We start from the raw sequence: 54,763 nt of genomic DNA, 5'->3' as shown, positions 1-54,763 counted from the left end.
CTCGGCGGCGGCCTGGCCACGGGCTCGGTTAGCCTGTTGATCGGGCCTTCGGGTATTGGCAAGACGTCATTGGGCCTGGCCTTTCTAGGGGCCAGCACCCCGCAGGCGCCAGGGTTGCATTTTGGTTTCTACGAAACGCCTGAACGCCTGCGTAGCAAGGCAGCGTCGCTGGGTTACGATTTTGCCGCGATGGAGCAGGGCGGTAGCTTGCAGCTGTGCTGGCAGCCAACCACCGAGGGCTTGCTGGACCAGGTCGGCGCGCGGCTGCTCGAGCGTGTTGCAGCGCAGGGCAGCAAGAGGGTGCTGATCGACAGCCTTGGCGCATTCAGCCGCCTGGCCATCGACCCGACGCGGCTCAATGCGTTTTTCCGCGCGCTGGCCGGTGAGCTGCGCGCGCGCGATGTCAGCGTGATGCTCACCTGGGAAATGCGCGACATCTTCGGCTCGGAAATCAGCGCCCCCGCGCCGGATCTGTCGAGCATCGTCGACAACCTGATGCTGTTGCGCTTTGTCGAGCTGGACTCGCAACTGCGGCGCATGCTGTCGATCCTCAAGGTGCGTGACAGCCACCATGACCCTGCCTTGCACGAACTGCTGATCGGGCCGCAGGGCATTACCTTGCGCAAGGCGTTCGAAGGCGCCTGTGGTGTGCTCTCGGGAACGCCGACGCCGCAGGGGAGTGGGTGACGGACGGGCCGATGAACACGATCCTGATCGTCGATGACGAGTACCTGATCGCCGATATCCTCGGCTTTGCCCTGGAGGACGAAGGTTACCTGGTGGAAAAGGCCAGTAATGGCTGCAAGGCGCTGGAGGCGCTGAAGGAAAAGCGCGTGCAACTGGTCATCACCGATTACATGATGCCGCTGCTCAATGGTGAGGAGCTGGTGCGTGCGATGCGCGAGGACCCGGCGTTAAGCGAGTTGCCGGTCATTCTCATGAGCGGCGCGCAGGCCAGCCAAGGATGCCCGGCCCTGTTCGCCGCCATATTCGACAAACCATTCGACATGGATGAGATGATCGCCAAAGTGCGTCAGTTGCTGGGCACCTGAGGCTGGCGGTCGAGCGCTTCCATGCACCCCTCGAGGAGTTTGGGCTCAGTGCGAGTCGTCGTGCTTCTCCGGGGCTGGGCTGCCGGCCTGGATGCGCTTGAAGATTTCTTCGCGATGGACCTGGACATCTTTAGGTGCATCGATACCGATCCTCACCTGCATCCCTTTGACGCCCAGAATGGTGACTTTGATGTCATCGTTGATGACGATGCTTTCGCCAACCTTACGGGTGAGTATCAGCATGTAGTTCTCCTTGGTGATGTAAAAGTCCGCAGGGCTAGTTGCCGCAACGGCGGGAGCTTGTCCCTCTTCCTTCTCATTAAAGACGCTTTCGGCGGATAGTAATTCCCCGACAGACAAATTCTGTTGCGTGTCTTCAGTTGCAGGTGCCGATGCAAACCGTCAACGGTTTGTCGGCCAAGGTGCTCGATGGCAAGAATAGGGGGCTTGGCGGCTAATGGGAAATTTCTTCGCATCATGGGCTGAATAGACACTCTTAATCGCCGTCCTGTTCCTCGAGTACCTGAAGAAACAGCAGCAAGGCCACTTCCTCGGGGTCCAGGCCTTTGCGCACGCGGCTCTTGGGCAATTGGGCCAGACGTCCCTGGGCATAGTGCTCCAGCACTGCCGGATGGATGTAGCAGCGTCTGCACACTGCCGGCGTATTGCCCAGGCGCGTGGCGACCTGGCGGACTATCGCGGCGACCTGGCGTTTGGCTTCACTCTCCGGTTCCCAGGCCAGGGGTTTGAGCAGGTCCAACGCCAGGCTGCTGCCGGCCCAGGTGCGGTAGTCCTTGGCGGTGAAGTCTGCGCCGGTCAACTGCTGCAGGAATTGGTTGACCTCGCTGGAGCCTACGCTGTGGCGCTGGCCGTCTTGGTCCAGGTATTGAAACAGTGTCTGGCCAGGCAGCTCCATGCAGCGTTTGAGCAGGCTGGCCAGGCGTCGGTCGTTGAGGGTGACGTTGTGTTCGACGCCACGCTTGCCGCGAAATTGAAAGCGAATGGTGCTGCCTTTGACCTGCACATGGCGGTTACGCAGGGTCGTCAGGCCATAAGACTGGTTGTCGCGCAGGTAACGCTGGTTACCAATGCGGATCAGGGTGTGGTCCAGCAGGCTCACCACCAATGCCATGACCTTTTCCCGGTCCAGCCCTGGCCGCGCCAGGTGGGCTTCCAGTTGCGCGCGCAGCTTTGGTAGTGCCTGGGCAAAGGCCAGCATGCGCCCATACTTGTGTTGGTCACGCAGTTCGCGCCACTGCGCGTGATAGCGGTACTGCTTGCGGCCACGGGCATCGCGACCGGTGGCCTGCAGGTGGCCCTGCGGGTCGGCGCAGATCCATACATCGGTGTAGGCCGGGGGAATCACCAGCGCGGCGATGCGCGCCAAGGTGTCGCTGTCGCGCACCCGCTGGCCGTCGGCATCCAGGTAGATGAAATGGTCGCGCCAGCGTCGCCGGGTCATGCCTGGCTGGCTGTCGTCAACGTAGTGCAGGGTGCGTGGCAGGGGGCAGTCGAGCATCAGGGGCTGGCCTCGATCAAGTCACTGATCAGTGGACAACAGCGGTGCGAAGGATGCTCAGCCCAAAAGGGCCACCGACTTGATCTGGGCGAACAGTACCTGGCCCGTGTGCAAGCCGAGCTGGTCTGCCGAGAAGCGGGTGATACGTGCAAGCAAGGCATTGCCACTGGCATCCAGGCTGACCAGTACATGCGCCGGGTTGGCCGCCGGGCGGCTCTCGCGCACACATACTGGCAGGCGGTTGAGGATGCTCGATGTGCTGTCGGCCGTCAGCGCCAGGCTGACGTCCCGGGCCTGTACCTTGACCCGCAGCGTGCTGCCCATCACATGCGCCGGGTGAGCAATGCGCAGCAGCGGCCCGCTGTTGCCGGGCAGGCGCAAGTCGAGCAGGTCGTAGTGCGGGTCATGCCCCACGACCATGCCTTCGAACACCACGCCGGCATCCTCGCCCTGGGCCAGCGACAGGTCGAGGCGCGCCAGGGTTTGGTCAATCGGGCCGCTGGCGACTGCCTGGCCTTGCTCCAGCAACACCAGGTGGTCGGCCAGTCGCGCTACTTCATCCTGGGCATGGCTGACATACACCAGGGGGATGTCCAGTTCGTCGTGCAGGCGCTCCAGGTACGGCAGGATCTCGCGCTTGCGCGGCCCGTCGAGGGCCGCCAGCGGCTCGTCCATCAACAGCAGCCTTGGGCTGCTGAGCAGGGCGCGAGCAATACCCACGCGCTGCGCCTCGCCGCCCGACAGGGTTGCCGGGCGGCGTTCCAGCAAGTGCCCGATACCTAGCAGCTGGCACGCCTGGTCGAGGCTGACCTTGCGCTCAGCGGCGGCTACCCGGCGCCAGCCGAACTCCAGGTTGCCGCGCACCGACAGGTGCGCAAACAGGCTGGCCTCCTGGAACACATAGCCCACTGGGCGCAAGTGGGGGGGCTGGAAGTAGCCATGGGTGCTGTCTTCCCAGACTTCGCCGTTGACTTCGATGTACGCGCTAGCAGCGCGTTCCAACCCCGCCAGACAGCGCAGGCAGCTGGTCTTGCCAGAGCCGGAGTGGCCAAACAGCGCGCTGATACCGCGCCCAGGCAGGTGCAGGTCGACGTCCAGGGTAAAGTCGTCGCGCGCCAGTTTCAGGCGCGCCACAATCGATGCGGTCATTTCAGCTCCAGCCAGCTTTGCCGCGGCGTCCGGCGTACAGCAGGAGCAGCACCAGGAAAGAGAACACCAGCATGGCACCGGCCAGCCAGTGGGCTTGCGAATACTCCATGGCTTCGACGTGATCGAAGATTTGCACCGAGACCACGCGGGTCTTGTCGGGGATGTTGCCACCGATCATCAGCACCACGCCAAACTCGCCCACGGTATGGGCGAAGCCGAGGATGCTGGCAGTGACGAAGCCGGGGCGGGCCAGCGGCAGTACCACATGAACGAAGGTGTCCCATGGGCTGGCGCGCAGTGTGGCGGCGACTTCCAGCGGCCGCTGGCCGATCGCGCCAAAGGCATTTTGCAGCGGCTGCACCACGAACGGCATGGAATACACCGTCGAGCCGATCACCAGGCCCGTGAAGCTGAACACCACGCTACCCAGGCCCAGCGCCTGGGTAGCCTGGCCGAGCCAGCCGTGTGGGCCGAGGGCGATCAGCAGGTAGAAACCGATCACCGTTGGTGGCAGCACCAGGGGCAATGCCACCACCGCCCCCACCGGCCCGCGCAGCCATGAGCGCGTGCGCGCCAGCCACCAGGCGATGGGTGTGCCGATAACCAGCAGGATCAGGGTGGTCAGGCTGGCCAGTTTCACGGTCAGCCAGATGGCACCTAGGTCACTGGCATCCAGTGGCATCAGAGTTCATAACCGTAGGACTTGATCACCGCTGCGGCTTTCGGGCCTTTGAGATATTCGACCAGTGCTTTGGCGGCCGCATTGTCCTTGCCTTTGTTGAGGATGACGGCGTCCTGGCGGATCGGGTCGTGCAGGTTGGACGGCACGATCCAGGCCGAGCCATTGGTCACCTTGCCGTCCTTGTAGATCTGCGACAGGGCGACGAAGCCCAGCTCGGCGTTGCCGGTGGAAACAAACTGGAAGGCCTGGGTGATGTTCTGGCCTTCGACAATCTTGCCTTTGGTGGCTTCGGTGAGCTTCAGCTTGTCCAGTACCTGAGTGGCGGCCAGGCCGTAAGGTGCCGCTTTCGGGTTGGCGATGGACAGGTGTTTGTATGCGTTCTTTTTCAACACTTCACCCTTGGCATCCACGTAGCCTTCCTTCGCAGACCACAGGGCCAAGGTGCCGATGGCGTAGGTAAAGCGCGAGCCGGGGACGATTTCCTTCTCTTCTTCAAGCTTCTTCGGGGTGCTGTCGTCGGCGGCGAGGAACACTTCGAAGGGTGCGCCGTTCTTGATCTGGGCGTAGAACTGCCCGGTGGCACCGTAGGCAGCGACCAGTTTGTGTCCGGTGTCTTTCTCGAAGTCTTTGGCGATGGCCTGGATGGGGGCTGTGAAGTTGGCTGCGACCGCGACCTGGACTTCGTCGGCCCAGGCAGTGTTGAAGGCGAACAGGCTGGCCAGGGCAGTGAAGGCCAGGTGGGACGGGCGGATACGCATGAAGACAGCTCCTTGGGGTTATCGTTATGTCCTGAACTATATAGCGATAAGCCATTTGCCGGGAAGAGGCCAGACCTGCCTTTCAAAAAGCCTGGTGCCCAACCACGGCCAGTGCCTTTTCGGCAATTTCCTGGGTCAGCTCACCTGCCGGCATGTGCCGTCCCAGCCGCAACGCCTGCCCCGACCACAGATTGCTGAAGTCACTATTGCCCAGCGGATCGGTGATCGCCCGCAAAGGCATCAATGCCCCACCCGCCAGCGGGAAGCGTGGCGCCAGCGCGCTCATCGGCCCCAGCTCGCGCATGATGCGGTTGTTGATACCCCGCGCGGGGCGGCCGGTGAACAGGTTGGTCAGCGCCGTGTCGCTGGCAGACGCGCTGTCCAGCGCCCGGCGATGCGCTGGCGAAACCTTGGCCTCGGGGCAAAACAGGTAAGCCGTGCCGATCTGCACTGCCGAGGCACCCAGGGCCAGCGCCGCCACCAGCCCACGGTGGTCGCCGATGCCACCCGCGGCAATCACCGGGACGCCGACCGCATCGGCAATCTGGGGTACCAGGGCGAACGTACCGATCTGGCTGGTGATGTCGTCACTCAGGAACATGCCGCGATGGCCACCGGCTTCATACCCCATGGCGATGATCGCGTCGCAACCGTTGTGTTCCAGCCAGATGGCCTCTTCCACCGTAGTGGCACTGGAGAGCACCTTGGCACCGCTGGCTTTTACCCGCTGCAGCAGTTCGGCCTGGGGTAGGCCGAAGTGGAAGCTCACCACCTCCGGGCGCAAGGCTTCGACCAGCTGGCAGCTTTGCTCGTCGAAAGGCGCACGGTTGGACACCGGCGTGGGCGCCGCGAAATCGGCACCCACTTCGTTGTAATAAGGTTCAAGGGCCTGCTTCCAGCGCGCATCGTGCTCGGCATCGGGCGCTGGCGGCTGGTGGCAAAAGAAGTTCAGGTTAAGCGGGCGCCCCGGGCAGCCAGCGCGGAACGCGGCGATTTCGGCACGCACTTGCTCGCCGCTGAGCATGGCGCAGGGCAGGGCGCCCAGCCCACCTGCCAGGCCCACGGCAATGGCCATGGGTGAGCCGGTCGCCCCCGCCATGGGCGCCTGCAGAATGGGCAACTCGATGCCCAGCAGGTCGAGGATACGGCGGTCGGGCCAGTGGCTCATGCGATTCTCCTTGCGTGGGGCGAGCGGCGCGGCGGGGGCTTGTGGCGGTTTTTACAGGGCTTTGCTGACCTGGATGTCGCTGATTTTCTCGGCGTCTTCACCGTGGATCTTGCGCAGGGCCTCAAGGGCTTGTTCCTGCGAGGCATCGGGCATCAGCGCGAAGTCCCAACGACGCTGGCCGTCGAGCTTGTATTTGATGACGTACTTGATGGTCTGGGTCATGGTGGCCTTATCTGAGTTTCGACGACGAACGACGGATGATCTTGATCTTGTGGGTCAGGGTTGGCTTGCGAGTGACCGAGATCGGGCGTGTGGTCACGGTATCGATGGTGATGTTCCAGAAGCCGGTGCTGGGCACGGTGATCTTCGCCGGGAACTTCTCGAAATGGCCGCCGTGGTAAGTATGACGGCCGCCGTTCTTGAAGCTGCGGAAGTTGGCGTCGTTCATCAGGCGGATATTGCAGCGCTGAGAGCACTCGATGACGACGATGTCGTCCTCGTTGAGGTGCTCGCGCTGGTGTACGAATTTCATGTGATGCTCCGCAAGGTTTGGATCTGCAAAGGCAAAAGATACCACGATGTACCGTTACACTGCCGCGCTGTTCGCCAGGCGCAGATAATTCTGCCAAAGCAGGGAGCAAAACCGCCTGGCAGTGGTCGAAGCGAATTCTTGATGGCAGAGGTGCTGCAAATGAAGTGGATGGTGGCGGCGTTGACGGTGACGCTCGGTGGCTGCGTGAGCGTTACCGAGCTGGAGCAATCGCGTGAAACGCTGGATGTGATCTCTGGCAAGAGCCCGCGCGCCTATGCCGATTGCGTCAAGCAGAAGCTGGCCGATACGCGTGGCCCGCTGACTGAAGAGCAGCGTGGTGACGGCCTGCGGCTGATCGTGCCGCAGAAGCTCACCTCGGGGGCAGGCCCGGCGGCGCTGGTGGATATCGACAAGCGCGGCAGCGGTAGCAGCATCAAACTGCATGAGCGGCTGAACAATTTCCCGCTGCGCCTGGGTGATGTGCGCACTGCTGCAACCCAATGCATCTCCGGAAGTTGATCTGAGGCAACGGCTGTTCCTTGCTTTACTTATATGTTTTGAGCCTAAACATATAACAAAAGAAAAGGAGCTTCGTGATGACACCGTTGAGACGCGTCGTGATCGGCAGCCTGCTGATCCTGGCCTTGCCCAAGGCGCATGCCGTCGATGGCCAGAAGGTCTTCTCCCAGGGCGGGGCCAACCCCGCCGCCATGGCCTGCCTCGGTTGCCATGGCCCGGACGGCAAGGGCATTGCCGCTGCCGGCTTCCCACGCTTGGCTGGGCTTCCAGCCGGTTACCTCAGCAAACAGTTGCATGACTGGCGCAACGGCAGCCGCAAGCAGCCGGTGATGGAGCCGCTGGCCAAAGCCCTGAGCGAAGATGAAATCGAGGCAGTCAGCAGCTACCTGGCCGGCCTGCCGGCAGCCCCCACTGGCGACCTGCGCCGCCAGCAAATTGCCAATGACCCTACCACCCGCGTGGCCCTGTACGGCGACTGGAGCCGGCAGATTCCCGGCTGCGTGCAATGCCATGGGCCGGGTGGCGGCGGGGTCGGTGAACACTTCCCGCCCTTGGCCGGCCAGCCCGCCAGTTACCTGATAGCGCAGCTCAATGCCTGGCGTGACGGCAGCCGCAGCAATGACCCCAACCAACTGATGGTCGGTGTGGCCAAGGCCATGACCGATGACGAGATCAAGGCTGTTGCCGAGTTCTTCGCCCACCCCGCCAGCCAGGAGGTCACGCCATGAAGCCGTTGATTCCAGCCATGTTGCTGCTGGCCGTGGGCAGTGCCCAGGCCGCGCCGATTGCCATGGAAGACCAGTCGCAGTTGAAAGTGCCCGGCGTGCAGGCTGCGCCGCAGTTCGTACCCCCCGATGAAAGCGATTTGCCCGACAATGCCTTTGGCAAGATGGTGCGCGAAGGCCATGCCTTGTTCGTCGACACCCGCCGGCTGATGCCCGAGGCCGTGGGCAATGGCATGAACTGCAGCAACTGCCACCTCGACCAAGGGCGGCTGGCGCATTCAGCACCGATGTGGGGCGCGTACCCGATGTACCCGGCTTACCGCAAGAAGAACGACAAGGTGAATACCTACGCCGAGCGTATCCAGGGCTGCTTCCAGTTCAGCATGAACGGCAAGCCGCCGGCCGCCGACAGCCCGCAAATGACGGCGCTGGCGGTGTACGCCTACTGGCTGTCGACCAAGGCGCCGACCGGCGTGGAACTCGCCGGGCGCGGATACCCCGAGGTGGCGCAGCCACAGGGTGGTTATGACTTCAAGCGTGGCCAGCAGGTTTACCGTGAGCAGTGCGCCATTTGCCATGGTGACAACGGTGAAGGGCAGCAGGTTGCGGGCGAGTATGTGATGCCGCCGCTGTGGGGCAAGGACTCCTACAACTGGGGCGCCGGCATGCACCGCATCAACACGGCGGCGTCGTTCATCAAGTACAACATGCCGCTGGGCAAGCCCGGCAGCCTCAGCGACCAGCAAGCCTGGGACGTGGCGGCGTGGATCAACCGCCATGAACGGCCACAGGACCCTCGCCTGGTAGAGGGTTCCATCGAGAAAACGCGGGTGAAGTTTCATGCCAATGATGGCGTGAACCTGTATGGGCAGAAGGTTGATGGGGTGCTGGTGGGGCAGGGCACTGGAAGTTGATGGGGCACTGCCTCTTCGCGGGTGAACCCGTGAAGAGGCGGTATAGGCACCATTATTTTGCTGTCATCCGCCTGTCATGAATGACCGTAATATTCACGATCCCCCGGAACTATCTACACTGGGATATCTCTATGATGGCATCGGTCGCTATCGGGGGGCATTGTAAGGTGACTGCCGCCTGATTAGACTGCGCCGAATTCCACAGGCCTAGCCTTTTGTAAGGACGTTTATGATCAAGAAATGCTTGTTCCCGGCAGCCGGCTACGGCACTCGCTTCCTGCCTGCTACCAAAGCCATGCCCAAGGAAATGCTGCCGGTGGTCAACAAGCCACTGATCCAGTATGGCGTTGAAGAAGCATTGGATGCTGGTCTGAACGAGATCTCCATCGTGACCGGTCGCGGCAAGCGCGCCCTGGAAGACCACTTCGACATCAGCTACGAGCTGGAAAACCAGATCAAGGGCACCGACAAGGAAAAATACCTGGTTGGCATCCGTCGTCTGCTCGATGAGTGCTCGTTCTCCTACACCCGCCAGACCGAAATGAAAGGCCTGGGCCACGCTATCCTCACCGGCCGCCCGTTGATCGGTGACGAGCCTTTCGCCGTGGTGCTGGCGGATGACCTGTGCGTCAACCTTGAAGGTGACGGCGTGCTGGCGCAGATGGTTGCGCTTTACAAGAAGTACCGTTGCTCGATCGTTGCCATCCAGGAAGTCGATCCGCAGGAAACCAACAAGTACGGCGTCATCGCCGGTGAAGAGATCAAGGACGGCATCTTCCGTGTCGACTCCATGGTCGAGAAACCGAAGCCTGAAGATGCCCCTTCGAACCTGGCCATCATCGGCCGTTACATCCTGACCCCGGACATTTTCGAGAAGATTGAGCAGACCGAACCGGGCAAGGGTGGCGAGATCCAGATCACCGACGCGCTGATGAAGCAAGCGGCCGAAGGTAACGTGATCGCCTACAAGTTCAAGGGCAAGCGTTTCGACTGCGGTGGTGCCGAAGGCTACATCGAGGCGACCAACTTCTGCTTCGAGAACTTCTACAAGGCTGGCAAGGCTTACTGATAAGCCCTGTTGGTATTGGAAAGCCACCCTTCGGGGTGGCTTTTTTGTTTGTGGCGGCCAACGGCGTTATGCTGGGCGCCTGCCTAGGAGACTGAATACATGGCCTACGATTTTGATCTGTTCGTGATTGGCGCCGGGTCCGGCGGCGTGCGCGCGGCGCGCTTTGCCGCGGGCTTCGGTGCAAAAGTGGCAGTGGCTGAAAGCCGCTACCTGGGCGGTACCTGTGTCAATGTCGGCTGTGTTCCGAAAAAGCTGCTGGTGTATGGCGCGCACGTTGCCGACGAACTGGAGCAGGCCGCAGGTTTCGGCTGGACCTTGGAAGAAGGGCATTTCGACTGGGGCACCCTGATTGCCAACAAGAACCGGGAAATCGAACGCCTCAATGGCATCTACCGCAACCTGCTGGTCAACAGCGGGGTGACCCTGCTGCAGGGCCACGCACGCCTGACCGGTGCCAATGAAGTGGAAGTGGACGGTCAGCGCTACAGCGCCGAACACATCCTCATCGCTACCGGTGGCTGGCCACAGGTGCCGGATATCCCCGGCAAGGAACTGGCCATCACCTCCAATGAAGCCTTCTACCTCAAAGACCTGCCTCGCCGGGTGCTGGTGGTGGGCGGTGGCTACATCGCCGTCGAGTTCGCTGGCATCTTCCAGGGCCTGGGGGCTAACACCACGCTGCTGTACCGTGGTGACTTGTTCCTGCGCGGCTTCGATGGCTCGGTGCGCACCCACTTGAAGGAAGAGTTGGAAAAGCGCGGCCTCGACCTGCAGTTCAATGCCGACATTCAGCGTATCGACAAACTTGAAGATGGCAGCCTCAAGGCCACCCTCAAGGATGGCCGAGAGCTGGTTGCCGATTGCGTATTCTATGCCACTGGCCGGCGCCCGATGCTGGACAACCTGGGCCTGGAAAACACCGGCGTCGAACTGGATGCGCGCGGCTACATTCGGGTTGATGAGCAGTTCCAGACCACCGCGCCGTCAATCCTTGCCATTGGCGACGTCATCGGGCGTGTGCAGTTGACGCCAGTGGCCCTGGCCGAAGGCATGGCCGTGGCGCGGCGCCTGTTCAAACCAGAGCAATACCGCCCGGTGGACTACCAGAACATCCCTACTGCGGTGTTCAGCCAGCCGCCGATCGGCACCGTAGGCTTGACCGAGGAGCAGGCGCTGGCGGCCGGGCACAAGGTGCAGGTGTTCGAAAGCCGCTTCCGCGCCATGAAGCTGACCCTGACCGACATTCAGGAAAAGACCCTGATGAAGCTGGTGGTCGATGCCGAGACCGACAAGGTGCTGGGGTGTCACATGGTTGGCCCTGATGCCGGTGAAATCATCCAGGGCCTGGGTATTGCGCTGAAAGCCGGTGCGACCAAGCAGCAGTTCGACGAAACCATCGGCGTGCACCCGACGGCGGCCGAAGAGTTCGTGACCATGCGTACGGTCACCCGCTGATAACGCGTAGCCTGCAGGAGCAGCACAAGGCTGCTCCTGCAGGGGTGTGCCGATCCGTGTCACGGCGCGCCGGTCCGCAATCCTTTGCTCAGCCCATTCCCTTCTATTAATTAACCCCGGTTATAGCCAAAACCAATCGCAAGCATGAGCTTTGCCAATGAGCCTTCAGCGGGATGATTAGTTAGGATTCTATCCATCAACTGATTCCAACCCCATGAAGGAGCGTCTCTCATGCCAATCATCAACAGCCAGGTCAAACCGTTCAACGCCACCGCCTACCACAAAGGCGAGTTCGTTCAGGTCAGCGAAGCCGACCTGAAAGGCAAGTGGTCTGTCGTGTTCTTCTACCCGGCCGACTTCACCTTCGTTTGCCCGACCGAGCTGGGTGACCTTGCCGACAACTACGCAGAGTTCCAGAAGCTGGGCGTGGAAATCTACGGCGTGTCCACCGACACCCACTTCACCCACAAAGCCTGGCACGACACTTCGGACACCATCGGCAAGATCGAGTACCCGCTGATCGGTGACCCGACTCACGTCATCTCGCGCAACTTCGACGTGCTGATCGAAGAAGCCGGCCTGGCCGATCGCGGTACCTTCGTGATCAACCCGGAAGGCCAGATCAAAATCGTCGAACTGAACGACGGTGGTGTAGGCCGCGATGCTGCCGAACTGCTGCGTAAAGTGAAGGCTGCCCAGTACGTTGCCGCTCACCCAGGCGAAGTGTGCCCGGCCAAGTGGAAAGAAGGCGAAGCCACCCTGGCGCCGTCCCTGGACCTGGTCGGCAAGATCTAAGACTGTGAGCCAGTCGCGGGCGGTAGTCAGCCGCCAAAGCTGAAGTTGTTACCGCCCCGTCAAACGCCCGGGCGACCTCGCCTGGGCGTTTTTGTATCCGAGTTTTGAAAAAGGAATCGCCCGTATGTTGGACGCCACGCTTAAATCGCAACTGAAAACCTACCTGGAGCGGGTCACCCAGCCGATCGAGATCGTTGCCTCCCTCGACGACGGCGCGAAGTCCCGCGAATTGCATGACTTGCTGGTGGAAATTGCCGGCCTGTCGAACCTCATTACATTCAGCGCGGACGGTACCGATGCCCGTCGCCCGTCGTTCTCGCTGAACCGCCCGGGTGACAGCATCAGCCTGCGCTTCGCCGGCATCCCCATGGGCCACGAGTTCACCTCGCTGGTGCTGGCGCTGCTGCAAGTCGGCGGCCACCCATCCAAGGCCAGTGCTGAAGTGATCGAGCAGATCCAGGCCCTGGAAGGCGAATTCACCTTCGAAACCTACTTCTCGCTGTCGTGCCAGAACTGCCCGGACGTGGTCCAGGCGTTGAACCTGATGGCGGTGCTCAACCCCAACGTGCGCCATGTGGCCATCGACGGTGCGCTGTTCCAGGAAGAAGTGGAAGCGCGCAAGATCATGGCGGTGCCGAGCATCTACCTGAACGGTGAAGTGTTTGGCCAGGGCCGCATGGGCCTGGAAGAAATCCTTGGCAAGATCGACACCAGCGCCGGCGCCCGCCAGGCCGAGAAGATCAACGCCAAGGACGCCTTCGACGTGCTGGTGGTCGGCGGTGGCCCCGCTGGCGCCGCTGCTGCCATCTATGCTGCGCGTAAAGGCATCCGCACTGGCGTTGCAGCCGAGCGCTTCGGCGGCCAGGTGCTCGACACCCTGGCCATCGAGAACTTCATCTCGGTGCAGGAAACCGAAGGGCCTAAGCTGGCCACGGCGCTGGAAGAGCACGTCAAGCAGTACGATGTCGACATCATGAACCTGCAGCGCGGCGAAGCGTTGATTCCGGCCAGCGAGGGTGGCTTGCACGAAGTACGCCTGGCAGGCGGCGCCTCGCTTAAAGCCAAGACCGTGATCTTGGCCACCGGCGCCCGCTGGCGCGAAATGAACGTGCCAGGTGAGCAGGAATACCGTGGCCGTGGCGTGGCCTACTGCCCGCACTGTGATGGCCCCCTGTTCAAGGGCAAGCGCGTAGCGGTGATCGGCGGCGGCAACTCGGGCGTGGAGGCGGCCATCGACCTGGCCGGTATCGTCGCCCAGGTGACGCTGATCGAGTTCGACAGCCAACTGCGTGCCGACGCGGTTTTGCAGCGCAAGTTGCACAGTTTGCCGAACGTGAAAGTCATTACCAGCGCACTCACCACCGAGGTGCTGGGCAATGGCGAGAAAGTGACTGGCTTGCGCTACAAGGACCGCACCACCGATGAACAGCATGACGTGGCGCTGGAAGGTATCTTCGTGCAGATCGGACTGTTGCCCAACACCGACTGGCTCAAAGGCACCGTCGAGCTGTCGCCGCGTGGCGAGATCATCGTCGACGCCAAGGGCCAGACCAGTATCCCGGGTGTGTTTGCAGCGGGTGACGTGACGACCGTGCCGTACAAGCAGATCGTGATTGCGGTGGGTGAGGGGGCCAAGGCTTCGCTGGCGGCCTTCGACCACCTGATTCGCACTTCGGCGCCGGCGTAAGCCTGTACCGGCCCTTTCGCGGCTAAAGCCGCTCCCACAGGTACTGCACAGATTTTGAATGCTGTGCGGTCCCTGTGGGAGCGGCTTTAGCCGCGAAAGGGCCGGCACAAGCAAAGCAGAAACTGAGGGTGTCTATGATTAGTGCAGACACCCTCAGGAGCTTGAACATGACCCTGATCAGCCGCGAACCCTGGTGGCTAGTCCCCCCCAAGCCCGGGCAGAAAGAGCAGGACCTGCACTGGGGCTACCTGGAAATCTACGCCGACGGGCGCACCGTGTTCGTCGACCAGCGCCCCAGTGACCGGGAGCTGGCCGAGCGCAAGAGCTGCCGCAACTTCCCCGACCCCGAGCCGTGAAGGCTCAGCCTTCCAGCTCGGCCAGCCGTGCTTCCAGCGCTGCAATGCGTGCTTCGAGGGCTTCGATGCGTTCTTCCGACACACTGGCGCCACTGCTGCGTGCGCCACCTTCCTGCTGGCGTGCAGCGAGGATCGCCTCGATTTCCGCCGGGTCGCCCAAGGCGTGGGTGTAGCGGTCCTCACGCTGGCCGGCCTGACGCGGCAGGTGCAAGGCCAGGTCCCGCGAGATCAGGCGCTCCAGCTGATGCTGAATCTGCTCGGTGTCGTCGAAGTCGTGCAGGCGGTTGCTGCGGGTCAGCAGTTCGTTGAGCGTTTGCGGGCCGCGCAGGAACATCAGGCCCATCAGTACCAGCTGTGCGGGCACCAGCTCCAGTGCCTTGTCTACCCGCTGTTCCCAGCGGTCGGCACGGCTGCCCATCTGCAAGCGGGTCAGGTCCTGCCCTTCAAGCGCACGCAGGGCTTGGCCAACCTGGCCTTGGGTGAGGTTCATCACAGGTTCGCGGCTGGTCTTCTGGTTGCAGGCCAGGACCAGGGCATTGAGGGTCAGCGGGTAGCTTTCCGGGCTGGTGGCCTGCTTTTCGATCAGCGAACCGAGAATGCGGATCTCAACGCTGTTGAAGCGGCCAACACCGGCGGTTTCGTGTTCTGACATGGCCCTGTCTCATTACTGGGGAAAGGCCACTAGGGTAGGTAATGCCACCGTGTAAGGCAATTGGGGCCGCACAGCGGCCCCGGCAATCTCAAGGGTTGCGCCGCTCTTCGGCCAGGCAGGCCGCCGCAGTGAACAGCACATCGGTCGAAGAATTCAGCGCCGTTTCGGCCGAATCCTGCAGCACGCCGATAATGAAGCCTACCGCCACCACCTGCATGGCAATTTCGCTGGGGATGCCAAACAGGCTGCATGCCAGTGGAATCAGTAGCAGCGAGCCCCCAGCCACGCCCGAGGCACCGCAGGCGCACACCGCCGCCACCACGCTGAGCAGCACGGCAGTTGGCAGGTCCACCGGGATGCCCAAGGTATGCACGGCGGCCAGGGTCAGTACGGTAATGGTGATCGCCGCACCGGCCATGTTGATGGTCGCGCCCAGCGGGATCGACACCGAATAGGTGTCTTCATGCAGGCCAAGGCGTTCCGACAATGCCAGGTTGACCGGAATGTTGGCGGCCGAGCTGCGGGTGAAGAATGCGGTAATGCCGCTTTCGCGCAGGCACAGCAGCGTCAGTGGGTAAGGGTTGCGGCGGATCTTCCAGAACACGATGAGTGGGTTCATCACCAGCGCCACGAACAGCATGCAGCCGATCAGTACCGCCAGCAGGTGCAGGTAGCCGAGCAGCGCGTTCAGGCCTGACTGGGCCAGGGTGGAGCTGACCAGCCCAAAGATGCCCAGCGGGGCGAAACGGATGACCATGCGCACGATCAAGGTCACGCCATTGGACAGGTCGTCTACTACGGTACGGGTGGTTTCGCCGGCATGACGCAGGGCCACGCCCAGGCCGATGGCCCAGGTGAGTATGCCGATGAAGTTGGCGTTGAGCAGGGCATTGACCGGGTTGTCGACCGCGCTCAGCACCAGGTTCTGCATCACCTCGGTAATGCCGCCTGGTGCGCTCAGCGTGGCCTCGCCCGTGCTCAGCACCAGGTGCGACGGGAACAGCATGCTGGCGACCACGGCCACCACCGCTGCGGCAAAGGTGCCCAGCAGGTACAACCAGAGGATCGGGCGAATGTGGGTTTCCTGGCCGTGACGATGGTTGGCGATCGAAGCCATGACCAGGATGAACACCAGCACGGGCGCAACCGCTTTCAGGGCGCTGACGAATACCTTGCCGAGGAAAGCCAGGTCGCGGGCGATGGCAGGTGCCAGCAGCGCAAGGGCGATGCCGGCGAGCAAACCGATGACGATCTGCGTGACCAGGCTGGTGCGGTTGAGGAAACGGAGGAGGGGGGTCATGTGCAGCGGTATCTCGGAATCTGGAAAGGGCGGACTTTACCATAGCGGCTTGTAGGGCTGCTCCGAGCACCTCACCAATGAAACAACTCCCGCCGCGCCCCCTCGGTAATCGCCACGATCCCTGGGTGCTTGACCTTGCGCTCCACCGAAATGGCATAGAACGACTCGTGTACGGCTTCGGTCTGGCCGATCAACTGCACGCCATACTGGCGGCACACCTCTTCGGCGATAACGCTGGGGGCAACGAAAATGCCGCTACCCGACTGCCCGAACGCCTGCATCAAGGCACTGTCATCGAACTCCCCCACGATCCGAGGCTGCACCTGCTGTTCGCCCAGCCACCGCAGCAGGCGGCTGCGCACCACGGTTTCCTGGCCTGGAACAAGCAGCGGCGCATCCTGCAAGCAGGCCGGAAAAGGGCCGTCCAGCCGTTGCGCCAGTGCAGGGGTGGCGAAAAAGCTCAGCCCGCATTCGCCGAGCTTCTGGCTGTAACCTTTGATGTCCAGGTGGCTGGGCATGGGGCTGTCGGAAATCACAAGGTCCAGGCGCTGGATGGCCAGGTCTGCCAGCAGCCGTTCAAGTTTGTCTTCGCGGCAGTTGATGCGCAGCACCTCGTCCAGTTCCATGGTAGGTGCCAGCAAGCGGTAGACGATGGATTTGGGGACCACGTCGGCTACCCCAACGCGGAACAGGATCTGCTCTTGGGGGCCGGCCCGCAGCAGGGCTTCCAGCTCGCCGCCGATCTGGAACATCTGCTCGGCGTACACCAGCGCCTGGCGGCCGGTTTCGGTCAGCTCAAGCTGGCGTCCGGCGCGCTGGAACAGTTCCAGGCCGTAGGTTTGCTCGAACAGGGTGATCTGCCCGCTGATGGTTTGCGGTGTGAGGTTCAGCTGTTGGCTGGCACGGGTGATGCTGCCAGTCTTGGCCACGGCCCAGAAGTAATGCAGCTGGCGATAATTGAGCACCGTTGGTCGTCCCGATTCGTAAAAACCGAAGTATACGTCATGAAAATACGAATTTTACTGAACTATCGGCGTCTCTAGAATGCACGGCATCAGGCGCCATGCGCCGCCGGAATTTTCAAGCGAGGACACCATGCTGCAACTCAAATCCATCGGCACCCCGTTGGTGCTGGCCTTGGCCCTGTTCACCCTGGCAGGTTGCGACCAGGCCGAGAAATCTGCCCAGCAGATGCTCGACCAGGCCGCGCAGTCGGCCAAGCAGGCCATCGACGATACCAACAAGGCTGCCCAGCAGGCGTTGAGCGATGCCATCGGCAGCGAAGGGCAGAAGCCCAAGGATGCCGAGAAAAAAGAACAAACCCAGGACATTTGACCCCAACCGCCGCTGCAGGATCTGAACAATGGAATATTTGCTGGAACTCGCCGCTAGCCCTACCGCCTGGGTTGCCCTGGCTACGCTGGTGGCCATGGAAGTTGTACTGGGTATCGACAACCTGATCTTCATCTCGATCCTGACCAACAAGCTGCCGGTGGAGTACCGCTCCAAGGCACGGCGTATCGGCATCAGCATGGCCTTGGTCATGCGCCTGGCCTTGCTCAGCACGGTGGCCTGGATCGTCCAGTTGACCGACCCGGTGTTCGAAGTGTTCGGCAACGCCTTCTCGTGGAAGGATGTGATCCTGATTGCCGGTGGCCTGTTCCTGCTGTGGAAGGCGACCAAGGAGATTCACGAAAGCGTCGACCCGCACGGTGCCAAGGAAGAAGCCAAGGTTGGCTCGACCGTTACCCTGGGCTTTGCTGCGGCAATCTTCCAGATCCTGCTGCTGGACATCGTCTTCTCGGTCGACAGCATCATCACCGCCGTGGGTATGACCGAGCACCTGCCGATCATGATCATTGCCGTGATCACTGCGGTGATCGTAATGATGGTGGCCGCCGACCCGCTGGCCAACTTCATCAACGACAACCCGACCGTCGTGATGCTGGCCCTGGGCTTCCTGATCATGATCGGTATGACGCTGATCGCCGAAGGGTTTGGCGCTCATGTACCGAAGGGTTATGTGTATGCCGCCATGGCGTTCTCGACGGCTATCGAGATCCTCAACATCCTGGCGCGTCGGGCGCGTTTGAAGCGTGAGGCAGCTGAAGGTTGATATAAAAGCGGGGCGCATTGCGCCCCATTCGCCGGCAAGCCCGCGAATGGGCTTTAGTAAATTTTGAGGTCAGTGCACCCCGGCATGCCGCCGCGCCCGCCTTATTGGCTGTGGCTTGGCCAGGGGCTGCGGTGGCAGGTGGTGATGTTGTGCATGACGCCGCACAATGCGCAGTACACCCCACAGCATGGCGGCTGCAACGCTTAGCCACATGCCTACCAGCATGAGAATTGCCATGGTCAGGCTCATCTGTGCCTCCATCTCTACGGCAAGCCTTCGATTGGCCAGCGCTTGCCTTCCAGACACTGCTTTAGTCTAGCCCTTCGCCTGTGACGTTCCATCGAACAAAGGTCTATCTCTGGGGCCGATTCGCTCTAAGCCGTTGTCGGACTATACCCGCGCCGCTGTCGGACCTATGATCGGTGGCCAGAGCCGGGCGCTGCCTGCCTGGCGTTGGAACAAGCGAGTGTCCATGGAGCAACATTCCGTCAAAACCGCCTACCGACGGCTGCTGGCCGCCTGTCTGATGGCTGCCACCCTGGCCGGTTGTGCCAGCGCACCGCCTGCCAACCTCAAGGGCTTGCCTCAGCGAGTGGAGATCAGCAGCGTGCCGTTCTACCGTGGCAACGCCAACCACAGCGGGGCTATGGCACTGGCGGCCGTGCTGTCGCAACAGGGGGCTCCGATCACACCGGGGCTTCTGGACAAACCGTTGAACCTGCCCCAGGGCGCCGAAGCGCTGGATACCGGTATCCCCCGCGTGGCGCGGGACTACGGCATGGTGGTATACCCGCTGGACAAACAACTGGACGCGCTGTTGACCCAAGTGGCGGCGGGCAACCCAGTGCTGCTGCGTTACGAGGAAGGTTCGGCCTGGTGGGGTGAGCCGCGTTATGCGGTGCTGATCGGTTATGACCGTTACAAGCAGCGGGTGTTGTTGCGCTCGGGCATGCACCGGCGGCAGGTGATGGCATTCGATGAGTTTGCCTCGGCGTGGGCGAAGCAGGGGAGCTGGGCGGTGCTGGTGCAGCCACCGCGACAATTGCCGGCCCAGGTGGATCGCCAGCGCTGGTTGATGGCTGCCGATGAGCTGGCCAAGGCGGGGCAGGAAGTTGCAGCGAAACAGGCGGTGAATAGCCTGAACAAATGAAATGGCCTGAACCGGCCCTATCGCCGACAAGCCTGCCCCCACAGAAATTGCACATTCGAAAATGGTGCGGTTCCTGTGGGGGCAGGCTTGCCGGCGATAGGGTCAGGCCTGTTTACATCAGAAGCCCAGACGATCGCGCAGGCTGTAGTACCAGGCACCGATGGCGCTGAACGGCACGCGCAGCATCTGGCCACCCGGGAATGGGTAGTGCGGCAGGCCGGCGAAGGCGTCGAAACGCTCCGCCTGGCCGCGCAGGGCTTCGGCCAGTACCTTGCCCGCCAGGTGGGTGTAGGTCACGCCGTGGCCCGAGCAACCCTGCGAGTAATAGATGTTGTCGCCGATACGGCCAACCTGTGGCAGGCGCGACAGGGTCAGCAGGAAGTTGCCGGTCCAGGCGTAATCGATCTTCACGTTCTTCAGCTGCGGGAAGGCCTTGAGCATCTTCGGACGGATGATCGCCTCGATGTTGGCCGGGTCACGCGCGCCGTACACCACGCCACCGCCGAAGATCAGGCGCTTGTCGCTGGTCAGGCGGTAGTAGTCGAGCAGGTAGTTGCAGTCCTCGACGCAGTAGTCCTGCGGCAGCAGGGTGCGTGCCAGTTCTTCGCCCAGCGGCTCGGTGGTGATCACCTGGGTGCCGCATGGCATGGACTTGGCGGCCAGCTCTGGCACCAGGTTGCCCAGGTAGGCGTTGCCGGCAACGATGATGAACTTGGCGCGGACTTTGCCCTGCGGGGTGTGAACGACCGGGTTGGCACCACGTTCGATGCGTACCGCCGGGGTTTGTTCATAGATGATGCCACCCAGCGACTCGACTGCAGCCGCTTCGCCCAAGGCCAGGTTCAATGGGTGGATGTGGCCGCCGCTCATGTCGAGCATGCCGCCGACGTAACTGTCACAGGCAACCACTTCGCGGATGCGCTTCTGGTCCATCAGCTCCAGCTGATTGTGGCCAAAACGTTCCCACAGGCGCTTTTGCGACTCCAGGTGGCCCATCTGCTTGCTGGTGATGGCGGCGAACACGCCACCGTCTTTCAGGTCGCACTGGATGTTGTATTTGGCCACGCGCTCACGAATGATGCGGCCGCCTTCGAAGGCCATATGGCCCAGCAGTTGCGCCTGCTTGGGGCCAACGGTGCGTTCGATGACGTCGATGTCGCGGCTATAGCTGTTGACGATCTGGCCGCCGTTGCGGCCCGACGCGCCGAAGCCGACCTTGGCCGCTTCGACGATGCTCACCTTGAAGCCGTTCTCGAGCAGGAACAGGGCGCTGGACAGGCCGGTGTAGCCGGCGCCGATGATGCATACATCGGTTTCCACCTCACCCTGCAGCGCCGGACGTGGCGGCACCGGGTTGGCCGAGGCGGCGTAGTAGGACTGGGGGTAGGGGGTGTTAGCCATGCTGCAGGAACCTCGTGTTTTATATTTTTAACGAATGTACCGATGCTATCAATAATAATAAACACCCGCTAGTCGTCTGGTGAAAATCCTTTACGGGGCGCTTGTCGGCCGTCCTTATATAAAGAGTTTAAGATTCAGTAGCTTAGCGCGAAAAAAAGTGTTGACAGGGTTTTTGGAATGCGTAGAATGCGCACCACACGACAGGCACATAGCTCAGTTGGTTAGAGCACCACCTTGACATGGTGGGGGTCGTTGGTTCGAGTCCAATTGTGCCTACCAAATCGAAGAAGGGGTGATCCGCAAGGGTCACCCCTTTTTTCATTGGGCTCGCGACCGGCCCGAGTCGCAAATAGACTCCTCGTGCACGAACCCCGAAAGTTTTTGATTTTTATCAAAAAAAAGCTTTACAGGTACGCATTCGATCACTAATATGCGCACCACACGACAGGCACATAGCTCAGTTGGTTAGAGCACCACCTTGACATGGTGGGGGTCGTTGGTTCGAGTCCAATTGTGCCTACCAAATCGAAAAAGGGCGATCAGCAATGATCGCCCTTTTTTCATTTGCGCACGAAGCAGCGTGTAACGTTTGGTCGCGGTTCGGGTATGGCCCGCCATGCTAGAATCCGCCCCTTCGAATCTGGAGGTACACGCGTGCGCAAACTGGCTGTGGTAATGGCAGTGCTCGCCCTGGCGGGCTGTGAGAACGAGGTCGAAGGCGTGCACAAGCAGGTGGCCGAACACTTGCACAACCCCAAGACTGCCAAGTTCGGCAACGTACGGATCGACACCCAGGGCACCATTTGCGGCCAGGTCCGCGGCAAGGACGATGCCGGGCAATACGAAGCCTATCGCAGCTATGTGGCGATCAAGCGCGATGGCCAGTACGACATCATCGTCGACGACACCGGCAACAACCTGCGTATCCGCGAGCTTTGCGGCGGTGCCGACCTGCAGCGACGTGCCGAAGCGCTCTCCGACCAGCCGGCGCCCCAGGGTTGGGATGTGGAAGTGGTGCAGGGCGCCAACATGGGCGCGCTGAGCGACATGACCGCACGGCTGATCGAGAAGGGCATCCCATCTTCGGTGGAGTACCGCGACGGCAAGCCGGTGGTGCTGATGGGGCCGTTCCCGACCCGCGAAGAGGCCCAGGCGCGCCGGGACGAGGTGATGGCCAAGCTGGGTACCGATTCGGTGGTCATTCAGCACGGCGCAGCACGCTAAGCCTATGCCGAAGTGTTGGCGGCCTGGCCTGTACTAGACATTGTTCACACAAGTTTGGCTATGCTTGGGTTGGGAGATGCCAGACGGGGAGGGCCTCATGTCTACACTGGAGCGGGCCATTGCCGTGGCCGCCAGGGCGCATGAAGGGCAATACGACAAGGGTGGGGCGGCTTATATCCTCCACCCGTTACGCGTGATGATGCGGGTTGCCACGCCCGAGCAACGGATTGTCGCGGTGCTTCACGATGTGATCGAAGATACCCCGCTGACCCTGTCCGACCTGGCGCGCGAGGGCTTCGCGCTGAAAATCCTTGCCGCGTTGCTGGCGCTAAGCCGCCGCGAGGGCGAGGCCTACCAGGACTTCGTGGTGCGCCTGGGCGATGACCCGCTGGCGCGCACCGTCAAGTTGGCCGACCTGGCCGACAACAGTGACCTCTCACGCATTCCCTGCCCAAGCCCCGCTGACCTGGCGCGGCTGGCCCGCTATCGGGAAGCCAGCGCCTACTTGCAGGCGCTGGTGTGAGGCTCAGCCACAGGCCTTGAGGTTGACCGGCCCGACAAACGCGTTGCCCCGCCCCATCACGCAGGCCACTCGCTGGTTGCGTTGCTGCTCCCAGGCTTGCGGCGGGTAGGTCTTGTTCCAGGCCTCGAACAGCTGGCGGTCCTGGCTGGACAACCGCAGGTTGTACTGCTGGCTCATGTAGAAGTAGGTGCGCGCGATCATGCCGCGGATCGAAGGGCGCGGCATCACCTTCTTGGCCTTGAAGTCGACCTGGGTCAGGCAACGGCCGTACTGGCCGCGTTGTTCGGGCAGCCAGCCGAAACTGAAATTGCTGCGGTCGCCGTTGACCTCGCCGATGCTGGGCACCAGGTTGTGCAGGTCAGCTTCGGCGCGCTTGTACACGTCGTCATGCTGCGAGCACTGCTTGCGCCCGCCGGCCTGCCAGCACTGGCGCTGATGGCCGATCTGCCATGCCGGTACGATGTGCTCCCATTCGATGCGCGAGGCGCGCTGGGCATTCTTGCGCGGGGCATAGCCACAGGACGCCAGGTCGACCTTGTTGCCCTTGTATTTGCAGCCGCAATAAAACTCGGTCGATTGCGGCGCATACAGCTTCCAGGCGACCTTCTTGGCCTCCTGGAAGGTACGCGGGGCGTCGGCTTGAACAAAGGGGGCGGTCAGCAGCAGGCAGGTTGCAGCGAAAAGCGAAAGTCTCATGCGTGGTCAGTCTTCCTTCGGCACGGTCCAGAAAATCTGCACGCCGCCATCGTCCCGGTGGGCGAGGGTGACGTTGTCGTTCTCGGCGATTTCCTCGAGCAGCGTCTCCCAGTCATCCGGGCTTTCCTGTTCCAGGCGGAAGATCAGCGCCGCACGGCTGCGCTGGGCGGTGGGGCTGTTGATGATCTTCTGGATGCGTACACCCAGCTGTTCATAGCTGCTCGGGGTGGCAGAGGCGGTGCTGGACACAGGGAATTCCTTATTTTGCTGTATGTGCATACAGTATTTCACTGTAAGTAAAATCGCAACAGCTTGCCAGAGGAAATCCAGCGTTAGCCCGTCATGGCGTTCGCGCTGGCGCTGCTGGTCTGGTGTAATACCGGCAATTTCCGGAAGCTGCGCATGTATCGATTTCTTTTTCGTGTTCCCTCATCTACAAGCCTGGCCCTGCTGTTTGCAGGTGGCATGAGCGCCAATAGCGTTGCCAGGGCCCATTCGCCCGATGTCGTCGTCATGGATCCGCTGGTGGTTACCGGCGCCTACGCGCCCACCAGCAGCTTTGACCTGCCGTTTTCGGTCGATACCGTTGACCTGTCCCACGGCACTGATGGCCAGCTTGGCGTCAACCTGTCGGAAGTGCTGAGCAAGGTGCCCGGCCTGGTGGTGCAGAACCGGCAGAACTATGCCCAGGACCTGCAGATTTCCTCACGGGGCTACGGTGCCCGTTCAGCGTTCGGTGTGCGCGGTATCAAGTTGCTGAGCGATGGTATTCCTGCCAGTACCCCCGACGGGCAAGGGCAGGCAGCCACGCTGAACCTGGACGTGGCCGAGCGCATCGAGGTGCTGCGTGGCCCGGCTGCGACGTTGTATGGCAGCAACGCCGGTGGCGTGATCCAGATGTTCACCCGCGACGGGCAGGGCCCGGCCCGCGTTGGCGCTGAAACCACGTTCGGCAGTGACGGCTTCAACAAGAATCACCTGTCCGCCGAGGGCGGTAACGACACCGCCGGTTTCGTGCTGGATGCCTCGCGCATGGACACCGATGGTTACCGCGACCACAGTGCAGCACGCCGCGACCAGACGTTCGCCAAGGTCAATTTCAAGCCCGACGACGACTCGCGCATGGCGCTGATCTACAGCAGCCTGGAGCAGAACGACACGCAGGACCCGCTGGGGCAGAAGTGGGATGCCTACAAGCACGACCCTCGTTCTACCGCGGTCGAGGCAGAGAAATACAACACGCGTAAAAGCATCGATCATCAACAGCTGGGCATGAACTACGAGCGCTATTTCGGTGATGCCACATTGCAGTTCAACCTGTACGCGGGGCGACGCAGTGTTGTGCAGTACCTGTCCATATCAGAAAAAGCACCTTCAAACGTGCAGCGTGGTGGCGGAGTCGTTGACTTCGACCGCGAATTCCACGGCGGCACCCTGCGCTGGATCCAGCCGGTTGTCGAGGTGCCCGGTAACCTCACGTTCACCGTCGGCGCCGATTACGACCAGAGCACGGATGACCGCCGCGGCTACCAGAACTTCAGCGGCGACCAGTTGGGCGTCAAGGGCGAACTGCGCCGCGACGAGCAGGACACGGCCACCAGCCTGGACCCCTACCTGCAGGCGCACTGGGAAATCGGCAACTGGACCAGCGAACTGGGGCTGCGCTACAGCACCATGAAAATGCGCGTCGATGACCATTACCTGGCCAACGGTGATTCGAGTGGTTCGAAGACGTACCAGCAGGCCACCCCGTCGCTGTCGGTGATGTATGCGTTCACCCCCGACCTGCGCGGCTACGCAAGCGTTGGTAAAGGTTTCGAAACCCCCACGCAGGCCGAAATGGCCTATGCGCCGGGCGAGGTCGAACGTTTCAACTTCGGGCTCAAACCTGCCACCAGCATGCAGTATGAAGTGGGTGTGAAGTATCGCCTGGGCGAACGCACGCGCTTGAATGCGGCGGTGTATGAAATTCAAACCGATGACGAAATCGTCGTTGCCAACGCTACGGCTGGCCGCACCAGTTATCGCAATGCAGGGCGCACGACAAGACGCGGTTTCGAGGCGAGCCTGCAGAGTGACCTGGGCGAGCAATGGCAGACCACGGTGGTGTACACCCGCACCGATGCGCGCTATGCCGAAGATGTCAGTTCGGCCATCGAACGTGGCAACCGGCTGCCGGGTGTGCCGCTCGACAACCTGTATGGCGAGCTGGTGTGGAAACCCGTTCCGTCGGTCAGCATGGGGGTAGAAGGGCAATACCGCAGCAAGGTGTATGTGGACGACAGCAACAACGCCAAACCGGCACCTGCGTATGCCGTATTCAACTGGCGGACGCGTTTCGAACAGCACGTTGGGCCCTGGACGTTCCATCAACTGGTGCGTTTGGACAACCTGTTCGACCGGCAGTATGTGGGGTCGGTGATCGTTGGCGACAGCAACGGGCGTTATTACGAGGCAGCGCCTGGGCGATCGTGGTATGCGGGGGCGGGGTTGGAGTACCAGTTCAGATAGCTTCGTGGCCATCTTGGGTGTCGCTCTACGCGGCGATGATGCTGGGGGCGCGAAGCGCCCCCCTCTATCTCCCTTCGGGACTGGCGCGCAGGGCACCATTGGGTAGGCTGTACACCGAGTACAGCACGTTCATCCACCCTGGCGTGTTAGTTCACGCGAAGCGCTCGAAGCGGTAAGGGCTTGGGTCAATCAGGGGTGCAGCCTGGGATACCAGGTCCGCCGCCAACTGGCCGGCAGCGGGCGAGGTGCCGAAGCCATGCCCGGAAAAACCGGTGGCCAGGGTCAGGCCTGGGATGCTGGCCACCGGGCCGATTACCGGGTTGGAGTCGGGGGTGACGTCAATCGTGCCAGCCCAGGCGCTGGCGATGCGTGCCTGTTCGAATACCGGCCAGGCCGCTTTGAGGTTGCGCATGGCCTCGTCGTTGAGTGCTGGGTTGGCGTGTGGGTCTTGTACCCTTACGCGCTCGAAAGGGGTCACATCCGTGGCTTTCCAACGCCGGGCCAGGGCCAGGTCCTTGAAGAAGTATTTGCCAAAGCTGATGCGCAAAAAGTCCCGCTGCGCACGCAGCTGGGGCAGGTAACGCTTGCCCAGCAGCAGGTGGTCGAGGGTGAGGAAAGCATCCAGTGCGCCGCGCTGGGTGATGATGTAACCGCCGTCCTTGTGCTTGCGAAACGAAAAGTCCGGTGCGCCGACGGCGATATCGGTAGGCCCGTCCATTGGCTCGGTGCGCAGCACGGAACAGGTCAGCGGCAAGGTCGGCAGGTTGATGCCCAGGTTGCCGAGGAACTTGCGCGACCATAGGCCACCGGCCAGCAATACCTGGTCGCAGCGGATTTCGCCTTGCTCGGTGACCACCCCGCTGATACGGCCGGTTGCGGTGACCAGCGTACGCACCGCGCAGTTCTCCACCACTACCGCGCCTTTGGCAATGGCCGCACCGGCGATGGCGCTGGCGGCCAGCGTCGGCTCTGCGCGGGCATCGGAGGGTGTGAAGATGCCGCCTGCCCAATCCGCCCGACCACCCGGCACTTTCTGGGCGATTTCACGCGCGCTCAGCAGGCGCGAATCAAGGCCCAGCGCCTCGACACTTTTAAGCCAGCCTTCATGCATGCCCATCTGCGTGTCGTTGCGGCCGATGAACATGATGCCCGCCTGGCGATAGCCAACGTCGCTGCCTACGCGCGCTGGCATCTCGGCCCACAGCCGGTCGGCCGCCAGTGCCAGGGGGATGTCGTGGGCGTGACGGTTGGTCTTGCGCACCCAGCCCAGGTTGCGCGACGACTGCTCGCCAGCGATGCGCCCCTTTTCCAGCACCACCACCGGTATGTTGCGCTCGGCGAGCGTCAGTGCGGCAGTCAGGCCGATGATGCCGCCACCGATGATTACCACAGTCGTGGCGGCGGGGTGGCGGGTGCTGGTTTGCACGGGGGCGATCGTGGGAGACATGGCTTTACTCATTGTGGTTCGGGCAGAGGAGTGCTCAGCGGCAGCCAGCGGTTTTACTGGCCAAGGCGGATCAGGGTCACTTGCGCTTGCCCCGCACCGCGGTAGGCAGTGACTTCCAGCTCGACCTTGTACACGGTGGAGCCCAACGGCGGGCAGGTGACCGTGGTGGCCGGGTCGATGCCGCGGAACTTCTGGCCGATCACGTCCATGACCTGCGGCACATCGGCCGGGTCCTGAATGAATACCCGCGAATTGATGACGTCGGCCAGGCTGGCATCGACCGCGGCCAAGGCGGTTTCGATATTGGCGAACACCTGGTGGGTCTGTTCGATCACGTCCTCCGGGATCAGCTGGGTCTGCGGGTTGCGCCCGGCGGTGTTGGAAACGTGAATCCAGTTGTCCACCGCCACCAGGCGGGAGTAGCTGGCCATGTCTTCGAATTTGGAGCCGGTTTTCAGTTTGGTGATCTGTGTCATGGGTTTTGCCTCGTTGTCCGGTAATGGGTGAATCAGCTGAGAACGGGGGTTTCCCAAAGGTTGAGCTTCACGCCGATGCCTTGCTCCAGCGCCTTGCGGTACACCACGGTGCCCCAGGCCACATCCTCGACAGGCATGCCGCCTACCGACATCAGGATGATTTCGTCGTCATGCAGACGCCCTGGTGCGTCGCCGCTGATGATCTTGCCGATGTCTTCCACCTGCTCGGCGGCCAGCTTGCCTTCGTGAATCATGTCCATGAAACGCACGCCCACCAGCGGCACGTGGTTATGCGCAGGCTTGGGCAGTTCTTCGAACCAGGCCTCGTAAAGGCCGGTGTTGTCGACCACCTTGCGCACGTCGTCCTGCTCCATGCCGGCATCGATGCTGCACGGGGCTGGCATCGCCAGGAATGCGCCAGGCTTGACCCATTCGCGACGCACCAGGGGGTACTGGCTGGGGTCGCCCACTTCGCCCGAGCTGCAGTAGGTGACCAGGTCGGAGCCGCGTACCACCTCTTCCAGGGTTTCAACCACCTGCACGTTGACGATTTGCGGGAAGCTGGCTTTGACCCAGGCGACGAAGGCATCCAGGTTTTTCTGGCCGCGGCCCTTGATCTTGATGGTGTCGATCAGTGGGCAGACAGCCATGAACGCGGCGACCGTGGTTTTGCCCATCACCCCCGGGCCGGCCAGGCCGATGACCTTGGCGTCCTTGCGCGCCAGGTGGCGGGCACCTACGCCTGGGATGGCGCCGGTACGGTAGGCCGACAGCAGGTTGGCCGACATGTGCGCCAGTGGCGCGCCAGTGTCGGCATCGTTGAGGGTGAACATCAGGATCGAGCGGGGCAGGCCTTTCTCGCGGTTGGCGATGTTCGAGCCGTACCACTTGGCGCCGGCGGTCTGGAAGTTGCCGCCGAGGTAGGCTGGCATCGCCATCATGCGCCGGTCGGCGGTGGGCTTGGGCATATTGGGGAAGGGCGAGTGCTCGGGGAAGGTGATCATCGCACCGTGCGAGTCGCTGTTCGGGCCGGCCATGCGGTAGTCGCCCTGGTACAGCAAGCCGAACATCTCTTCCATGGTGTCGACACAGGCGCGCATGTCGGTGACGCCGGCGCGGATCATGTCCTGCTCGGACAGGTAGATGAAGTCAATTCTGGTATCGAGGGTCATAGCGGGTCTCGCAGGGCTGGCTGCCATCGGATTTATTGTTGGTATCGAGGCAGCCAGTTTCGCTAACGACTGGTAGGTCGTCTTGTGCCTGCCTGCCAGCCGAGTTGACCGTCAGTGCCAGGGCTTCAATGGCCAGCGAGCGAGAAGCTGGCGGGGGTATCGCGCAGGCTGAGAGCGGTCAGCAGGCACACCACCAAGGTGCACAGGGCCAGCAGCGCGGCCCAGGCGGTCGGGCCGTGGTCGAGCACCACGGCGGCCAACGGGGCTGCGCCGGCAGATGCAGACAGCTGGATAGCGCCCAGCAGCGCTGCGGTGGAGCCCAACGCCTTGTCTTGCGAGGCCATGACCAGCGACATCAGCGTCGATTCGGCTATGCCCAGGCCGAACAGCGCCACCACCATGCCGCCAGCCACACCCGGCAGCCCCAGGCCGGTCAGCGCACCGAGCAGGCTGATGCAGGCGCCGCCAGCCATGCATAGCACGCCCAGGCGGGTCAGGGTATTCAAGCCCAGGCGGCTGATCAGGCGGCTGGCGGCCATGGCGCCAAACAGGATCGATACCCCGGTAGCGCCGAACAGCAGGCCGAAGGCCTGGGCGCTCAGGCCGTAGTGGGCCTGGTACACCAGGGTGGCACCGCCGATGTAGGCGAACAGGAAGAAGAACACCGCGGCCACTGCCAGGGTCGGGCGCAGGAAGCGGCGGTCGGCCAGAATGGCCAGGTAGGTACGGCAGGCGTGGCCCAGGCGCAGCGGTTCGCGTTTGCCCGGGGGCAGGGTTTCCGGCAGGTTCAGCAGGCTGTTGAGCAGCACCGCCAGCCCCATACCGGCGAGTACCAACATCACCGCGCGCCAGCCGAAATGCGCGTCGATCACGCCGCCCAGGGCCGGTGCCAGGATCGGTGCCACACCTTCGATGGTCATCAGCAGGGCGAACAGTTTGGTCGCGGCAACGCCCTGGCTCACATCACGCACCATGCTCATGATCACGACCAGGGTCAGCGCGCTGCCCAGCCCCTGGAAGAAGCGCAGCATGATCAGGGTGTCGAGGCTGGGGGCCGCGGCTGCGCCGAGTGAGCAGAGGATGAACAGCAGCAGGCCGGCCAGCAGCGGTTTGCGCCGGCCATAGGCGTCGACGATGGGGCCGAAGATCAGCTGGCCGGCGCCCATGGCCAGCAGGAAGAAGGTCAGCGTCAGCTGCACACGCGTGAAACTGGCCTGATAGTGGCTGGCGATTTCCGGCAGGCTCGACAGGTACATGTCGACGGCGGAAGGGCCGAGTGCGCCAATCAGGCCGAGGCCCAGGGCGAAGCTGAAACGTATTGGGGGAGAGGGATCTGCGTGCATGGTCTTCTCTGTCTGTTTTTTCGCCTACCGATCGGTAGGTTGGCGAATCTTATTTGCCCAATCAGAGAAGGTCAAACGCTTCTGGAAGTCAGTCACCCATCCCTGTGGGAGCGGGCATGCCCGCGAACACCGGCAAAGCCGGTGCCATACACCGAGTCGCCTTCTTCGCGGGCATGCCCGCTCCCACGGGTATTCCGAAAGCCTATAGTGGTTGCTTTAGAACGGCACGGCCACGGTCAGCTGGCTGTACACGTTGGTGCCGTTGCCGCCGACCTGATTGCCACCGTTGCTTTCATCCTTGCGTGGCTGGTACAGGCCCACCAGCGGGCTGATGATCAGGTGGTCGTTGACTGCCCATTCCACATACAGGTCCAGCTCCCTGGCATCGAGGTTGAGGCTATCGCGGGTGCGTACGGTGTCGAAATCGAAGTACAGCGCGCCAACCGTGAGGTTTTCCAACGGCGTCGCCTTCACGCCCACATGGTGGATGCCGGTATTGCTGTTGAACGGGCCGGCGTAGTTGGCGGCGACTTCGCCCTGGAACCAGGTGCCATAACCGGAGGACAAGCCGCTGAACAGCGAGTCCCAGCCGGCTGAGTAGCGGGTGTAGCGGTAGGTGATCGACGGTGCCCAGGGCAGGTCGGCGAAGGTGTAGCCGGCCTGCAGGTACCAGGCTTGCTCGGGGCCGTCGGTCTTGTCCTGCCAAGCGTACTCAAAGGCGAAGCTGGCATTGTCGATGCCGGCGCTGCCTTCGCCGCGCAGGCTGTACACGTCCATGCCTTCGCGGGCTTTCTGGAACTCGCTGGCCCACTGGTCGGCGACGTCGATGCCGTGAATCCAGGTCAGCCCCAAAGTGCCCAGGGCGTGGGTGTAGTCCAGCGTGCCAGCGGCCAGTTCGGTTTCGGCCTGGGCGCGGTTGTCGGATTTCAGCCACAGCAGGCTGCCATGCAGGCCATCGCTGCCACCCAGGCGCAGCATGGCGGTGCGGTCGAAGGCATGGCGGGCGGCCAGATAGTAGGCACCACCCCGATCGAGGGCGCCGTCGGCCACGCCATTACCGAGGTTCGGGCCGTCGTCGTTGATCAGGAAACCACTGCCCAGGCGAATGGTCTGGCGGCCTGCGGAAAGGTCCACGCCATCCTTGCCCAATACCGGGAACAGATCGCCTGAGCGCCAACCCAGGAAGGCGTCCTCGATCTTGGTGGTGCGTTCCGAACCATCGGTATTGCCGGCCGCATCGCCGTCGCCCCAGGTGGCCGAGCTTACCCAGTTCAGGCTGCCATACAGCGTGCCGTTGCCGGCCAGGCCCTGGTCACCGCTGAGGCCATACTTGATGAAGCCTTCGCGCCAGGTCGAGCCGCCCGTGGTGCCGTCGTAGTTCTTGCGGCTATTGAACATGCCCCATACCGCCAGCATGTCGGCGTTCAGGTGGCTGTCCTCGTCGGCGTACAGCTCAACGGCCGGCGCGGCCTGGCTGGCCAGCAAGGTTGCCAGTGCCAGGCTGGACAGCGTCTGTGGTTTGACCATTTGCACATCCCTCGTTTTTCTCGGCCGCCTGCAAGGCGGCCCTTGTTGTTCGGGGGCACCCTCGGTCTGGCGAGGGGCCATCGCGGTTGGCGGCGATGGCCTATTAGGGCGTGTGCGGTAGGGCGGGGTCTTGTTCGTGGCTGCCAAGGCGTTTGCACGCCTTGGCCAAGGGGTGTGGTCAGTAGCGAATCATCACCGACTTGAGTTCGGTGAAGTCATCGATGAACGCCGAGCCGAACTCGCGGCCAACGCCGGATGCCTTGATGCCACCAAACGGCACAGCCGGGTCGAGTAGTGTGTGCATGTTCACCCACAGGGTGCCGGCCTGGATTTGCGGGATCATGCGCATGGCCTTGCCCAGGTCGTTGGTCCACAGGCTGGCACTGAGGCCGTAGGGCGAGGCGTTCATCAACTGCAGCAGCTCGTCTTCGTCGTCATACGGCAGGAAGGTCGCCACCGGGCCAAAGGTTTCCTGGTTGAGCAGGGTGTCGTTGGCCGACCTGGCGAGGATTACCGTAGGTTCGACAAAGCAACCGGGGCCTTCGCCCAGCTTGCCGCCATGGATGATTTGGCTACCTTCGGCGCGCGCAGTGGCGAACAGTTCCGCCAGCTTCTGCTGGTGTGGCTTGTTGGCCACCGGGCCGAACTGAGTGGATTCGTCCAGCGGCGAGCCGATCTTCAGTTGGCCCAGGCGCTGGGACAGCGCGTCCAGCAACGGGTCGATGCGCGAACGGTGCACGTAGAAGCGTTCGCCAGCCGCGCAGATTTGCCCCGAGTGCAGGAAGCCGGCTTCGATGATGCCGTCCACGGCCTTGTCGGCTGCCACGTCGGGCAGGAAGGCCACCGCATTCTTGCCACCCAGTTCCAGTGTCGCCCGGGTCAGCTTGGCACCCATGGCAGCCTGGCCGACGGCGATGCCGGTTGGGACCGAGCCGGTGAATGAAACTTTGTCGGTACCGGCGTGCTCGATCAGTGCCTTGCCCACCAGGCCGCCACCGGTCAGCACGTTCAGCGCCCCAGCCGGCAGGCCGGCTTGTGTGGCCAGTTCGGCGATGCGCAGCAGCGTCAGTGGGGTAAATTCACTCGGCTTGAGGATGATGCTGCAGCCGGTGGTCAGGGCCGAGGCCAGCTTCCAGATGGCGATCATGGTGGCGAAGTTCCACGGCACGATGCCCACCACCACGCCGATCGGCTCGCGCAGGGTGAAGGCACTGTAGCGCTCACCGGCGAACGAGGGCAGCGACGGGGTGATGGTCTGGCCGGTGATCTTGGTGGCCCAGCCGGCGTAGTAGCGCAGGAAGTGCGCGGCCTGCTCTACTTCGAAGGCGCGGGAGATACCAATCAGTTTGCCGGACTGCACAGTTTCCAGCTGCGCCAACTCTTCGCGGTGGGCTTCCAGCAGGTCGGCCAGCTTGAACAGCACCGCCGCGCGGGCGGCGGGGCTGGTGTGCGACCAGGTGGCAAAGCCTTGGCGCGAGGAGCTGACGGCATGGTCGACATCGGCCTGGTTGGCGTCGGCGATGTGGGCGATGGTCTGGCCGTTGGCTGGGTTGACCACGGCGATTGTCGACGACGACTGGCTGGCGAGGTGCTGGCCGTGGATGAACACGCCATGCTCGCGGGCCAGGAAGGCCGTGACGGCAGGTAGGAGGGTGATGTCGCTCATGCAAACTCCGGGGCAGGTGGCCAAAGCTTGCAGCTTAGTGAGCGGGGCAGAGCGGTTCTTGTGCCTGCGTGACAGGGGCATGACTGTGGCTGCCAAGCGATGAGTCAGCCTTGCGCGATCCCTTGTAGGAGCGGCCTTGTGTCGCGATCGGGCTGCGCAGCAGCCCCCGTTTTTTGCATCACAGCCAATATCGCCGGGGCCGCTTTGCGGCCCGATCGCGACACAAGGCCGCTCCTACAGGGGCATCGCCAGGCTCTGGAGCTGATTGCTGGCAGGCAGCAACAAGCCCGGCGGCAGCCATCGGCAAGACGGCATGCCACCTGCAGCGCACAGTAATCACTCGTTCAACGCCACAAAAACAAGCCGGGGCATAACGATGTCACTCAATAACAAGCTCACCGAGCACCTCAACCGCGGCACGGTCGGTTTCCCCACCGCACTGGCCAGCACCGTCGGGCTGATCATGGCCAGCCCGGTGATCCTCACCGCAACCATGGGCTTTGGCATCGGCGGCAGCGCCTTCGCTGTGGCCATGGTCATGGCCGCACTGATGATGCTGGCGCAATCCACCACCTTTGCCGAGGCGGCGTCGATCCTGCCGACCACGGGCTCGGTGTACGACTACATCAACTGCGGCATGGGCCGCTTCTTCGCCATCACCGGCACACTGTCGGCCTACCTGATCGTGCATGTGTTCGCCGGTACCGCCGAAACCATCCTGTCGGGGGTGATGGCGCTGGTGAACTTCGAGCACCTCAACACCCTGGCAGAGTCAGCCGGTGGTTCGTGGTTGCTGGGGGTGTGTTTCGTGGTGGCGTTCGCGGTGCTCAATGCCTTTGGCGTCAGCGCGTTCAGCCGCGCCGAAGTGGTGCTGACCTTCGGCATGTGGACCACCTTGATGGTGTTCGGCGTGCTGGGCCTGATCGCAGCACCTGCGGTGGAGCTGGACGGCCCGTTCGGCGTGTCGCTGGTGGGCACCGACCTGATGACCATCCTGTCGTTGGTCGGCATGGCCATGTTCATGTTCGTCGGCTGCGAGTTCGTCACGCCGCTGGCGCCCGAGCTGCGACGCTCGGCCTGGGTGCTGCCACGGGCCATGGCGCTGGGCCTGTTCGGCGTTGCCAGTTGCATGTTCATCTACGGTGCGGCGATGAAGCGCCAGGTGGAAAACGTGGTGCTGGATGCCGCCAGTGGCGTGCACCTGCTGGACACGCCCATGGCCATCCCGCGCTTCGCCGAGCAGGTGATGGGCGACATCGGCCCGGTGTGGCTTGGTATCGGATTCCTGTTCGCCGGTGCGGCGACCATCAACACACTGATGGCCGGCGTACCGCGCATTCTCTATGGCATGGCGGTCGACGGCGCGTTGCCCAAGGTGTTCACCTACCTGCACCCGCGCTTCAAGACGCCGCTGCTGTGCATTCTGGTGGTGGCGTTGATCCCTTGCCTGCATGCCTGGTACCTGGGTGGCAACCCGGACAACATCCTGCACCTGGTGCTGGCCGCCGTGTGCGCCTGGAGCACCGCCTACCTGCTGGTGACGCTATCGGTGGTGATTTTGCGCATCCGTCGCCCGGACCTGCCGCGTGCCTACCGCTCGCCGCTGTTCCCGCTGCCGCAGATCCTCTCGAGCAGCGGCATCCTGATCGGCATGGCGTTCATCACGCCGCCAGGCATGAACCCCGCCGATGTCTACGTGCCGTTCGCCATCATGCTCGGTGCTACGGCGGCCTACGCGTTGTTCTGGACGCTGTGCGTGCAGAAGGTCAACCCGTTCAAGCCGGCGCGGGTCGAGGATGTGCTTGAGAAAGAATTCGCCGCCGAACCTGGCCACGCCGTGGAGCACCTGCAGCATGATCAGAAGTTTGCGTGAGCACCTGCTGGCGCCTCGGGCGCCTTCAGGTTACCGCCCAGGGGCGACGCTGATGTGCTTGGCGCGCAACCTGGGGCAGCAGGACCTTGCAGTTGCGGGGGTGCTCCACGACCCGGCTCAGGGCTGGCAGGCCAAGGTGCACGAACGCGTCGAGGCCCACCTGCTGATGCACATCGTCACCTGTGAGTTCCAGCTGCAGTTGCCTGCCCCGCAACAAGGCGAGGTCAGCCTGGAGCTGCGCCATACCGGTGCGCTGCGCCGTACCGGCCTTGCCTGCGTGTACCGCAAGGGTGATCGGGCACGCTTCGCTCAGTTGCGCGACCGCTTGCTGCAGCAGACCGCGCTGGTGGCGGCGCTGATGCCGCTGGATTTCAAGCGCCTGAGCCTGGCCTGTCGCGACGGTCAATGGCTGCTGACGCTGGAGCACATGGGCGGCAGCGAAGTGGTCAACCGTATGCCGGCGTTTCGTCGCTACATCCCTATCAGCCCGCAACAGCGGGCGCACCTGATGGCCAGCCTGGCTCAGTTCAGCCGTTTGCTCCCCAGCCTCTGACGCAGCTTGGCACATGCCTTGCTGTGTCTAACGACAAATGATGACAGTTGTGCGTGCATTGATAACATGTTAACAATGTGCGCATAACAACAAATCCTGCGTCGAGGGCAGCCATGCATACTCAACAATCCAACCGTCAGGGGCTGGAACGCTGGACCACGGCCATGCAACAGATCTGTGGCCGTTTCGAGACGGAGCTTGCGTCCAATCACTCGCTGTTCATCGGCGAGGTCTCCACCTTTTCCCGCGCTGGCTTGCCGCTGGCCAACCTGCGCACCAATGCCGGCAACATCCGTCGGCTGGGCGAAAACCCCACGCTCGACGATGACCAGCATTGCTTTCTGGTCAGCCAGCGTGCGGGTCACTCCACTGTATCTCAGGGTGGCCTGCAGGTTAGCCTGGCGCCGGGTGAGCTGCTGCTGATGGATTCGGTCGGGCGTTGTGAAATCACCCCTAGCGGCCTGATCGAGCATGTCTCGCTGGCGCTGTCGCGCGAGCAGGTGCGCAAGTACGTGCAGGGCAGCGGCCCGATGTTCGGCAAGATATCGTCGAGCAACGCCTGCGGGCGCATGCTGCATGTGTTGATGGACCAGCTGTGCAAGGACGGCAACGTCAGCGGTGATGGTGCCCAGGGTGATGCGCTGCAGACCGCCTTCATCGCCTTGCTGGAGCCGGGCTTCGAGCGTAATGGCGAGGCGCCGGGCAACCTTGGGGCATTGAGCGGTGCCAACCTGCGCGGCTATGTGCAACAGGTGATCGACGAGTCGCTGTCACAGCCTGGGCTGACCCCAGCCAACCTTGCCGGGCGCCTTAACATCTCGGTGCGCCACCTGTATCGGCTGTTCGAGGAGGAGGGGGACAGCGTGTGCCGCTACATTCAGCGGGCGCGCCTGATGCGCAGCGCCGATGATCTGGCCAACCCGTTTTTCAAGGGCGAGTCGATCACCTCGATCGCCTACAAGTGGGGGTTTACCGACTCGGCGCATTTCAGCCGTTCGTTCAAGAAGCAGTTCGAACGCTCGCCCAAGGACTACCGGGCTCAGGCCACCGCCAGGTAATGCTTGACGAATGAATCGCTCAACACTTCCCAAAGCACCGGGGTGCCCTTGGTCACGAACCAGGCATCACCGGGCTTGTAGCGGGTGACCTGGCCGGTGGATTCATCGGTCAGCTGGATTTCGCCAGTCACGATCACGGCCTGTTCGTCGAACGGGTAGACCATGCGGAACTTGCCGCGCGTAGTGCCGAAATAAGCACTGCTGACCGCGTCGTCAGGCGCGCCGTAGGTCATTTTGCCAAAGGCTTTCACGTCGCCTTCGAGTATTTCCGAGCCCAAATCGGCAACGCTGCCCCAGGCATCGAGTTCGGATAATTGTACGCCTTGCTTGGCGGCGGTAAGGGTCATGGCAGTTCTCCAGGGTTGAGTCGAACAGGTTCAGCGGCGGCCGTTGAAGTAGCCAGACAGCTGGTGCACGGTCTTGCCGGCGGTGAGCAGCAGCGGGCGCAGGTAGTCCTTGCCGAGGATGCGCGCATGCTTGACCGAACTGACCAGGTCATAGCGCCTGGAGCCTTCGAGCATGCCCTCGGCGAGGATCTTGCAGATGATGTGGCTGGGGGTGACGCCAAAGCCGGAGTAACCCTGCACGTAGAAGGCATTGGGCCGGTTGCCGAGGGTGCCGATTTGCGGAAACAGGTTGGCACTGGTGGCCATTGGTCCGCCCCAGGCCAGGTCGATGCGCACGTTTTTCAGGTAGGGAAAAATCTTCAGCATCAGCGCGCGGTTCCAGGCCTTCAGGTCCAGCGGAACGTGCTCGACGAAGGGGGTGGCGGCGCCGAACAGCAGGCGGTTCTCACGCGTGACCCGGTAGTAGTCGATCACCGGGCGGATATCGCTGTAGGCACCGCGTATCGGGCTGATGCGCTCGATCAGTTCATCCGGCAACGGCTCGGTCATCATCTGGAAGGCATAGGTGTTGATGGTGCGTGCGTGCAGCTCCGGCTCCAGCTTGTTGAGGAAGCTGTCGCACGCCCACAGCAGCTTGCTGGCGCGTACCGAACCGCGGCCGGTGCGTACCTTGATGCGTTCGCCGTAGGTCACTTCCAGGGCCGGGCTGTGTTCGAAGATGCGCGCGCCATGGCTGACCAGCGCCTGTGCTTCGCCCAGCAGCAGGTTCAGTGAATGCACATGGCCACCGCCCATATGCAGCAGGGCGCTGCTGTAGGCATTGCTGCCGATGATCTGGTGCACCTCACTGCCGCCGAGAAAGCGGATTTCGTCGCGGGTGTTGATTGCCTTGAATGCCTTCTCCCACTTGCGCAGGGTTTGTTCCTGGCGGTGGTTGAAGCCCATGTAGCCATAGCCGTGGCAAAAGTCGGCGTCGATGGCGTAGCGGGCGATGCGTTCCTTGATGATGCCTGCGCCCAGCTCGCTGATCTCGAACATTTCCTTCACGCCCTGGTCACCCACGCTGCTGCGGATGTTTTCCAGGTCGTGGCCGATACCTGCCATGATCTGCCCACCGTTGCGCCCGGTACCGCCGTAGCCCAGGTAGCGGGCTTCGAGCACGACCACATTGGCCACACCCTGTTCTGCCAGCTCCAGCGCGGTGTTGATACCGGAGAAGCCACCGCCGATCACCACGACATCGGCTTCGATGTCATTTTCCAGGGTGGGGAAATTCAGGTTGTACTTCTTGGTCGCCGAGTAATACGTGGGGCTCTCGAGGGTGATCATGACGCAGCCTGCTGAATTGGAATTGTGATAGGGCCGTTTGCCGGGCGCTGGCACATGAGGCCATTGAGCGCCTGCCGATCATCAGCTGTCTTGCGCTTGCCTGCCAGCAAGTGTAACCAGCCTGCCACACGCAATCGGCGGCTGGCGCTGCTTCTTGGCAATGGGTAGAAAACATTCTATTAATGTATTAATGATTGTGCACTGGCATACTCGCCGGTTTGCTATTCCCAGCCCCACGAGCCCGCATGACCACACCAAGACCCTCCCTGACCCTGACCCTGTTGCAGGCGCGCGAAGCCACCATGGCGTTTTTCCGCCCAGCGTTGAATGCCCATGACCTGACCGAGCAGCAATGGCGGGTAATCCGTATCTTGCGCCAGCAAGGCGAGCTGGAAAGCCATCAGTTGGCTGAGCTGGCGTGCATTCTCAAACCCAGCATGAGTGGTGTGCTCAAGCGCCTGGAACGCGATGGGATCGTGGCGCGGCGCAAGTCGGCAGAAGACCAGCGCCGGGTGTTCATCAACCTGACCGACGCGGGGCAGCAGGCATTTGTGGCGATGAGTGAGGAAATGGCGCGCAACTACGACAAGATCCTCGCCCAGTTTGGCGAGGACAAGCTGCAGCAACTGATGCAGTTGCTGGATGAAATGAAGCGGATCAAACCCTGACGCGCCAGCCGTCAGCGGTTGAGTGACAGCGAGTCTTCGAGCACTTTCAGCAAGGCTGTCGCGCGCCGCTCATAGGCGGCGGGGCCTGCGTACATCAGCTCTACATACAGGCTGTCGATGATGCCCAGGTAGGCATCGGCGTACAGCGCCAGGCGGCTTTGCTGCTCATCAGCCCAGTTGTTCCGAGCTTGCAGGGCCTTGCAGAACCCTTCGCGTATGCCGTCCAGGTACTTTTCGAAGCCGCAAGTGACAACCGGCTTGATGCCCGCCGGGGGCAGGAAGGCCGTGCGCAACACGAAGCGCAGCGCAGCGGAGCCGCGATAACGCTCGGCCAGGTGCAAGGCCAGCCAGTGCCCGGGCGCCAGGCCGTCGCGATCTTCCTGCGCAAAACCCTGTTCGACAAACGTCGTTTCCTGCACCAGCGCACGCTGGAACACCTCCACGAACAAAGCATCCTTGTTGGCGAAGTGTGCATACAGTGAAGCTTTGCGCATGCCGGCCAGCTGGGCGATTTCGTTCAGCGAAGAGGCATCGTAGCCATACTCGGCGAAGTGGCCGACGGCGGCATCGCACACACGCACCGCAGAAGGGGAAAGGTCTTTCAACAGCATCGCTCCGTCAGGGGCGCGGCAGGCCGCGCGCGTCATATGGGTGGGATTGTGGTGATCGCAAATGCACGGGTCAATGCTTGTGGCTGGGCAATTTCTGCACACCATGAAAAGTGCAATGTTCCCCTCGTAACGTGCATTCCGCCGCCCAATCGCGGCTCACATACTGAACGCGTCTTCGAATCCAATAAGAAAGAGACCGTTCATGAAAAAGCCAAACCCCCTGCTGGAAGACCTGAGATCCATCCTGCCGACCATCGCCGCCAATGCCATGCGTGCAGAACAGGACCGCAGCGTGCCGGCAGAGAACATCACCCTGCTGAAAAGCATCGGCATGCACCGCGCTTTCTTGCCCAAACACTACGGCGGCATGGAAATCACCCTGCCGCAATTCGCCGAGTGCATCGCCCAGCTGGCGGGCGCCTGCGCCAGCACCGCCTGGGCCATGAGCTTGCTGTGCACCCACAGCCATCAGATGGCGATGTTCTCGCCCAAGCTGCAGCAGGAGGTGTGGGGCAGCGACCCGGATGCCACTGCCAGCAGCAGTATCGCGCCATTTGGCCGTACCGAAGAGGTCGAGGGTGGCGTGTCGTTCAGCGGCGAGATGGGCTGGAGTTCTGGTTGCGACCACGCCGAGTGGGCGATCGTAGGTTTTCGCCGCAACAATGCCGAAGGCACTCAGGATTACTGCTTCGCCATCCTGCCGCGCAGCGATTATGAAATCCGTGATGACTGGTATGCCGTGGGCATGCGCGGCAGTGGCAGCAAGACCTTGATCGTGCGTGACGCCTTCGTGCCTGAGCACCGTATCCAGAAAGCCAAGGACATGATGGAGGGCAAGTCGGCGGGCTTTGGCCTGTACCCGGACAGCAAGATCTTCTTCGCCCCATACCGCCCGTACTTCGCCAGCGGTTTTTCCACCGTGAGCCTCGGCGTTGCCGAGCGCATGCTGGAGGTGTTCCGCGAGAAAACCCGCAACCGCGTGCGTGCCTACACCGGTGCTGCCGTGGGCGCTGCTACCCCAGCGCTGATGCGCCTGGCCGAATCGACCCATCAGGTGGCCGCCGCCCGGGCACTGCTGGAAAAAAGCTGGGACGAAATTGCCGAGCACAGCGCCCGCCATGAATACCCCTCGCGTGGCACGCTGGCATTCTGGCGCACCAACCAGGGCTATGCAGTGAAACTGTGCATCCAGGCCGTGGACCGCCTGATGGAAGCGGCCGGTGGTGGCGCCTGGTTCGAGAGCAACGAACTGCAACGCCTGTTCCGCGATTCGCACATGACCGGCGCCCATGCCTACACCGACTACGACGTTTGCGCGCAGATCCTCGGCCGCGAGTTGATGGGCCTGGAGCCCGACCCGACCATGGTCTGAGTCGCTTTCCGTTTCAACCATCCCTCACAAGCACAACAACAATCAGGGCGGGCTGCCAGGCCTGCCCGGGAGTCTTGCATGTCCAATGAAACCTTCGACGCGCGTGCCTTCCGCCGCGCACTGGGCAACTTCGCCACCGGCGTTACCGTGGTGACCGCAGCCGGCCCCAGTGGCCGCAAGGTGGGCGTCACCGCCAACAGTTTCAACTCGGTGTCGCTGGACCCGGCGCTGATCCTGTGGAGCATCGACAAACGTTCGACCAGCCATGAAGTGTTCGAAGAGGCCTCGCATTTTGCCGTGAACGTTCTGGCTGCGGACCAGATCGACCTGTCCAACAACTTCGCCCGGCCCAAAGAGGACCGCTTTGCCGGTATCGACTACGAGACGGGCGTTGGCGGCGTGCCATTGTTCGTCGATTGCGCGGCACGCTTCGAGTGTGAAAAGTACCAGCAACTGGACGGTGGCGATCACTGGATCCTGATAGGCAGGGTGGTGGCGTTCGATGATTTCGGCCGCTCGCCGCTGCTGTACCACCAGGGCGCCTATTCCATGGTGCTGCCACATACCCGCATGACCCAGCGTGCAGAAGGGCAGGCACCCAGCAGCCACTTCCAGGGCCGCCTGCAACACAACCTGTATTACCTGATGACCCAGGCATTGCGCGCCTACCAGGCTGACTACCAGCCACGCCAGTTGTGCACCGGCCTGCGTACCAGCGAGGCGCGCATGCTGATGGTGCTGGAGAACGATGCGGGGCTGAGCCTGAACGACCTGCAACGGGAAGTGGCGATGCCGGCGCGGGAGATCGAGGAAGCGGTGGCCAACCTCAAGCGCAAAGGGTTGATTGCCGATGATGACGGACGTGTGCGGTTGTCGGTGAAGGGCGTGGACGAGACCGAGGCATTGTGGACCATTGCCCGGGAACAGCAGGACAAGGTGTTCGGGCAGTTCAGTGAAGAGCAGCTGGAGACTTTCAAGACAGTGCTCAAGGCACTTATCAACATCTGATCTCGCTGTGGATGGCACCGGAGAGGCCGGTGCCATCCACACAGATACCTCAGTAGACACTCCCCCCGGCACTGCCAACCATCGGCGTACCTTTGAACTTCCCTGCCAGCTCGCGCAGCCCGCGCATCAGCACCGTGGTATCCACACCGACGGCCACAAATGCCGCACCCAGCTCGATATAACGTCGCGCCAGTTTCTCATCCGCGCTGAGAATACCTGCAGCCTTGCCCGCCTTGCCGATGCGTACGATGGCATCCTCGATCGCTGCCTGCACCTGTGGATGCCCAGGGTTGCCCCGATGGCCCATGGCTGCGCTCAAGTCCGCAGGCCCGATGAACACGCCATCCACACCTTCCACCGCAACGATCTCGTCCAGGTTGGCCAGGCCTTCCTTGTTTTCGATCTGCACCAGCAGGCACATCTGTTCATCGGCGTGGTCCAGGTAGCCGGGGATGGTGTTCCAGCGCGATGCCCGTGCCAGTGCGCTGCCCACGCCACGAATGCCGTTGGGCGGGTAATGCATGGCCTTGACCAGTTGCTGCGCCTGTTCAGCGCTTTCCACCATCGGCACCAGCAAGGTCTGAGCGCCGATGTCCAGCACCTGCTTGATCAGCGCGGTATCACCGATTACCGGGCGGATTACCGCCTGGCTGGGGTAGGGGGCCACCGCCTGCAACTGCGCGAGCATGCCGCGCAGGTCGTTGGGGGCGTGTTCGCCGTCGATCAGCAGCCAGTCGAAACCGGCATTGGCGGCCAGCTCTGCGCAGTAGGCATCGGCCAGGCCGAGCCACAGGCCGACCTGCGGCTCGCCGCTGCACAGGCGTTGCTTGAAGTGGTTGATGGGCATGTCCATGGGCTGGTCCTCAAACGAAGCGGCAGGCGATGGCGCCGAGCATGTCGTAGTCGACGTGGAAGGTATCGCCTGGGCGTGCGGCCACCGGGCGGGTGAACGAACCACCGAGGATGATCTGGCCGGGCTGCAAGGTGACGTCGTACGGGGCCAGCTTGTTGGCCAGCCAGGCAACGCCTTTGGCCGGGTGATTGAGCACCGCGGCGCTGACACCGGACTCCTCGATCACGCCGTTGCGGTAGAGCACTGCCGGCACTTTGCGCAGGTCGATCTCGGTGGGGCGCACGGCCCGTCCGCCCATCACCACGCCGGCATTGGCGGCGTTGTCGGAAATGGTGTCGAACACCTTGCGGGTGGCCTGGGTTTGCGGGTCCACCTGCTGGATGCGCGCATCGATGATTTCCAGCGCCGGGATCACCCATTCGGTGGCTTCCAGCACATCGAAAACAGTGACGTTGGGGCCTTTCAGCGGCTTGCCGAGGATGAACGCCAACTCCACTTCAACGCGCGGCACGATGAAGCGTTCGAAGGGGATGTCGCTGCCTTCATCGAACAGCATGTCGTCGAGCAATGCGCCATAGTCGGGCTCGGTGATGTTCGACGACACCTGCATGGCACGCGAGGTCAGGCCGATCTTGTGGCCCACCAGCTTGCGCCCGGCGGCGATCTTTTTCGCCACCCAGGCGCGCTGGATGGCATAGGCGTCTTCGACGCTGATTGCGGGCTGCTCCAGCGAGAACTGGCGCACTTGCTCGCGGGAGCGTTCGGCCTGGTCGAGGCGTTCGGCGGCTTGCTGGATGAAAGCGTTGTCTAGCATGGGGACAGTCTCTTGATTCAAGGGTTGACGATGGCAGCTCGGGTGCGCAGCACCAGCAGGCCACCCAGGGCGATGAAGATGGCGAGCACATACAGGGCCAGGCTGGCGCTGTGGGTGGTGTCGCGCACCCAGCCGATGAAGTAGGGCGTGAAGAACGAGGCGATGCTGCCCAGCGAGCTGATCAGAGCAATGCCGGCGGCCTGGGTGCGGGTGTTGAGGAAGGCCGGCGGCAGTTGCCAGAACATCGGCAGCGCAGCGCTGGCGCCCATGCCGGCCAGCACCAGGCCGGCCATTACCGGCCACGCCTGCTCGGGGGCAAGGGCTGCGATGGCGATGCCGGTGGCGGCCATCAGCAGGGGGACGCACAGGTGCCAGCGGCGTTCGCGCAGGCGGTCGCTGGAGCGGCCGCAGGCCAGCATGAACACGCAGCCGGCCACGTACGGCACAGCGCTGAGCAGGCCGACACTGGCGTCGCTGGCCACCCCGGCACTGTGGATCAGGCTGGGCATCCAGAACGCCAGGGTGTTGACCGCCAGCATCACCGCGCAATACACCGCCACCAGCAGCCACAGTGCACGGCTGGCGAAAATGGCGCTGAACGAGGTCACCGGCTTGCGCTGTTCTTCCTCACCGAATTGCGCGCGCAGCGTGGCTTTCTGCTGATCGTCCAGCCAGCTCACCTTTTCGAAATGCTCCGGCAGCACGGCCAGCACCACCAGGCCCAGCAGCACCACAGGTGCGCCTTCGAGCAGGAACATCCACTGCCAGCCACGCAGCCCTGCGGTGTCGTGCATGAAGGCCAGGATGGCCCCGGACACCGGCCCGCCGACGACTCCGGCCAATGGCACGGCAATGGCGAACAGTGCCGTCACCTGGGCGCGCCGCCCGGCCGGGTACCAGCGGTTGAGGTAGACCAGGATACCTGGGAAGAACCCGGCCTCCGCCGCGCCCAGGGCGAAGCGCAGCAGGTAGAACGCGCTGCTGCTTTCGATCAGCAGCATGCTGGTCGACAACAACCCCCACACCACCATCAGGCAGGCGATCCAGCGGCGTGGGCCGACCCGGTCGAGCATGAGGTTGCTTGGTACGCCAAACAGCGCATAGGCGATGAAGAACAGCCCGGCACCCAGGCCGTAGACGGTGTCGGACAAATGCAGGTCCTGGCTCATCTGCATCTTGGCGAAGCCGATGTTGATGCGGTCCAGGTGGGCGAACAGGTAGCACACCAGCAGCAGCGGCATCAGCCGCCAGGTGACTGCCCGGTGGGTACTGTCGACCCTTTCAGCGTGTGCCTCGCGTGGCGAGGCGTGTTCGAGTGTGCTCATGTTTTTGTACTTGTTCTTCAATGAGGCGGGGAAGGGGCTTTCGAGCCGGCGCGCTAGCGGTTGAACAATGGGTGCAAGGTGCTGTGCTTGGCGTCGTAGACTTGGGCGGTGCTGTGGTCGATCTGTACGGTGATGCCGATTGGGCGCTGTTGCAGCAGTGGGTCCAGGCGGGCTTTCAACACCGCCAGCAGGCTGTCGCCCACCGCCTTGTGCACCTCGGTGCTGCGGCCGGTGGCCATGCGCAGGTTGGCGTACAGGAAACCGTATTCGCCCTTGCCATCTGCCACTGCACAATGGGCGGCGGGGTAGGCCAGCACGCGCGTGCCGCCGGTGGGGAACACAGCTTTGCCTTCACCATCGCGCTGTTCGAGCATGGTGTCGGCCAAGGCGCGGCACAGGCCGGGGATGTCGGCATCGGTTTCCAGGTCGGGGGTGTAGAGCAGAACCAGGTGTGGCATGAGGGGTATCCTCGGCGAGCCGCGCCCGCCATCCGCCGGGACGGCCAGGCGCAAGCAGGTGGATTACAGGCGGCTGGTGGACACCACGGCTGCCGGGTTGGCGGCCTGGGCTGCCGGGATGGCGCTGCCATCCTGCGGGGTAACCGGGAAGATCGCGTTGATCTGGCCGGTGCCGGAAGAGCCGAAGTAGGGCGTGACCACCTCGGCCTTGCCGTCGTAGTCGGACCAGCCCAGCGCACCGAGCAGCATCGCCGTGTCGTGCATGAACCCTTCACCGTGGCCTTTGGCGGCGTATTCAGGGAGCATGCCGCAGAAGGCTTCCCACTCGCCGTCTTGCCACATTTGCACCACGCGATGATCAAGGGTTTCCAGGAACGGGCTCCACACCTTGGTGGCGAAGTCCGGCGCCTGGCCGTTCTGCGCGAAGCGGTGCGACAGCGAACCGCTGGCCAGGAATGCCACGGTGCCGTCGTAGTGGTCTTCTACTGCCTTGCGCATGGCCCAGCCCAGGCGGGCGCTGTCGGCCAGGTAGTGCGAGGTGCACAGTGCCGAGACCGAAACCACCTTGAAGTGCTGGTCCTGGTTCATGTAGCGCATCGGCACCAGGGTGCCGTACTCCGGGGCGAGGGTGGTGGCGTGGTGGGCCATGGTCTCGACATTGAAACGGTTGCATTCCTCTGCCAGCAGCTTGCCCAGCTCGGGGTTACCGGGGAAGGCGTAAGGCATGTTGCTGATGAAGTGCGGCAGTTCGTTGCTGGTGTACACACCCTCGAAATGCGGCCCGCACAACACGTGGTAGTTGGCGTTGACCAGCCAGTGGGTATCGAACACGACGATGGTGTCCACGCCCAGCTCGCGGCAGCGGCGGCTGATTTCGTGATGCCCGTCGATGGCTGCCTGGCGAAAGCCCTGGCGCGGGCCTGGGAGTTCGGACATGTACATGGACGGTACATGGGTAATCTTGGCAGTGAGAGCGAGTTTGCCCATGGAAAGCTCCGGTTACAGAATGTTGTTGTTTTCGGCGGCTGACGCGGTACTTGTGGGAGCGGCCATCTACGGTTTGCTCACACGCCCCAGCGCGGAATGTGGTGGCTACCCATGGAAATACACACGTTCTTGATCTCTGCAAAGACCTCGAAGCTGTACTGCCCGCCTTCACGCCCGGTACCGGAACCTTTCACGCCACCGAATGGCTGGCGCAGGTCGCGTACGTTCTGGCTGTTGATGAACACCATGCCGGCCTCGATGCCACGGGCCAGGCGGTGGGCCTTGCCGATGTCCTGGGTCCAGATGTACGACGCCAGGCCGTACTCGGTGTCGTTGGCCAACTGCAGCGCTTCTGCTTCGTCCTTGAACGGGATCAGGCACACCACCGGGCCGAAGATTTCTTCCTGGGCAATGCGCATCTTGTTGTTCACATCGGCGAACACGGTGGGCTGGATGAACTGCCCTTTGGCCAAATGCGCCGGCAGGTTGGCCGGGCGTTCCAGGCCACCGGCGACCAGGCGTGCGCCTTCTTCCATGCCGATGCGGATGTAGCCGGTGACCTTGTCGTAGTGCTGCTGGGTGATCATCGAACCGACCTGGGTTTTCGGGTCGGTCGGGTCACCGACGATCAGGCGCTTGGCGCGCGCCGCGAACTCGGCGACGAACTGCGGGTACACGCTTTCCTGGATGAAAATGCGGCTGCCGGCGGTGCAGCGTTCGCCGTTCAGCGAGAAGATGGTGAACAACGCGGCGTCCAGCGCACGCTCAAGGTCGGCATCTTCGAAGATCAGCACCGGCGATTTTCCGCCCAGTTCCATCGAGTACTTTTTCAGGCCAGCGGTCTGCATGATCTTCTTGCCGGTGGCGGTGCCGCCGGTGAAGGAAATAGCGCGTACATCCGGGTGACGTACCAGGGCGTCGCCAGCGGTGGCGCCATAGCCCTGGATCACGTTGAGCACGCCGTTGGGGATGCCGGCTTCGACAGCCAGGCGGCCCAGTTCGTTGGCGGTCAGTGGCGACAGTTCGCTCATCTTCAGCACGGCGGTGTTGCCCAGCGCCAGGCACGGCGCGGTCTTCCAGGTGGCGGTCATGAACGGCACGTTCCAGGGGCTGACCAGGCCGCATACACCCACCGGCTGGTACAGGGTGTAGTTGAGCATCTGGTCGTCGACCGGGTAGGTGTGGCCATCCATGCGTGTGCACACTTCGGCGAAAAAATCGAAGTTGTGCGAGGCACGCGGGATCAGCACGTTCTTGGTCTGGTGGATCGGCAGGCCGGTGTCGAGGGTTTCCAGCTCGGCCAGTTTCGGCACGTTCTGGTCGATCAGCTCACCCAGCTTGCGCATCAGGCGAGCACGTTCCTTGGCCGGGGTGTTGGCCCACTTGGGGAAGGCTTCCTTGGCCGCGGCCACGGCTTGCGCCACTTCTTCGGCGCCACCGCTGGCGACTTCACAAATGGCATCGCCGGTGGCGGGGTTGTAGTTGACGAAGGTGTCTTTGCTCTCGACCTCACGGCCGTTGATCCAGTGCTTGATCATGCTGCTCATGCCTTGTTGCTCTTGAAGAAGTCAGCTTCGCTGACGATGCGGTTGACCAGGCGGCCGACGCCTTCCACTTCCACTACCACTTCATCGCCCGGCACCACGTCGGCCAGGCCTTCTGGCGTGCCGGTGGCGATCATGTCGCCTGGCTGCAGGGTCATGAAGCTGGAGAAGTATTCGATAAGGTGCGGGATGTCGAAGATCATGTCCGCCGTGGTGCCTTCCTGCTTCAGCTCACCGTTGATCCAGGTGCGCAGCTTCAGGTTGCTGACGTCTGGCACATCGGCCGCATCGACGATCCACGGGCCGACCGGGGTGGTGGCGTCGCGGTTTTTCACCCGCAGGTTGGGGCGGTAGTAGTTTTCCAGGTAGTCGCGGATGGCGTAGTCGTTGCACACGGTGTAGCCGGCAACGTAGGCCAGGGCGTCCTCACGCTTGACGTTTTTCGCCGCTTTGCCAATGACCGCGACCAACTCGCACTCGTAGTGCATGTACTCGACGTTGTCCGGGCGCCAGGTGACCTGGCCGTGGCCGGTGTAGGTGCCGGGCGACTTGATGAAGGCCAGAGGTTCGGTGGGCGGCGCGAAGGCCAGTTCCTTGGCGTGATCGGCGTAGTTCAGGCCCAGGGCGAACATGCTGCCGGTGGCGGGCGGCAGCCAGGTGACCTGGTCTTGATGGACCAGGCGGCCATCGGCAAGGCGCAGGTGGTCGCCTTCGACCGTGACATCATGGGCCTGGCCGTCGAACTGGATACGGGCGTGTTTCACAGGTAATTCCTCACTCGGCGACGATGTGGTTGGTCAGCTTGCCCAGGCCGTCGATCTCGATATCGACGCGGTCGCCTGGCTGTACATCGACGCGGCCCTCGGGGGTGCCGGTGATCAGGATGTCGCCAGCGTGCAGGGTCATGAACTCGCTGATTTCGGCAATCAGCTGGGCCACCGTGCGCACGCAGTTGGCGGTGTTGTTGTGCTGGCGCAGTTCGCCATTCACATACAGGCGCAGGCCTAGGGCATCGGGGTTGGCTACCTGGCTGGCCGGCACCAACGCTGGGCCGATCGGGCAGAAGCCATCACGGCACTTGGCCTTGACGGCCGGGCGGTAGTAGCTGTCTTCGGGCAGGCTGGTTTCGTTGACGATGGTGTAGCCCGCCACATGCTCCAGGGCGTCCTCCACACTGACGCGGCTGGCGTCCTTGCCAATCACCACACCCAGCGCCGGGCCAGGTTGCAGGCGCTGTACGTTGGCCGGGAACAGCACTTGGCCTTCATGCTGGTTGCGCGTGTTCGGGGTTTTGACGAACAGCACTGGCTTGACTGGCAGTTGCTTGTACGGTGCTTCGACGAACGCCGCTTGGTGCTGCTGCAGCAAACCCCGGTAGTTCAGCGCGACGCCGAACAGGGTGCCGTTGGCAACGTCATGCAGGGCATGGCTCATGCTCTTCTCCTGGCAGTGCAGGGCGATGGCCGTCCTGCGAATTTTGTTAATGTGTTAATTTTATAGTTAATATGTTAACGATGGTCAAGAGGTGGCCAGTGGCGCGTGCCGACAAGGCGGTGCACCATGGGCCATCGTCAACAGGGTCAAGCGATTTGCGAGCAAGCAGCCATGAGCGACCGGCATCCGATACCGAACATCAACATCGGCCAGGTCTATGACCAGCGCTACAGCGACAGCGAGGTGCATTACGACCGGCTGGGCAACCTGGCGGGCTTTTTCGGGCGCAACATGCCAGTGCACCGGCATGACCGGTTCTTCCAGGTGCATTACGTGAAATCGGGCACGGTGCGGGTGTATCTGGACGACCAGCAGTACATCGAGGCCGGGCCGATGTTCTTCCTCACGCCGCCCACGGTGGCACACGCGTTCGTTACCGAAGCCGACAGCGACGGGCATGTGCTGACTGTGCGCCAGCAACTGGTCTGGCAATTGATCGAAGCCGATGCCAGCCTGCTGCCGGCGGGCATGCAGGTGCAGCCGGCCTGCGTGGCGCTGGGCAACCTGCCGGCCGAATACAAGGCCGAGGCCCACCGCCTGCAAGGCTGGCTGGAAGCGCTGAGCGACGAGTTCGCCACACAGCAACCGGGGCGCGAGGCGGCGCTGCAGTCGCTGACCCGCTTGATCATGGTCAGCCTGCTGCGGCTGTGCCCCAACTCGCTGGAATCGACCCCGGCGCGGCATGAGGACTTGAAGATCTTCCACCGTTTCAATGCACTGATCGAAGCGCATTACCTCGAGCACTGGCCGCTGGCCCGCTACGCGCAGCAGGTTGGCGTGACCGAGGCGCGGCTGAACGATGTGTGCCGGCGTATCGCCGACTTGCCATCCAAGCGCCTGGTACTGGAGCGGCTGATGCAGGAGGCCAAGCGCTTGCTGTTGTTTTCCGGTAGCACGGCCAACGAAATCTGTTACCAGCTCGGCTTCAAGGACCCGGCCTATTTCAGCCGCTTCTTCAACCGCTACGCCAAACTCACGCCTGGGGAGTATCGCCAGCGGCAGGCACACTTGCAGTGACAGGGCCATGGCGGCGCACCCGGTATGTGTTGTTGTTTGTACCGGATAGTCGCAGCCCGCGCGCTGGGCTTGAATGGGTTTTCCGTGGAACAGATTGCACTTTCCATCGTGCATGCCCTTTAATTTGTGAACTGAGAAAAACCACAGGCTCGACCATGACCAAGACCCAACCTTCGCTCACCCTAAGCCTTTTGCAGGCCCGAGAAGCCGCGATGGCATTTTTCAGGCCGCTGTTGAACGCGCATGACCTGACCGAGCAGCAATGGCGGGTCATCCGCATCCTCAAGCAGCATGGCGAGCTGGAGAATTACCAGCTGGCAGAACTGGCCTGCATCCTCAAGCCGAGCATGACCGGGGTGCTGGGGCGGCTGGAGCGCGATGGGCTGGTGCGGCGGCAGAAGGCAGCGCAGGACCAGCGGCGGGTGTTCGTCAGCCTGACCGAAGACGGGGAGGCGTGCTTTGCCTCGATGAAGGAAGGGATGGAGGCCAACTACCAGAAGATTCAGGCGCAGTTTGGTGAAGAGAAGCTGCAGCAACTGATGGGCTTGTTGAATGACCTGAAGCGCATTGCGCCCTGAGATCCTGTAGTGGATAGCACCGGTTGTACAGGATGACAGTCGTCGCTGTGGGAGCGGGCATGCCCGCGAAGAGCGCCGCCGCCGGGGCTGGTCATGCGTGGCTCAGAGGCGGTGCCAGGCACCGCAGAGGGAAGGGCGGCAAGAGCCTCAGGGCCGGCGCACCGGCCCTGAGAGGAGCACTCAATACTCCCAGAAGATTCGCTGCAGTTCCTTGCTGTCCTGGGTCTTGGTCATCGCTACCATCGCCAGAATTCGCGCCTTTTGCGGGTTCAGGTCGTGGGCCACCACCCAGTCGTTCTTGTCGTCCGGCTGTTCGGCGTTGCGCAGCACGAAGCCACCCTGGTTGACGTGAGACGAACGGATGATCTGCACGCCGTTCTTGCGCAGCTCTTGCAGCGCCGGCACCACCCGCGACGATACCGAACCGTTGCCGGTGCCGGCATGAATCAGCGCCTTGGCACCGTTTTGCGCCAGTGCCTTGTAGGCAGTGTCGGTGACGTTGCCATAGCCATAGGCAATGTCCACCTGGGGCAGGCTGCTGATCTGCTTGATATCGAACTCGGAATTGACCGTATGGCGCTTGGCCGGCAGGCGGAACCAGTAGGACTTGCCTTCCACTACCATGCCCATGGGGCCCCAGGCGCTCTTGAACGCTTCGGTTTTGATGTTGACCGACTTGCTCACGTCACGCCCGGACTGGATCTCGTCGTTCATGGTCACCAGCACGCCCTTGCCACGCGACTGCTTGTCGCTGGCCACGGCCACGGCGTTATACAGGTTGAGCATGCCGTCAGCGGACATGGCGGTACCTGGACGCATCGAACCGACCACCACGATTGGCTTGTCGGTCTTTTCCACCAGATTGAGGAAATAGGCGGTTTCTTCCAGGGTGTCGGTGCCGTGGGTGATGACGATTCCGTCGACGTCCTTGCTTTCGGCCAGCTCGGCGACGCGTTTGCCCAGCTTTAGCAGGTCGTCGTTGCTGATGCTTTCAGACGCGATCTGCATCACTTGCTCACCGCGCACGTTGGCGATGTCTGCAAGCTCCGGCACGCCGGCGATGAGCTTGTCGACGCCCAGCTTGGCAGCCTGGTAGGTAGCGCTGTTGGCGGCGCTGGCACCGGCGCCGGCAATGGTGCCGCCGGTGGCGAGGATGACCACGTTGGCCAGCTTCTGCTGGGTTTCGGCTTCTTTGGCCGAGGCGGTGGCTGGCAGGATCAGCAGCAGCGCGAGTGCGCTGGGGGCGAAGGTTTTCAGTGCGGCATTCATCGTTATTGTTCTCTCTTCCTAGTGAGATGATTTTTTTGTCGCACCTGAACAAGGCATGTTTCATACCAGCTTGTGTAAATGAGCGTAGGTGCGGCCTTGCGCGTTGCCAGGGGGCGTATTGCATTCGGAATCCCGAAAAACATAGGAAAAGGTGTTCGGTTTTTCGGAGAAATCTGGATAATCAGCCGAAGCAGTGCTCTGGCCTCCGACAGCCAAGCGGATTTGACAAACCCCGGTCCTGTTTCCATAGTTAGGTACCGCAAACGTTTGCTATCCGATAAAAAACACAAGATTCGGAGTCATCGTCCATGAAACTGCCGTTCCCCGGTCGTCTGCTGGCCCTCGCTGTCGTTTCCTCGCTTTCTCTCGCCCTGCCATTGTCGGCCGCCCACGCCGAAGACAAACCCAAGGTCGCCCTGGTCATGAAGTCGCTGGCCAATGAATTCTTCCGCACCATGGAAGACGGCGCCAAGGACTACCAGAAAGCCCACGCCAATGAATTAGACCTGGTCGCCAATGGCATCAAGAACGAAACCGACACCGGCGAGCAGATCCGCATCGTCGAGCAAATGGTCAATTCCGGCGCCAAGGCGCTGGTGATTGCCCCGGCCGATTCCAAGGCACTGGTGTCGGCGGTGAAGAAGGCCATGGACCAGGGCGTTGTAGTGATCAACATCGACAACCGTCTGGACCCTGATCTGCTCAAGAGCAAAGGCATCAGCGTACCCTTCGTTGGCCCCGACAACCGCAAGGGCGCGCGCCTGGTCGGCGACTACCTGGCCAGCCAGAAGCTCAAGGCCGGCGACCAGGTGGGCATCATCGAAGGCGTGCCGACCACCACCAACGCCCAGCAACGCACCGCCGGCTTCAAGGACGCCATGGAGGCCGCACAGATGAAGATCGTCTCGGTGCAAAGTGGCAACTGGGAAATCGACAAAGGCAACGCTGTCGCGGCGTCCATGCTCAACGAATACCCCGAACTGAAAGCCCTGCTGGCTGGCAACGACAGCATGGCCCTGGGTGCGGTATCGGCCGTGCGTGCTGCCGGTAAGACCGGCCAGGTGCAAGTGGTGGGCTACGACAACATCAACGCCATCAAACCGATGCTTGGTGATGGTCGCGTACTCGCCACCCTCGACCAGGCCGCCAGCCAGCAGGCGGTGTACGGCATCCAGGCGGCGCTGAAAATGGTCAAGGGCGAGAAGCCTGATGTGGATGACGACAACGTCATCCAGACCCCGGTCAAACTCATCACCAAGAAGCCCTGACGCTGCCAGGAGAACGGCCATGCCTGCATTGGCCAACGAAGTGGTACTCGCCGCCCGTGGGTTGGGCAAGACTTACGCCCAGCCCGTGCTAGGCGACGTCAGCCTGAGCCTGCGCGCCGGCGAAGCGCTGGCCCTGACCGGCGAAAACGGTGCGGGCAAAAGTACCCTGTCCAAGCTCATCAGTGGCCTGGAGGTGCCCACCACCGGGCTCATGACCTATCGCGGCCAGGCCTACGCGCCCGCCAGCCGCAGCGAGGCCGAGCGCCTCGGTGTACGCATGGTCATGCAGGAGTTGAACCTGCTGCCGACACTGACCGTGGCGGAAAACCTGTTCCTCGACAACCTGCCCAGCCGCTTTGGCTGGATCAGCCACAAGCGCCTGCGCCAATTGGCCACGGCCGCCATGGCCCAGGTTGGGCTCGATGCCATCGACCCGGATACCCCGGTGGGCGAGTTGGGTATCGGGCATCAGCAGATGGTCGAAATCGCCCGCAACCTGATCGGTGACTGCCATGTGCTGATCTTCGACGAGCCCACTGCCATGCTCACTGCGCGCGAGGTGGAGTTGCTGTTCACCCAGATCGAGCGCTTGCGCCAGCGTGGCGTGGCCATCGTCTATATCTCGCACCGCCTGGAAGAGTTGCAGCGCGTGGCCCAGCGCATCGCTGTGCTGCGCGATGGCAAACTGGTGTGTGATGAGCCGATACAGCGCTACACCAGTGCCGAGCTGGTCAACCTGATGGTCGGCCGCGA

The 54,763-nt window shown here is 62.6% G+C and carries 59 protein-coding genes and 2 tRNA genes (1 of these 61 cut by a window edge); 28 read left to right on the top strand and 33 right to left on the bottom strand.

All coding sequences use genetic code 11. The annotated features are described in order from the left end of the window. Together APH42_RS03515 and APH42_RS03510 are read left to right on the top strand one after the other, a co-directional pair. Positions 1-687, top strand: the end of a protein-coding gene (locus APH42_RS03515) for an ATPase domain-containing protein (protein WP_060492742.1). 759 nt of this gene lie to the left of the window's left edge; 687 of the gene's 1,446 nt are visible here — the last part of the coding sequence; its start codon lies beyond the left edge, outside the window; it ends in the stop codon at positions 685-687. A gap of 11 nt (positions 688-698) precedes the next feature. Beyond that, on the top strand, positions 699-1,052 hold the full coding sequence (locus APH42_RS03510) for a response regulator (protein WP_012273155.1): 354 nt from the start codon (positions 699-701) through the stop codon (positions 1,050-1,052). Positions 1,053-1,097: 45 nt separating this feature from the next. On the opposite strand, the gene csrA is transcribed toward APH42_RS03510, so the two are convergent. From csrA to APH42_RS03475, 8 genes are all read right to left on the bottom strand, one after another. Beyond that, entirely contained in the window at positions 1,098-1,295 is a 198-nt protein-coding gene (gene csrA, locus APH42_RS03505) for a carbon storage regulator CsrA (protein ID WP_004375914.1), read from the bottom strand. A 253-nt stretch (positions 1,296-1,548) separates the two neighbouring features. Next, positions 1,549-2,571 carry a DNA topoisomerase IB gene (locus APH42_RS03500; RefSeq protein WP_060492741.1) on the bottom strand — a complete coding sequence of 341 codons (1,023 nt, stop codon included), beginning with the start codon at positions 2,569-2,571 and terminating at the stop codon, positions 1,549-1,551. A 57-nt stretch (positions 2,572-2,628) separates the two neighbouring features. Continuing rightward, positions 2,629-3,720 carry a molybdenum ABC transporter ATP-binding protein gene (gene modC, locus APH42_RS03495; RefSeq protein WP_060492740.1) on the bottom strand — a complete coding sequence of 364 codons (1,092 nt, stop codon included), beginning with the start codon at positions 3,718-3,720 and terminating at the stop codon, positions 2,629-2,631. 1 nt (position 3,721) lies between these two features. Continuing rightward, a complete protein-coding gene (gene modB / locus APH42_RS03490) occupies positions 3,722-4,402 on the bottom strand; it encodes a molybdate ABC transporter permease subunit (protein WP_016487935.1) in 681 nt (226 codons plus the stop codon). After that, on the bottom strand, positions 4,402-5,160 hold the full coding sequence (gene modA, locus APH42_RS03485) for a molybdate ABC transporter substrate-binding protein (RefSeq protein WP_012273151.1): 759 nt from the start codon (positions 5,158-5,160) through the stop codon (positions 4,402-4,404). Before modA ends, modB begins: the two co-directional genes overlap by 1 nt. A gap of 82 nt (positions 5,161-5,242) precedes the next feature. Then, positions 5,243-6,328: a nitronate monooxygenase family protein gene (locus tag APH42_RS03480; RefSeq protein ID WP_060492739.1), complete on the bottom strand. Its 1,086-nt coding sequence runs from the start codon at positions 6,326-6,328 to the stop codon at positions 5,243-5,245. Between the two features lie 51 nt (positions 6,329-6,379). Then, positions 6,380-6,550, bottom strand: a complete 171-nt coding sequence (locus tag APH42_RS30095; RefSeq protein ID WP_012051910.1) for a hypothetical protein — start codon at positions 6,548-6,550, stop codon at positions 6,380-6,382. 7 nt (positions 6,551-6,557) lie between these two features. Further along, entirely contained in the window at positions 6,558-6,860 is a 303-nt protein-coding gene (locus APH42_RS03475; protein ID WP_003250918.1) for a DUF1883 domain-containing protein, read from the bottom strand. Between the two features lie 159 nt (positions 6,861-7,019). On the opposite strand from APH42_RS03475, the gene APH42_RS03470 reads away from it, so the two are divergent. The 8 genes from APH42_RS03470 (at position 7,020) to APH42_RS03435 (ending at position 14,380) form a co-directional block, all read left to right on the top strand. Continuing rightward, complete coding sequence (locus tag APH42_RS03470) at positions 7,020-7,379, top strand: hypothetical protein (RefSeq protein ID WP_060492762.1); 360 nt, start codon at positions 7,020-7,022, stop codon at positions 7,377-7,379. Between the two features lie 77 nt (positions 7,380-7,456). Beyond that, the gene (locus tag APH42_RS03465; RefSeq protein WP_060492738.1) at positions 7,457-8,107 is read left to right on the top strand and encodes a cytochrome c; all 651 of its coding nucleotides are present in this window, start codon (positions 7,457-7,459) and stop codon (positions 8,105-8,107) included. Next, positions 8,104-9,018 carry a c-type cytochrome gene (locus APH42_RS03460; protein ID WP_012273147.1) on the top strand — a complete coding sequence of 305 codons (915 nt, stop codon included), beginning with the start codon at positions 8,104-8,106 and terminating at the stop codon, positions 9,016-9,018. The genes APH42_RS03465 and APH42_RS03460 overlap by 4 nt, the downstream gene beginning before the upstream one ends. Positions 9,019-9,247: 229 nt before the next feature. Continuing rightward, a complete protein-coding gene (galU, locus tag APH42_RS03455; protein ID WP_012273146.1) occupies positions 9,248-10,087 on the top strand; it encodes a UTP--glucose-1-phosphate uridylyltransferase GalU in 840 nt (279 codons plus the stop codon). A gap of 99 nt (positions 10,088-10,186) precedes the next feature. Beyond that, complete coding sequence (gorA, locus tag APH42_RS03450; RefSeq protein ID WP_060492737.1) at positions 10,187-11,542, top strand: glutathione-disulfide reductase; 1,356 nt, start codon at positions 10,187-10,189, stop codon at positions 11,540-11,542. 231 nt (positions 11,543-11,773) lie between these two features. Further along, entirely contained in the window at positions 11,774-12,337 is a 564-nt protein-coding gene (gene ahpC, locus APH42_RS03445) for an alkyl hydroperoxide reductase subunit C (RefSeq protein WP_003250537.1), read from the top strand. 124 nt (positions 12,338-12,461) lie between these two features. Beyond that, positions 12,462-14,024: an alkyl hydroperoxide reductase subunit F gene (gene ahpF, locus APH42_RS03440; protein ID WP_012273144.1), complete on the top strand. Its 1,563-nt coding sequence runs from the start codon at positions 12,462-12,464 to the stop codon at positions 14,022-14,024. 167 nt (positions 14,025-14,191) lie between these two features. Next, positions 14,192-14,380, top strand: coding sequence for a hypothetical protein (locus APH42_RS03435; RefSeq protein ID WP_041166543.1), 189 nt, complete (start codon positions 14,192-14,194; stop codon positions 14,378-14,380). A gap of 4 nt (positions 14,381-14,384) precedes the next feature. Here APH42_RS03435 and APH42_RS03430 read toward each other — a convergent pair whose 3' ends face one another. From APH42_RS03430 to nhaR, 3 genes are all read right to left on the bottom strand, one after another. After that, entirely contained in the window at positions 14,385-15,032 is a 648-nt protein-coding gene (locus APH42_RS03430; RefSeq protein WP_060492736.1) for a YceH family protein, read from the bottom strand. Between the two features lie 88 nt (positions 15,033-15,120). After that, on the bottom strand, positions 15,121-16,332 hold the full coding sequence (sstT, locus tag APH42_RS03425; protein WP_060492735.1) for a serine/threonine transporter SstT: 1,212 nt from the start codon (positions 16,330-16,332) through the stop codon (positions 15,121-15,123). 71 nt (positions 16,333-16,403) lie between these two features. Then, positions 16,404-17,297, bottom strand: a complete 894-nt coding sequence (nhaR, locus tag APH42_RS03420) for a transcriptional activator NhaR (RefSeq protein WP_012273140.1) — start codon at positions 17,295-17,297, stop codon at positions 16,404-16,406. A 130-nt stretch (positions 17,298-17,427) separates the two neighbouring features. Here nhaR and APH42_RS03415 point away from each other — a divergent pair, with 130 nt between their 5' ends. Beyond that, entirely contained in the window at positions 17,428-17,667 is a 240-nt protein-coding gene (locus APH42_RS03415) for a hypothetical protein (protein WP_012273139.1), read from the top strand. A gap of 28 nt (positions 17,668-17,695) precedes the next feature. Further along, entirely contained in the window at positions 17,696-18,448 is a 753-nt protein-coding gene (locus APH42_RS03410; RefSeq protein ID WP_060492734.1) for a TerC family protein, read from the top strand. Between the two features lie 69 nt (positions 18,449-18,517). Here the strand turns inward: APH42_RS03410 and APH42_RS03405 are convergent, their stop codons facing one another. Beyond that, positions 18,518-18,697 (bottom strand): hypothetical protein, encoded by a 180-nt coding sequence (locus APH42_RS03405; protein WP_012273137.1) that lies wholly within the window; start codon positions 18,695-18,697, stop codon positions 18,518-18,520. Positions 18,698-18,863: 166 nt separating this feature from the next. Between APH42_RS03405 and APH42_RS03400 the strand changes: the two genes are divergently transcribed. Next, the gene (locus APH42_RS03400) at positions 18,864-19,598 is read left to right on the top strand and encodes a peptidase C39 family protein (RefSeq protein ID WP_060492733.1); all 735 of its coding nucleotides are present in this window, start codon (positions 18,864-18,866) and stop codon (positions 19,596-19,598) included. Between the two features lie 117 nt (positions 19,599-19,715). Here APH42_RS03400 and APH42_RS03395 read toward each other — a convergent pair whose 3' ends face one another. Continuing rightward, complete coding sequence (locus tag APH42_RS03395; protein WP_012273135.1) at positions 19,716-20,999, bottom strand: FAD-binding oxidoreductase; 1,284 nt, start codon at positions 20,997-20,999, stop codon at positions 19,716-19,718. Between the two features lie 202 nt (positions 21,000-21,201). On the opposite strand from APH42_RS03395, the gene APH42_RS03390 reads away from it, so the two are divergent. The 4 genes from APH42_RS03390 to APH42_RS03375 all read left to right on the top strand — a co-directional run bounded on the left by APH42_RS03390 (position 21,202) and on the right by APH42_RS03375 (position 22,746). Beyond that, positions 21,202-21,278, top strand: a tRNA-Val gene (locus APH42_RS03390). Between the two features lie 167 nt (positions 21,279-21,445). Next, positions 21,446-21,522: transfer RNA gene (locus tag APH42_RS03385), tRNA-Val, on the top strand. Positions 21,523-21,653: 131 nt separating this feature from the next. Then, complete coding sequence (locus APH42_RS03380) at positions 21,654-22,223, top strand: SPOR domain-containing protein (RefSeq protein WP_060492732.1); 570 nt, start codon at positions 21,654-21,656, stop codon at positions 22,221-22,223. Positions 22,224-22,320: 97 nt separating this feature from the next. Then, positions 22,321-22,746, top strand: a complete 426-nt coding sequence (locus APH42_RS03375; protein ID WP_012273134.1) for a hypothetical protein — start codon at positions 22,321-22,323, stop codon at positions 22,744-22,746. 3 nt (positions 22,747-22,749) lie between these two features. On the opposite strand, the gene APH42_RS03370 is transcribed toward APH42_RS03375, so the two are convergent. Continuing rightward, positions 22,750-23,442 carry an endonuclease gene (locus APH42_RS03370; RefSeq protein ID WP_060492731.1) on the bottom strand — a complete coding sequence of 231 codons (693 nt, stop codon included), beginning with the start codon at positions 23,440-23,442 and terminating at the stop codon, positions 22,750-22,752. Positions 23,443-23,448: 6 nt separating this feature from the next. Then, a complete protein-coding gene (locus APH42_RS03365; RefSeq protein ID WP_012273132.1) occupies positions 23,449-23,691 on the bottom strand; it encodes a DUF1654 domain-containing protein in 243 nt (80 codons plus the stop codon). A 216-nt stretch (positions 23,692-23,907) separates the two neighbouring features. Here APH42_RS03365 and APH42_RS03360 point away from each other — a divergent pair, with 216 nt between their 5' ends. Further along, complete coding sequence (locus APH42_RS03360; protein ID WP_060492761.1) at positions 23,908-25,953, top strand: TonB-dependent receptor; 2,046 nt, start codon at positions 23,908-23,910, stop codon at positions 25,951-25,953. Positions 25,954-26,104: 151 nt separating this feature from the next. On the opposite strand, the gene APH42_RS03355 is transcribed toward APH42_RS03360, so the two are convergent. From APH42_RS03355 to APH42_RS03330, 6 genes are all read right to left on the bottom strand, one after another. Continuing rightward, complete coding sequence (locus APH42_RS03355; protein ID WP_012273130.1) at positions 26,105-27,400, bottom strand: FAD-binding oxidoreductase; 1,296 nt, start codon at positions 27,398-27,400, stop codon at positions 26,105-26,107. 53 nt (positions 27,401-27,453) lie between these two features. After that, a complete protein-coding gene (locus APH42_RS03350) occupies positions 27,454-27,876 on the bottom strand; it encodes a RidA family protein (RefSeq protein WP_012273129.1) in 423 nt (140 codons plus the stop codon). A gap of 32 nt (positions 27,877-27,908) precedes the next feature. Next, complete coding sequence (locus APH42_RS03345; RefSeq protein ID WP_060492730.1) at positions 27,909-29,048, bottom strand: tyramine oxidase subunit B; 1,140 nt, start codon at positions 29,046-29,048, stop codon at positions 27,909-27,911. A 125-nt stretch (positions 29,049-29,173) separates the two neighbouring features. Continuing rightward, on the bottom strand, positions 29,174-30,391 hold the full coding sequence (locus tag APH42_RS03340) for a multidrug effflux MFS transporter (RefSeq protein ID WP_060492729.1): 1,218 nt from the start codon (positions 30,389-30,391) through the stop codon (positions 29,174-29,176). A 216-nt stretch (positions 30,392-30,607) separates the two neighbouring features. Continuing rightward, positions 30,608-31,918, bottom strand: a complete 1,311-nt coding sequence (locus APH42_RS03335; protein WP_060492728.1) for a hypothetical protein — start codon at positions 31,916-31,918, stop codon at positions 30,608-30,610. A gap of 178 nt (positions 31,919-32,096) precedes the next feature. Further along, positions 32,097-33,584 (bottom strand): aldehyde dehydrogenase family protein, encoded by a 1,488-nt coding sequence (locus APH42_RS03330; protein ID WP_060492727.1) that lies wholly within the window; start codon positions 33,582-33,584, stop codon positions 32,097-32,099. A 376-nt stretch (positions 33,585-33,960) separates the two neighbouring features. On the opposite strand from APH42_RS03330, the gene APH42_RS03325 reads away from it, so the two are divergent. The 3 genes from APH42_RS03325 (at position 33,961) to feaR (ending at position 37,068) form a co-directional block, all read left to right on the top strand. After that, complete coding sequence (locus tag APH42_RS03325; RefSeq protein ID WP_060492726.1) at positions 33,961-35,457, top strand: APC family permease; 1,497 nt, start codon at positions 33,961-33,963, stop codon at positions 35,455-35,457. Continuing rightward, positions 35,438-36,010 (top strand): DUF3156 family protein, encoded by a 573-nt coding sequence (locus APH42_RS03320; protein WP_012273123.1) that lies wholly within the window; start codon positions 35,438-35,440, stop codon positions 36,008-36,010. The genes APH42_RS03325 and APH42_RS03320 overlap by 20 nt, the downstream gene beginning before the upstream one ends. A 113-nt stretch (positions 36,011-36,123) precedes the next feature. After that, on the top strand, positions 36,124-37,068 hold the full coding sequence (gene feaR / locus APH42_RS03315; RefSeq protein WP_012273122.1) for a transcriptional regulator FeaR: 945 nt from the start codon (positions 36,124-36,126) through the stop codon (positions 37,066-37,068). Here the strand turns inward: feaR and APH42_RS03310 are convergent. Continuing rightward, complete coding sequence (locus APH42_RS03310; protein ID WP_012273121.1) at positions 37,050-37,415, bottom strand: cupin domain-containing protein; 366 nt, start codon at positions 37,413-37,415, stop codon at positions 37,050-37,052. The two genes, feaR and APH42_RS03310, sit on opposite strands and share 19 nt — an antisense overlap. Before the next feature lie 30 nt (positions 37,416-37,445). Beyond that, positions 37,446-38,744 carry an FAD-binding oxidoreductase gene (locus tag APH42_RS03305; RefSeq protein ID WP_060492725.1) on the bottom strand — a complete coding sequence of 433 codons (1,299 nt, stop codon included), beginning with the start codon at positions 38,742-38,744 and terminating at the stop codon, positions 37,446-37,448. 245 nt (positions 38,745-38,989) lie between these two features. Between APH42_RS03305 and hpaR (APH42_RS03300) the strand changes: the two genes are divergently transcribed. Further along, the gene (hpaR, locus tag APH42_RS03300) at positions 38,990-39,412 is read left to right on the top strand and encodes a homoprotocatechuate degradation operon regulator HpaR (RefSeq protein ID WP_012273119.1); all 423 of its coding nucleotides are present in this window, start codon (positions 38,990-38,992) and stop codon (positions 39,410-39,412) included. 11 nt (positions 39,413-39,423) lie between these two features. On the opposite strand, the gene APH42_RS03295 is transcribed toward hpaR (APH42_RS03300), so the two are convergent. Further along, entirely contained in the window at positions 39,424-40,023 is a 600-nt protein-coding gene (locus APH42_RS03295) for a TetR/AcrR family transcriptional regulator (protein WP_060492724.1), read from the bottom strand. Between the two features lie 202 nt (positions 40,024-40,225). Between APH42_RS03295 and APH42_RS03290 the strand changes: the two genes are divergently transcribed. Further along, the gene (locus APH42_RS03290) at positions 40,226-41,395 is read left to right on the top strand and encodes a p-hydroxyphenylacetate 3-hydroxylase oxygenase component (RefSeq protein ID WP_012273117.1); all 1,170 of its coding nucleotides are present in this window, start codon (positions 40,226-40,228) and stop codon (positions 41,393-41,395) included. Positions 41,396-41,473: 78 nt separating this feature from the next. After that, on the top strand, positions 41,474-42,403 hold the full coding sequence (locus APH42_RS03285) for a p-hydroxyphenylacetate 3-hydroxylase reductase component (protein WP_012273116.1): 930 nt from the start codon (positions 41,474-41,476) through the stop codon (positions 42,401-42,403). A gap of 49 nt (positions 42,404-42,452) precedes the next feature. Here the strand turns inward: APH42_RS03285 and hpaI are convergent, their stop codons facing one another. The 8 genes from hpaI to APH42_RS03245 all read right to left on the bottom strand — a co-directional run bounded on the left by hpaI (position 42,453) and on the right by APH42_RS03245 (position 49,818). Continuing rightward, the gene (hpaI, locus tag APH42_RS03280; protein WP_060492723.1) at positions 42,453-43,256 is read right to left on the bottom strand and encodes a 4-hydroxy-2-oxoheptanedioate aldolase; all 804 of its coding nucleotides are present in this window, start codon (positions 43,254-43,256) and stop codon (positions 42,453-42,455) included. 10 nt (positions 43,257-43,266) lie between these two features. Next, the gene (gene hpaH, locus APH42_RS03275) at positions 43,267-44,070 is read right to left on the bottom strand and encodes a 2-oxo-hept-4-ene-1,7-dioate hydratase (protein WP_012273114.1); all 804 of its coding nucleotides are present in this window, start codon (positions 44,068-44,070) and stop codon (positions 43,267-43,269) included. Positions 44,071-44,087: 17 nt separating this feature from the next. Then, positions 44,088-45,395: an MFS transporter gene (locus APH42_RS03270; protein WP_060492722.1), complete on the bottom strand. Its 1,308-nt coding sequence runs from the start codon at positions 45,393-45,395 to the stop codon at positions 44,088-44,090. A gap of 53 nt (positions 45,396-45,448) precedes the next feature. Beyond that, complete coding sequence (locus APH42_RS03265) at positions 45,449-45,853, bottom strand: 5-carboxymethyl-2-hydroxymuconate Delta-isomerase (protein ID WP_060492721.1); 405 nt, start codon at positions 45,851-45,853, stop codon at positions 45,449-45,451. A 63-nt stretch (positions 45,854-45,916) separates the two neighbouring features. Beyond that, positions 45,917-46,840, bottom strand: a complete 924-nt coding sequence (gene hpaD / locus APH42_RS03260; RefSeq protein ID WP_060492720.1) for a 3,4-dihydroxyphenylacetate 2,3-dioxygenase — start codon at positions 46,838-46,840, stop codon at positions 45,917-45,919. 77 nt (positions 46,841-46,917) lie between these two features. Then, positions 46,918-48,378, bottom strand: coding sequence for a 5-carboxymethyl-2-hydroxymuconate semialdehyde dehydrogenase (gene hpaE / locus APH42_RS03255; protein ID WP_041166752.1), 1,461 nt, complete (start codon positions 48,376-48,378; stop codon positions 46,918-46,920). A gap of 5 nt (positions 48,379-48,383) precedes the next feature. After that, complete coding sequence (locus APH42_RS03250) at positions 48,384-49,148, bottom strand: fumarylacetoacetate hydrolase family protein (protein WP_060492719.1); 765 nt, start codon at positions 49,146-49,148, stop codon at positions 48,384-48,386. A gap of 10 nt (positions 49,149-49,158) precedes the next feature. After that, positions 49,159-49,818: a fumarylacetoacetate hydrolase family protein gene (locus APH42_RS03245; RefSeq protein WP_012273108.1), complete on the bottom strand. Its 660-nt coding sequence runs from the start codon at positions 49,816-49,818 to the stop codon at positions 49,159-49,161. Between the two features lie 171 nt (positions 49,819-49,989). Between APH42_RS03245 and hpaA the strand changes: the two genes are divergently transcribed. Both hpaA and hpaR (APH42_RS03235) read left to right on the top strand, forming a co-directional pair. Further along, complete coding sequence (gene hpaA / locus APH42_RS03240) at positions 49,990-50,895, top strand: 4-hydroxyphenylacetate catabolism regulatory protein HpaA (protein ID WP_041166751.1); 906 nt, start codon at positions 49,990-49,992, stop codon at positions 50,893-50,895. A gap of 155 nt (positions 50,896-51,050) precedes the next feature. Further along, positions 51,051-51,473: a homoprotocatechuate degradation operon regulator HpaR gene (gene hpaR, locus APH42_RS03235; protein ID WP_060492718.1), complete on the top strand. Its 423-nt coding sequence runs from the start codon at positions 51,051-51,053 to the stop codon at positions 51,471-51,473. A 180-nt stretch (positions 51,474-51,653) separates the two neighbouring features. Here the strand turns inward: hpaR (APH42_RS03235) and APH42_RS03230 are convergent, their stop codons facing one another. Further along, positions 51,654-52,742: an asparaginase gene (locus tag APH42_RS03230; protein ID WP_060492717.1), complete on the bottom strand. Its 1,089-nt coding sequence runs from the start codon at positions 52,740-52,742 to the stop codon at positions 51,654-51,656. A gap of 308 nt (positions 52,743-53,050) precedes the next feature. On the opposite strand from APH42_RS03230, the gene APH42_RS03225 reads away from it, so the two are divergent. Then, a complete protein-coding gene (locus APH42_RS03225) occupies positions 53,051-54,010 on the top strand; it encodes a sugar ABC transporter substrate-binding protein (protein WP_060492716.1) in 960 nt (319 codons plus the stop codon). 19 nt (positions 54,011-54,029) lie between these two features. Beyond that, a partial coding sequence (locus tag APH42_RS03220; protein WP_156352728.1) for an ATP-binding cassette domain-containing protein occupies positions 54,030-54,763 on the top strand: 734 nt, incomplete at its 3' end.

The sequence above is a fragment of the Pseudomonas sp. NBRC 111140 genome, from assembly GCF_001320885.1.
Lineage (GTDB): Bacteria > Pseudomonadota > Gammaproteobacteria > Pseudomonadales > Pseudomonadaceae > Aquipseudomonas > Aquipseudomonas putida_P.
The sequence above is the reverse complement of the archived record's forward strand: the minus strand, read 5'-3'. Positions and strand labels throughout refer to the sequence as shown.

Bases quoted from the DNA above. Each gene is read 5' to 3' on its own strand.
- APH42_RS03510 (WP_012273155.1), top strand. From the start codon at position 699: ATGAACACGATCCTGATCGTCGATGACGAGTACCTGATCGCCGATATC.
- csrA (WP_004375914.1), bottom strand. From the start codon at position 1,295: ATGCTGATACTCACCCGTAAGGTTGGCGAAAGCATCGTCATCAACGAT.
- APH42_RS03500 (WP_060492741.1), bottom strand. From the start codon at position 2,571: ATGCTCGACTGCCCCCTGCCACGCACCCTGCACTACGTTGACGACAGC.
- modC (WP_060492740.1), bottom strand. From the start codon at position 3,720: ATGACCGCATCGATTGTGGCGCGCCTGAAACTGGCGCGCGACGACTTT.
- modB (WP_016487935.1), bottom strand. From the start codon at position 4,402: ATGCCACTGGATGCCAGTGACCTAGGTGCCATCTGGCTGACCGTGAAA.
- modA (WP_012273151.1), bottom strand. From the start codon at position 5,160: ATGCGTATCCGCCCGTCCCACCTGGCCTTCACTGCCCTGGCCAGCCTG.
- APH42_RS03480 (WP_060492739.1), bottom strand. From the start codon at position 6,328: ATGAGCCACTGGCCCGACCGCCGTATCCTCGACCTGCTGGGCATCGAG.
- APH42_RS30095 (WP_012051910.1), bottom strand. From the start codon at position 6,550: ATGACCCAGACCATCAAGTACGTCATCAAATACAAGCTCGACGGCCAG.
- APH42_RS03475 (WP_003250918.1), bottom strand. From the start codon at position 6,860: ATGAAATTCGTACACCAGCGCGAGCACCTCAACGAGGACGACATCGTC.
- APH42_RS03470 (WP_060492762.1), top strand. From the start codon at position 7,020: ATGAAGTGGATGGTGGCGGCGTTGACGGTGACGCTCGGTGGCTGCGTG.
- APH42_RS03465 (WP_060492738.1), top strand. From the start codon at position 7,457: ATGACACCGTTGAGACGCGTCGTGATCGGCAGCCTGCTGATCCTGGCC.
- APH42_RS03460 (WP_012273147.1), top strand. From the start codon at position 8,104: ATGAAGCCGTTGATTCCAGCCATGTTGCTGCTGGCCGTGGGCAGTGCC.
- galU (WP_012273146.1), top strand. From the start codon at position 9,248: ATGATCAAGAAATGCTTGTTCCCGGCAGCCGGCTACGGCACTCGCTTC.
- gorA (WP_060492737.1), top strand. From the start codon at position 10,187: ATGGCCTACGATTTTGATCTGTTCGTGATTGGCGCCGGGTCCGGCGGC.
- ahpC (WP_003250537.1), top strand. From the start codon at position 11,774: ATGCCAATCATCAACAGCCAGGTCAAACCGTTCAACGCCACCGCCTAC.
- ahpF (WP_012273144.1), top strand. From the start codon at position 12,462: ATGTTGGACGCCACGCTTAAATCGCAACTGAAAACCTACCTGGAGCGG.
- APH42_RS03435 (WP_041166543.1), top strand. From the start codon at position 14,192: ATGACCCTGATCAGCCGCGAACCCTGGTGGCTAGTCCCCCCCAAGCCC.
- APH42_RS03430 (WP_060492736.1), bottom strand. From the start codon at position 15,032: ATGTCAGAACACGAAACCGCCGGTGTTGGCCGCTTCAACAGCGTTGAG.
- sstT (WP_060492735.1), bottom strand. From the start codon at position 16,332: ATGACCCCCCTCCTCCGTTTCCTCAACCGCACCAGCCTGGTCACGCAG.
- APH42_RS03415 (WP_012273139.1), top strand. From the start codon at position 17,428: ATGCTGCAACTCAAATCCATCGGCACCCCGTTGGTGCTGGCCTTGGCC.
- APH42_RS03410 (WP_060492734.1), top strand. From the start codon at position 17,696: ATGGAATATTTGCTGGAACTCGCCGCTAGCCCTACCGCCTGGGTTGCC.
- APH42_RS03405 (WP_012273137.1), bottom strand. From the start codon at position 18,697: ATGAGCCTGACCATGGCAATTCTCATGCTGGTAGGCATGTGGCTAAGC.
- APH42_RS03400 (WP_060492733.1), top strand. From the start codon at position 18,864: ATGATCGGTGGCCAGAGCCGGGCGCTGCCTGCCTGGCGTTGGAACAAG.
- APH42_RS03395 (WP_012273135.1), bottom strand. From the start codon at position 20,999: ATGGCTAACACCCCCTACCCCCAGTCCTACTACGCCGCCTCGGCCAAC.
- APH42_RS03375 (WP_012273134.1), top strand. From the start codon at position 22,321: ATGTCTACACTGGAGCGGGCCATTGCCGTGGCCGCCAGGGCGCATGAA.
- APH42_RS03370 (WP_060492731.1), bottom strand. From the start codon at position 23,442: ATGAGACTTTCGCTTTTCGCTGCAACCTGCCTGCTGCTGACCGCCCCC.
- APH42_RS03360 (WP_060492761.1), top strand. From the start codon at position 23,908: ATGAGCGCCAATAGCGTTGCCAGGGCCCATTCGCCCGATGTCGTCGTC.
- APH42_RS03355 (WP_012273130.1), bottom strand. From the start codon at position 27,400: ATGTCTCCCACGATCGCCCCCGTGCAAACCAGCACCCGCCACCCCGCC.
- APH42_RS03350 (WP_012273129.1), bottom strand. From the start codon at position 27,876: ATGACACAGATCACCAAACTGAAAACCGGCTCCAAATTCGAAGACATG.
- APH42_RS03345 (WP_060492730.1), bottom strand. From the start codon at position 29,048: ATGACCCTCGATACCAGAATTGACTTCATCTACCTGTCCGAGCAGGAC.
- APH42_RS03340 (WP_060492729.1), bottom strand. From the start codon at position 30,391: ATGCACGCAGATCCCTCTCCCCCAATACGTTTCAGCTTCGCCCTGGGC.
- APH42_RS03335 (WP_060492728.1), bottom strand. From the start codon at position 31,918: ATGGTCAAACCACAGACGCTGTCCAGCCTGGCACTGGCAACCTTGCTG.
- APH42_RS03330 (WP_060492727.1), bottom strand. From the start codon at position 33,584: ATGAGCGACATCACCCTCCTACCTGCCGTCACGGCCTTCCTGGCCCGC.
- APH42_RS03325 (WP_060492726.1), top strand. From the start codon at position 33,961: ATGTCACTCAATAACAAGCTCACCGAGCACCTCAACCGCGGCACGGTC.
- APH42_RS03320 (WP_012273123.1), top strand. From the start codon at position 35,438: ATGATCAGAAGTTTGCGTGAGCACCTGCTGGCGCCTCGGGCGCCTTCA.
- feaR (WP_012273122.1), top strand. From the start codon at position 36,124: ATGCATACTCAACAATCCAACCGTCAGGGGCTGGAACGCTGGACCACG.
- APH42_RS03310 (WP_012273121.1), bottom strand. From the start codon at position 37,415: ATGACCCTTACCGCCGCCAAGCAAGGCGTACAATTATCCGAACTCGAT.
- APH42_RS03305 (WP_060492725.1), bottom strand. From the start codon at position 38,744: ATGATCACCCTCGAGAGCCCCACGTATTACTCGGCGACCAAGAAGTAC.
- hpaR (WP_012273119.1), top strand. From the start codon at position 38,990: ATGACCACACCAAGACCCTCCCTGACCCTGACCCTGTTGCAGGCGCGC.
- APH42_RS03295 (WP_060492724.1), bottom strand. From the start codon at position 40,023: ATGCTGTTGAAAGACCTTTCCCCTTCTGCGGTGCGTGTGTGCGATGCC.
- APH42_RS03290 (WP_012273117.1), top strand. From the start codon at position 40,226: ATGAAAAAGCCAAACCCCCTGCTGGAAGACCTGAGATCCATCCTGCCG.
- APH42_RS03285 (WP_012273116.1), top strand. From the start codon at position 41,474: ATGTCCAATGAAACCTTCGACGCGCGTGCCTTCCGCCGCGCACTGGGC.
- hpaI (WP_060492723.1), bottom strand. From the start codon at position 43,256: ATGGACATGCCCATCAACCACTTCAAGCAACGCCTGTGCAGCGGCGAG.
- hpaH (WP_012273114.1), bottom strand. From the start codon at position 44,070: ATGCTAGACAACGCTTTCATCCAGCAAGCCGCCGAACGCCTCGACCAG.
- APH42_RS03270 (WP_060492722.1), bottom strand. From the start codon at position 45,395: ATGAGCACACTCGAACACGCCTCGCCACGCGAGGCACACGCTGAAAGG.
- APH42_RS03265 (WP_060492721.1), bottom strand. From the start codon at position 45,853: ATGCCACACCTGGTTCTGCTCTACACCCCCGACCTGGAAACCGATGCC.
- hpaD (WP_060492720.1), bottom strand. From the start codon at position 46,840: ATGGGCAAACTCGCTCTCACTGCCAAGATTACCCATGTACCGTCCATG.
- hpaE (WP_041166752.1), bottom strand. From the start codon at position 48,378: ATGATCAAGCACTGGATCAACGGCCGTGAGGTCGAGAGCAAAGACACC.
- APH42_RS03245 (WP_012273108.1), bottom strand. From the start codon at position 49,818: ATGAGCCATGCCCTGCATGACGTTGCCAACGGCACCCTGTTCGGCGTC.
- hpaA (WP_041166751.1), top strand. From the start codon at position 49,990: ATGAGCGACCGGCATCCGATACCGAACATCAACATCGGCCAGGTCTAT.
- hpaR (WP_060492718.1), top strand. From the start codon at position 51,051: ATGACCAAGACCCAACCTTCGCTCACCCTAAGCCTTTTGCAGGCCCGA.
- APH42_RS03230 (WP_060492717.1), bottom strand. From the start codon at position 52,742: ATGAATGCCGCACTGAAAACCTTCGCCCCCAGCGCACTCGCGCTGCTG.
- APH42_RS03225 (WP_060492716.1), top strand. From the start codon at position 53,051: ATGAAACTGCCGTTCCCCGGTCGTCTGCTGGCCCTCGCTGTCGTTTCC.